The sequence below is a fragment of the Aquimarina acroporae genome, assembly GCF_023195925.1.
GTDB classification, from domain to species: Bacteria; Bacteroidota; Bacteroidia; order Flavobacteriales; family Flavobacteriaceae; genus Aquimarina; species Aquimarina acroporae.
In genome coordinates this window covers 461370-519040 of sequence record NZ_JALPRE010000007.1, presented here as the reverse complement: position 1 = coordinate 519040, position 57671 = coordinate 461370, and the positions used below count along the sequence as shown (strand labels likewise).

At 34.9% G+C, this 57671-nt stretch carries 50 protein-coding genes (2 of these 50 cut by a window edge); 30 read left to right on the top strand and 20 right to left on the bottom strand.

Annotation, left to right across the window (positions count from 1 at the left end):
• The 3 genes in view from M0D21_RS13485 to M0D21_RS13475 are tightly spaced (at most 6 nt apart) and all read right to left on the bottom strand, a layout consistent with a single transcriptional unit that may run on beyond the window.
• Nucleotides 1-1070, bottom strand: the 5' portion of a protein-coding gene (locus M0D21_RS13485) for an efflux RND transporter periplasmic adaptor subunit (protein ID WP_248330353.1). The gene continues 97 nt to the left of window position 1, outside the view; the window shows 1070 of its 1167 coding nt (coding positions 1-1070); its start codon is at nucleotides 1068-1070; the stop codon falls past the left edge of the window.
• A gap of 6 nt (nucleotides 1071-1076) precedes the next feature.
• Nucleotides 1077-2441 carry a TolC family protein gene (locus M0D21_RS13480; protein WP_248330351.1) on the bottom strand — a complete coding sequence of 455 codons (1365 nt, stop codon included), beginning with the start codon at nucleotides 2439-2441 and terminating at the stop codon, nucleotides 1077-1079.
• Complete coding sequence (locus M0D21_RS13475; RefSeq protein WP_248330349.1) at nucleotides 2438-3043, bottom strand: TetR/AcrR family transcriptional regulator; 606 nt, start codon at nucleotides 3041-3043, stop codon at nucleotides 2438-2440. Before M0D21_RS13475 ends, M0D21_RS13480 begins: the two co-directional genes overlap by 4 nt.
• A 367-nt stretch (nucleotides 3044-3410) precedes the next feature.
• Between M0D21_RS13475 and M0D21_RS13470 the strand changes: the two genes are divergently transcribed.
• The 3 genes from M0D21_RS13470 to M0D21_RS13460 are packed head-to-tail and all read left to right on the top strand — an operon-like array spanning nucleotide 3411 to nucleotide 5373.
• A complete protein-coding gene (locus M0D21_RS13470; protein WP_248330347.1) occupies nucleotides 3411-4385 on the top strand; it encodes a polyprenyl synthetase family protein in 975 nt (324 codons plus the stop codon).
• Nucleotides 4378-4734 (top strand): hypothetical protein, encoded by a 357-nt coding sequence (locus M0D21_RS13465; RefSeq protein ID WP_248330345.1) that lies wholly within the window; start codon nucleotides 4378-4380, stop codon nucleotides 4732-4734. Before M0D21_RS13470 ends, M0D21_RS13465 begins: the two co-directional genes overlap by 8 nt.
• A gap of 12 nt (nucleotides 4735-4746) precedes the next feature.
• On the top strand, nucleotides 4747-5373 hold the full coding sequence (locus tag M0D21_RS13460; RefSeq protein WP_248330343.1) for a hypothetical protein: 627 nt from the start codon (nucleotides 4747-4749) through the stop codon (nucleotides 5371-5373).
• Between the two features lie 13 nt (nucleotides 5374-5386).
• Here M0D21_RS13460 and M0D21_RS13455 read toward each other — a convergent pair whose 3' ends face one another.
• Nucleotides 5387-5926 (bottom strand): hypothetical protein, encoded by a 540-nt coding sequence (locus M0D21_RS13455; protein ID WP_248330341.1) that lies wholly within the window; start codon nucleotides 5924-5926, stop codon nucleotides 5387-5389.
• A 114-nt stretch (nucleotides 5927-6040) separates the two neighbouring features.
• Between M0D21_RS13455 and M0D21_RS13450 the strand changes: the two genes are divergently transcribed.
• Nucleotides 6041-8815 (top strand): 2-oxoglutarate dehydrogenase E1 component, encoded by a 2775-nt coding sequence (locus tag M0D21_RS13450; protein WP_248330339.1) that lies wholly within the window; start codon nucleotides 6041-6043, stop codon nucleotides 8813-8815.
• 67 nt (nucleotides 8816-8882) lie between these two features.
• Nucleotides 8883-10112, top strand: coding sequence for a 2-oxoglutarate dehydrogenase complex dihydrolipoyllysine-residue succinyltransferase (gene odhB, locus M0D21_RS13445; protein WP_248330337.1), 1230 nt, complete (start codon nucleotides 8883-8885; stop codon nucleotides 10110-10112).
• Between the two features lie 57 nt (nucleotides 10113-10169).
• On the opposite strand, the gene M0D21_RS13440 is transcribed toward odhB, so the two are convergent.
• Together M0D21_RS13440 and M0D21_RS13435 are read right to left on the bottom strand one after the other, a co-directional pair.
• Nucleotides 10170-11096: a GYDIA family GHMP kinase gene (locus M0D21_RS13440; protein WP_248330334.1), complete on the bottom strand. Its 927-nt coding sequence runs from the start codon at nucleotides 11094-11096 to the stop codon at nucleotides 10170-10172.
• A complete protein-coding gene (locus tag M0D21_RS13435) occupies nucleotides 11096-12412 on the bottom strand; it encodes a hydroxymethylglutaryl-CoA reductase, degradative (protein WP_248330459.1) in 1317 nt (438 codons plus the stop codon). Before M0D21_RS13435 ends, M0D21_RS13440 begins: the two co-directional genes overlap by 1 nt.
• Before the next feature lie 238 nt (nucleotides 12413-12650).
• Here M0D21_RS13435 and M0D21_RS13430 point away from each other — a divergent pair, with 238 nt between their 5' ends.
• From M0D21_RS13430 to M0D21_RS13405, 6 genes are all read left to right on the top strand, one after another.
• Complete coding sequence (locus M0D21_RS13430; protein WP_248330332.1) at nucleotides 12651-14822, top strand: S9 family peptidase; 2172 nt, start codon at nucleotides 12651-12653, stop codon at nucleotides 14820-14822.
• Between the two features lie 39 nt (nucleotides 14823-14861).
• On the top strand, nucleotides 14862-16256 hold the full coding sequence (locus M0D21_RS13425; protein WP_248330330.1) for a peptide MFS transporter: 1395 nt from the start codon (nucleotides 14862-14864) through the stop codon (nucleotides 16254-16256).
• 14 nt (nucleotides 16257-16270) lie between these two features.
• Nucleotides 16271-17827 carry a peptide MFS transporter gene (locus tag M0D21_RS13420; RefSeq protein WP_394802463.1) on the top strand — a complete coding sequence of 519 codons (1557 nt, stop codon included), beginning with the start codon at nucleotides 16271-16273 and terminating at the stop codon, nucleotides 17825-17827.
• 97 nt (nucleotides 17828-17924) lie between these two features.
• A complete protein-coding gene (locus M0D21_RS13415; protein ID WP_248330326.1) occupies nucleotides 17925-18464 on the top strand; it encodes a thioredoxin family protein in 540 nt (179 codons plus the stop codon).
• 87 nt (nucleotides 18465-18551) lie between these two features.
• Nucleotides 18552-19214: a hypothetical protein gene (locus tag M0D21_RS13410; protein ID WP_248330324.1), complete on the top strand. Its 663-nt coding sequence runs from the start codon at nucleotides 18552-18554 to the stop codon at nucleotides 19212-19214.
• A 252-nt stretch (nucleotides 19215-19466) separates the two neighbouring features.
• The gene (locus M0D21_RS13405; protein ID WP_248330322.1) at nucleotides 19467-20756 is read left to right on the top strand and encodes a serine hydrolase domain-containing protein; all 1290 of its coding nucleotides are present in this window, start codon (nucleotides 19467-19469) and stop codon (nucleotides 20754-20756) included.
• 6 nt (nucleotides 20757-20762) lie between these two features.
• Here M0D21_RS13405 and M0D21_RS13400 read toward each other — a convergent pair whose 3' ends face one another.
• The 5 genes from M0D21_RS13400 to surE all read right to left on the bottom strand — a co-directional run bounded on the left by M0D21_RS13400 (nucleotide 20763) and on the right by surE (nucleotide 25681).
• A complete protein-coding gene (locus tag M0D21_RS13400) occupies nucleotides 20763-22817 on the bottom strand; it encodes a ComEC/Rec2 family competence protein (RefSeq protein ID WP_248330320.1) in 2055 nt (684 codons plus the stop codon).
• Nucleotides 22818-22933: 116 nt separating this feature from the next.
• Nucleotides 22934-23449, bottom strand: a complete 516-nt coding sequence (locus M0D21_RS13395) for a C40 family peptidase (protein ID WP_248330318.1) — start codon at nucleotides 23447-23449, stop codon at nucleotides 22934-22936.
• Between the two features lie 7 nt (nucleotides 23450-23456).
• Nucleotides 23457-24569, bottom strand: a complete 1113-nt coding sequence (lpxB, locus tag M0D21_RS13390; protein ID WP_248330316.1) for a lipid-A-disaccharide synthase — start codon at nucleotides 24567-24569, stop codon at nucleotides 23457-23459.
• Nucleotides 24570-24609: 40 nt separating this feature from the next.
• Complete coding sequence (locus M0D21_RS13385) at nucleotides 24610-24906, bottom strand: hypothetical protein (RefSeq protein WP_248330314.1); 297 nt, start codon at nucleotides 24904-24906, stop codon at nucleotides 24610-24612.
• Nucleotides 24899-25681 (bottom strand): 5'/3'-nucleotidase SurE, encoded by a 783-nt coding sequence (gene surE / locus M0D21_RS13380; protein ID WP_248330311.1) that lies wholly within the window; start codon nucleotides 25679-25681, stop codon nucleotides 24899-24901. The genes M0D21_RS13385 and surE overlap by 8 nt, the downstream gene beginning before the upstream one ends.
• Before the next feature lie 173 nt (nucleotides 25682-25854).
• On the opposite strand from surE, the gene M0D21_RS13375 reads away from it, so the two are divergent.
• Nucleotides 25855-27990, top strand: a complete 2136-nt coding sequence (locus tag M0D21_RS13375) for a carboxy terminal-processing peptidase (protein ID WP_248330309.1) — start codon at nucleotides 25855-25857, stop codon at nucleotides 27988-27990.
• 6 nt (nucleotides 27991-27996) lie between these two features.
• Nucleotides 27997-29109: an ABC transporter permease gene (locus M0D21_RS13370; RefSeq protein ID WP_248330307.1), complete on the top strand. Its 1113-nt coding sequence runs from the start codon at nucleotides 27997-27999 to the stop codon at nucleotides 29107-29109.
• A 65-nt stretch (nucleotides 29110-29174) separates the two neighbouring features.
• On the opposite strand, the gene M0D21_RS13365 is transcribed toward M0D21_RS13370, so the two are convergent.
• Together M0D21_RS13365 and M0D21_RS13360 are read right to left on the bottom strand one after the other, a co-directional pair.
• The gene (locus tag M0D21_RS13365) at nucleotides 29175-29366 is read right to left on the bottom strand and encodes a hypothetical protein (RefSeq protein ID WP_248330305.1); all 192 of its coding nucleotides are present in this window, start codon (nucleotides 29364-29366) and stop codon (nucleotides 29175-29177) included.
• 35 nt (nucleotides 29367-29401) lie between these two features.
• Nucleotides 29402-30994: a vitamin K epoxide reductase family protein gene (locus M0D21_RS13360; RefSeq protein WP_248330303.1), complete on the bottom strand. Its 1593-nt coding sequence runs from the start codon at nucleotides 30992-30994 to the stop codon at nucleotides 29402-29404.
• A 189-nt stretch (nucleotides 30995-31183) separates the two neighbouring features.
• Between M0D21_RS13360 and M0D21_RS13355 the strand changes: the two genes are divergently transcribed.
• Nucleotides 31184-31984, top strand: a complete 801-nt coding sequence (locus M0D21_RS13355; protein WP_248330301.1) for a DNA/RNA non-specific endonuclease — start codon at nucleotides 31184-31186, stop codon at nucleotides 31982-31984.
• Between the two features lie 3 nt (nucleotides 31985-31987).
• Here M0D21_RS13355 and rodA read toward each other — a convergent pair whose 3' ends face one another.
• From rodA to purH, 6 genes are all read right to left on the bottom strand, one after another.
• Nucleotides 31988-33241, bottom strand: coding sequence for a rod shape-determining protein RodA (gene rodA / locus M0D21_RS13350; RefSeq protein ID WP_248330299.1), 1254 nt, complete (start codon nucleotides 33239-33241; stop codon nucleotides 31988-31990).
• Entirely contained in the window at nucleotides 33241-35112 is a 1872-nt protein-coding gene (gene mrdA / locus M0D21_RS13345) for a penicillin-binding protein 2 (RefSeq protein WP_248330297.1), read from the bottom strand. The genes rodA and mrdA overlap by 1 nt, the downstream gene beginning before the upstream one ends.
• Nucleotides 35109-35615, bottom strand: a complete 507-nt coding sequence (mreD, locus tag M0D21_RS13340) for a rod shape-determining protein MreD (RefSeq protein ID WP_248330295.1) — start codon at nucleotides 35613-35615, stop codon at nucleotides 35109-35111. The genes mrdA and mreD overlap by 4 nt, the downstream gene beginning before the upstream one ends.
• Nucleotides 35608-36432, bottom strand: a complete 825-nt coding sequence (gene mreC, locus M0D21_RS13335; RefSeq protein ID WP_248330293.1) for a rod shape-determining protein MreC — start codon at nucleotides 36430-36432, stop codon at nucleotides 35608-35610. Before mreC ends, mreD begins: the two co-directional genes overlap by 8 nt.
• Nucleotides 36433-36559: 127 nt before the next feature.
• Nucleotides 36560-37588, bottom strand: coding sequence for a rod shape-determining protein (locus M0D21_RS13330; RefSeq protein WP_248330291.1), 1029 nt, complete (start codon nucleotides 37586-37588; stop codon nucleotides 36560-36562).
• 43 nt (nucleotides 37589-37631) lie between these two features.
• Complete coding sequence (purH, locus tag M0D21_RS13325) at nucleotides 37632-39164, bottom strand: bifunctional phosphoribosylaminoimidazolecarboxamide formyltransferase/IMP cyclohydrolase (RefSeq protein WP_248330289.1); 1533 nt, start codon at nucleotides 39162-39164, stop codon at nucleotides 37632-37634.
• 151 nt (nucleotides 39165-39315) lie between these two features.
• Between purH and M0D21_RS13320 the strand changes: the two genes are divergently transcribed.
• Together M0D21_RS13320 and M0D21_RS13315 are read left to right on the top strand one after the other, a co-directional pair.
• Nucleotides 39316-40569, top strand: coding sequence for an ABC transporter permease (locus M0D21_RS13320; protein WP_248330287.1), 1254 nt, complete (start codon nucleotides 39316-39318; stop codon nucleotides 40567-40569).
• 236 nt (nucleotides 40570-40805) lie between these two features.
• Nucleotides 40806-41348 carry a DUF4287 domain-containing protein gene (locus M0D21_RS13315; protein WP_248330285.1) on the top strand — a complete coding sequence of 181 codons (543 nt, stop codon included), beginning with the start codon at nucleotides 40806-40808 and terminating at the stop codon, nucleotides 41346-41348.
• A gap of 256 nt (nucleotides 41349-41604) precedes the next feature.
• Here M0D21_RS13315 and M0D21_RS13310 read toward each other — a convergent pair whose 3' ends face one another.
• A complete protein-coding gene (locus tag M0D21_RS13310) occupies nucleotides 41605-41880 on the bottom strand; it encodes a hypothetical protein (RefSeq protein WP_248330283.1) in 276 nt (91 codons plus the stop codon).
• A gap of 636 nt (nucleotides 41881-42516) precedes the next feature.
• Here M0D21_RS13310 and M0D21_RS13305 point away from each other — a divergent pair.
• From M0D21_RS13305 to M0D21_RS13240, 14 genes are all read left to right on the top strand, one after another.
• Nucleotides 42517-42924: a prepilin-type N-terminal cleavage/methylation domain-containing protein gene (locus M0D21_RS13305; protein WP_248330281.1), complete on the top strand. Its 408-nt coding sequence runs from the start codon at nucleotides 42517-42519 to the stop codon at nucleotides 42922-42924.
• Entirely contained in the window at nucleotides 42884-43408 is a 525-nt protein-coding gene (locus M0D21_RS13300; protein ID WP_248330279.1) for a hypothetical protein, read from the top strand. The genes M0D21_RS13305 and M0D21_RS13300 overlap by 41 nt, the downstream gene beginning before the upstream one ends.
• A complete protein-coding gene (locus M0D21_RS13295; RefSeq protein WP_248330277.1) occupies nucleotides 43408-44820 on the top strand; it encodes a GspE/PulE family protein in 1413 nt (470 codons plus the stop codon). Before M0D21_RS13300 ends, M0D21_RS13295 begins: the two co-directional genes overlap by 1 nt.
• A 33-nt stretch (nucleotides 44821-44853) precedes the next feature.
• On the top strand, nucleotides 44854-47058 hold the full coding sequence (locus M0D21_RS13290) for a type II secretion system protein GspD (RefSeq protein ID WP_248330275.1): 2205 nt from the start codon (nucleotides 44854-44856) through the stop codon (nucleotides 47056-47058).
• The gene (locus M0D21_RS13285) at nucleotides 47058-48266 is read left to right on the top strand and encodes a hypothetical protein (protein WP_248330273.1); all 1209 of its coding nucleotides are present in this window, start codon (nucleotides 47058-47060) and stop codon (nucleotides 48264-48266) included. The genes M0D21_RS13290 and M0D21_RS13285 overlap by 1 nt, the downstream gene beginning before the upstream one ends.
• The gene (locus tag M0D21_RS13280; RefSeq protein ID WP_248330271.1) at nucleotides 48250-48768 is read left to right on the top strand and encodes a hypothetical protein; all 519 of its coding nucleotides are present in this window, start codon (nucleotides 48250-48252) and stop codon (nucleotides 48766-48768) included. Before M0D21_RS13285 ends, M0D21_RS13280 begins: the two co-directional genes overlap by 17 nt.
• Nucleotides 48769-48778: 10 nt before the next feature.
• The gene (locus tag M0D21_RS13275; protein ID WP_248330269.1) at nucleotides 48779-49525 is read left to right on the top strand and encodes a hypothetical protein; all 747 of its coding nucleotides are present in this window, start codon (nucleotides 48779-48781) and stop codon (nucleotides 49523-49525) included.
• Nucleotides 49526-49785: 260 nt separating this feature from the next.
• Nucleotides 49786-50715 carry a hypothetical protein gene (locus M0D21_RS13270; RefSeq protein WP_248330267.1) on the top strand — a complete coding sequence of 310 codons (930 nt, stop codon included), beginning with the start codon at nucleotides 49786-49788 and terminating at the stop codon, nucleotides 50713-50715.
• A gap of 6 nt (nucleotides 50716-50721) precedes the next feature.
• Nucleotides 50722-51192, top strand: coding sequence for a hypothetical protein (locus M0D21_RS13265; protein ID WP_248330265.1), 471 nt, complete (start codon nucleotides 50722-50724; stop codon nucleotides 51190-51192).
• A gap of 29 nt (nucleotides 51193-51221) precedes the next feature.
• Nucleotides 51222-52457 (top strand): hypothetical protein, encoded by a 1236-nt coding sequence (locus M0D21_RS13260; RefSeq protein ID WP_248330263.1) that lies wholly within the window; start codon nucleotides 51222-51224, stop codon nucleotides 52455-52457.
• Nucleotides 52445-52753, top strand: coding sequence for a hypothetical protein (locus M0D21_RS13255; protein WP_248330261.1), 309 nt, complete (start codon nucleotides 52445-52447; stop codon nucleotides 52751-52753). Before M0D21_RS13260 ends, M0D21_RS13255 begins: the two co-directional genes overlap by 13 nt.
• Nucleotides 52754-52756: 3 nt before the next feature.
• Nucleotides 52757-53218, top strand: a complete 462-nt coding sequence (locus M0D21_RS13250; protein ID WP_248330259.1) for a PulJ/GspJ family protein — start codon at nucleotides 52757-52759, stop codon at nucleotides 53216-53218.
• A 2-nt stretch (nucleotides 53219-53220) separates the two neighbouring features.
• Nucleotides 53221-54351, top strand: a complete 1131-nt coding sequence (locus M0D21_RS13245; RefSeq protein WP_248330257.1) for a type II secretion system F family protein — start codon at nucleotides 53221-53223, stop codon at nucleotides 54349-54351.
• 452 nt (nucleotides 54352-54803) lie between these two features.
• Nucleotides 54804-57671, top strand: partial view of a PKD domain-containing protein gene (locus M0D21_RS13240; protein WP_248330255.1) — the 5' portion only. The gene runs 1974 nt beyond the window's last position; the window shows 2868 of its 4842 coding nt (coding positions 1-2868); its start codon is at nucleotides 54804-54806; its stop codon lies off the right edge, out of view.

The window sequence follows — 57671 nt, the reverse complement described above, 5'->3', positions numbered from 1 at the left end:
TAGTCACCTTGAGTTTTTCCGGTTTTAACGATTACTCTTTTGGCTTCTGCTATATTTTGAGCATCTTTTGACGAAGTAACATAAGTGTATTGATCACCTTCGGCGTTTTCTGATAAAATACTTTGCGGAATTAGGATTGCTTTTTCATTTGTGTAATCGTTAATCTTTACTTTGGCAGTAAGGTTTGGTTTTACTGTTCCTCCGTTAGAAGGTACACCTACTTCTACCAAAAAAGATCTATTGTTAGGGTTGATGTAGTTACCTACCTGACGAATTTTGGTATTGATTGTTTTCCCTAAAACAGGGAAATATACTTCTACATCTTTACCTACAGTCACACTGGGAATATAACGCTCTGGCACTTCAGTTTCAATATACATATTGTTTAAGTTAACAATGCGTATTACAGCATTTAAGCCTGGAGATACTACACTACCTTGTTCTGTAATAACATCATCAATTACCCCGGAAAAAGGTGCATTAATTGTAGTTTTTGCCAACTGACGCTTAATTTGGTTCACCGCATTTTCTTGAGCTTCAAAATTTGTTTTAGCTTCTAAATATTGAATTTCTGAACCAATTTTCTGTTCCCACAGTCGTTTTTGACGATCAAAAGTTGTTTTAGCTAGTTGAGCTCTTACTTCTGCTTGAGATAATTGTTGACTTAGTCCTCCATCATCTATTCTGGCTAGTAATTGTCCTTTGCTAACTTTTTGTCCTTCTTTAACATAAATCTTAGTAAGAATTCCTCCCATTTCAGGATAAAGAATAATGTTTTGTTTGGTTTCTACATTACCTTGTAATTCTACGTAGTGATTAAACAAGGTGTCTTTTGCAATAAGTGTAGTAACCAAAGGAAGTTTTTTAACCGTGTCTAGAGAAGCAATAGCTTCATCAAGTTGCTTTAGTTTATCGGCTACGGTTTGCTGCTCTGCAACAACTTCTGTTCTTTTGGCACGTAAAGCCTTAAGGTCACCATCTTCTATAATCTTGTCAATAGACTTCGCGTCGTTTTGTCCACACGAAGCAAAAAGAATTGTTATACTTAATACGGTAAGAATCTTTTTCATAATTGGTTACTTATTATTTTGTGGTGTATTTAAAATCGTTTCTAATTCGGCCTTTTTATTGATAATATCCAGCATGGCCTGTAATACTTCTTGTTGTGAGCTGTATAATTGTATTTGAGCTTGTCGTAAATCGAAACTCGATGCTAAACCTTCAGAATATTTAATCTGATTTTTTTTCTCAATGCGTTCTGCCAAAGACAGATTTTGCTTTGAGGTGTCAAAATTTTCTATAGAAAGTTTGTAGTCACTGATTGCAGAATTGTATTGTAGCTGAATTTGTTGCTGCGCTTGAATAAACTCTGTATTCGACTGCTCAAAAGCAATTTTAGCCTGTTGTGTCCTAGCGCTGCGTCTTAATGAGCTAAAAATAGGAATGTTAAGGCTCGCACCCAGTACAGAAGATTGAAACCAAGGGGTTTCGCTATCAAGAAATACAAAATCGTTGTCAAACGCAGATGTTCCGTAATTAATAAATGCAGAAAGCCTAGGTAATGCTCTACTTTTTTCAAGCTTGAGCTCAAGTCTCCTTTGTTCGGTTAATAAATAGGCCAATCTATAATCTACATTATTTTCAAGAATGAATGGTGTGGCTGTAATCGATTCATCCATATTCTTCATGGTTAAGCTGTCTAAGTCATCAGCAAGCGTAGTATTCGAATCTACATCTACACCAATAGCAAGATTAAACATTTGAAGCGCAATTTTTTGTAAACGTTCTGCATTGCTCAATTGGTTTTTGATCTGTAACAATGTGATTTGAAGTTGCTCTGCATCTTCTTCTTCGGCTAAACCATTTTCAAAAATCTTTAAGGTTTCCTGATAGTTTTTCTCTAGAGTTTTTACATTGTTTTCGAGAATTTTTACACTTTCCTGTGCTACCAAAACACTTCCGTAAGCATTAATCACGCCTTTACGTACCTCTAGTTGTACTTTTTCTTCAGAATCATTGTTGAACTGCAGGAAACTCTTAGCGGCTTCAAGACCAACAAGGTAAGAACCGTCAAAAATAAGCTGATTCAAGGTGGCAGTAGCAGAAACTTGTTGTTTTACTCCAAAAACCACCGGAACGAAAGTTCCAGGTTCTCCACCAACAATTTCTCCGGGCAAAGGAGTAACAGGTTGTTTTAATTGGTTTTGATAGTCTATAACTCCGCTTATTTGAGGTAATCCATCTGCAGTGGTCTCCCATTTTCTTTTTAATGCCTTGGCAACATCTCTCCTGGCATTAATAGATTGGTAACTATTCTCCAAAGCAAACTCAATGGCCTCATCAAGTGTAAATGAGTAAATAGAATCGGTTGGCAATTGTTGAGCCTGTAATGAGGCTGTAAATAACCAACCCAGACAAAATAACCATAGGTTGTTTCTCATATTTGTTGTTCTTTTATTAGGTTGTTTAAAATTGTACGTCCTTTTTCTGTGGTGATACCTAAAATGTGATATTCTAAGTAGTCATCCATAAGTTTTGAAACCGGGAATCGATCATCGGGGAACATATTTTTGTCCTTTATTCCTGTGGTTCCAATAAAATAGATTCTCGATATAAATGCGATATCTATATTTTTCCTAAAAACCCCTTTTTCTATTCCTCTGGCCAAATTGTCTACCACACATTCTTGAAAAACTTCGAATTGCTTCTCCTTTAAACCCGAATGGATTTTTGGATAATACTTTTGCAGTTGGTGCAAGGGAGCAGTCTTCTCATTTTTCAAATGTTGCATTACAAATGCCTTGATGGTATACAGTTCTTCAATAGGGTCTAAATTTTCTTGTAGAATCGCATTAATACCATCACTAATTTTACAGAACAAGTGATGGGTAGTAGCTTCTACAAGTTTGGTTTTATTTTGAAAATAGGTGTAAATCGTTTTTTTCGACATTCCCATTTCAGATGCGAGATCATCCATAGTAACACTCTTGAACCCTAAGTTCAAAAACATATCATTGGCTTTCTCAACTATTTTCTTTTCCATTACTGAGTTTGCTGATTCGAAGGGCAAATGTAACCAAGGAAACTTTAAAAACAATTAAAGTTTCCTTGGTTTTACATTTATTTAACACATAAATAACTTGAACCAGCATTTTTTAAGGTTGAACCGTTGCATATGAGCAAGTTTTCATGTAAAACGAAAAAGGATAGATCGTTTTGGACATTTTTTTTAACTAATGTTTAAGTTTTTAGATTTCAGTAGATATGACTTCATGTTTCTTAATCCTAACGCTCTTTATGATATTTGTGAAATTTATTTTTGGTACCAAAGGATATAGTATTGAGTTAGGGAAAAGCTTCACTTTCATTTGTTTCTCAAATTTTGTTTTACCTTAGCGCAAAAAATAAAAGTGCACACAATTTCTGATTACCAAGGTTACTTCATTACTTATTTAAATCAAAAAAACATAACTAAAGAGCCTAAAAACTTGTATGAACCTATTTCTTACATTTTGGGTCTTGGTGGAAAACGTTTGCGTCCGACACTGGTGCTAATGGCTTCTGAAATTTTTGGAACATCCTACGATAAAGCTTTGGATGCTGCTTTGGCGGTTGAGGTGTTTCATAATTTTTCATTAATTCATGATGATATTATGGATGATGCTCCGCTGAGAAGAGGAAAAGAGACGGTTCACGAAAAATGGGATATAAACACAGGTATTCTTTCTGGAGATGCAATGCTCATTAATGCATATCAGTTATTCGAAAATTATAATGGAGAGACATTTAGAGAGCTTGCAATGCTTTTTACTCAAACTGCTATTGAGGTATGTGAAGGGCAGCAGTATGATATCGATTTTGAAACCAGGGATGATGTTACGATTCCTGAGTATATTAAGATGATAGAATATAAAACTGCGGTATTGGTTGGAGCCGCTCTTAAAATGGGAGCCATTGTAGCTGGTGCATCAGAGAGTTGTAAAACTTCGATTTATGATTTTGGTAGATTATTAGGGTTAGCTTTTCAATTACAAGATGATTATTTAGATGCTTTTGGAGACCCTGAGACCTTCGGAAAGCAAGTAGGAGGTGATATTATTGAAAATAAAAAGACTTTTTTATATCTAAAGGCTTTAGAACATGCTTCGGCAGATGAACAGAAACAATTAAGAGGTCTATTTTCCTTAAATCCTGATGACCCTTCCGAAAAGATAACTACGGTAAAGCATCTTTTTGAAACTACAGGAGCTCGAAATCTTATTCGGGAAGAAATAAAACTATATACGCAAAAAGCGTTTTTAGCCTTAGATGAGTTGTCGATTTCTGAAGATAAAAAGAAATTATTGCGATTGTTTGGAGAGAATTTAATGAATAGAAGTGTCTGATAAACCTCAAAGCTTACCTGTACAGCAGCTTTTACAAGAAATTACTACCGCTAATTTGTATTCAAAATTGGTCGCGCAACTGCAAAAAGATATGTTAAGAGCAGGGGTAGATCATATTTTGAAAGATAATATAACCCCAACCAATCTTGTAGCCGAGCTGCAGAATCTGATATTGGAGATGGTGCAGGGTGATTTTAATCAGTATCTTAATTTACTCTATATGGTTGATGTGTCAGAAACCGAAATGAAGAAGGAAGGAACCAAAGATATATATGAAATAGTTGAGCAGGCTACTTATCTTATTCTTAAAAGGGAATGGAAAAAGGTGTATTACAGAAATATGTTATAAAATTTTTAGGAAATGAGATTATGTAACTTTGTTTTGCTGGTATTTTTTGTGACTCTTTCTCAGGCTCAGGAAGGGTTTAAAGAAACAAATTTGTCTTTTAGGGCTTTTCAGGAGGCTATAGCAGAAAAGGATACTCTCATATCTCACATTTCTAAAAATTATAAATGTTCAGAAAATCTATCTGGAAGAATTGAGTTTTATCATAAAGGTGACAAATTGAAATTGATAAAACACACCTATCAACAAGGTTTTGCTAGAGACGTGTATTTGGAGTATTTTTTTATTGAAAATGATATGATAAGGTTAAAGACTTCGATTTCAGAAATTATTCGCATGAATACCCTTTATAAGAAAAGTTCTCAAGGGTCTTCTTCGTTGAGTGCAGAAAAAGTAGTTGAAGTTATCGAACATGCAATGTTTTTCAAAGAAAACGGGGAGAGCAGTTGCTACGAAAGAAGGCACGGAGAAATATTAAGTAAATGGGATGTAGATTATTTTGAAACTGTCCCTTTCGAAAAAAGCAATTGTCAAGAAGATATTGAAGATATTCGTTATAAGTATCGACTATTGAGAAAAGCTGAAAAAAAATTAGAAAGTTATTCAAATAGGAAGCCTAGTTGTATTTTTCATCTCTGGTAATTTTACTGATGTTTTAAAAGAATACTCTTACAAAAGGAGCATAGGCTGATCCGTAAATACTCTTATCCTCATCATATAAAAGATCATATCGCATACCAAAGCTTACAAATCCGGTTCTATATCCTGCTCCTACAAAAAGTGCAGGATACCAATAGTCGTCTTTAAATTCTTGATTGCCTACTTCTATTTTTTGACTCACTCCAGTTTGCTCAAATTCTGCTGATAGTTGCAGTTCAGGAATCGGATTAAATAATCCGATAATACTGGCTCCATAATTAACGCTGGTGATATCTTCGTTGAAGGCATCATTGTCAAATGTATTGTATCCAAAGTTAAGACCCAGACCTGCACTGAAGAAAGGGTTGAATTCGTAAATGGCTGCTGGAGCAACCACTACACTAAATCGGTCATTAGAAACTCCAACTCCTAGATTTCCTCCAAATCGTACATTGGACCAAAAGTTTTCATCTTGCGAATATGTATTTTGTAAGGAAAACAGAATAATGGAAACTAATGCAAAAACTTTAATTTTTTGAGAGGTATCTACTTTCATTGCTAAATTTCTAAAAAAATGTTATATAAATATAGATATTTCAATGGTCAATAAATTGTAATTGTTGTATTTTTGTAACGTTTTGTCGTAAAAAAGACAATTGAATGCTAACATATGGATAAATATTCATTTTTGAATGCGGCTCATACCGCATTTTTTGCAGATTTATATGACCAATATTTACAAAGCCCCGATAGCGTAGAGCCAAGTTGGAGGGCTTTTTTTCAAGGATTTGATTTTGGTTTAGAAAATGCTGATGGTTCAGGAGAAACCATTTACATCGAAAAAGAAACCGAAGGTACAGTAGCTGTTCCTGAAAGTGTTCAGAAAGAGTTTCAGGTAGTGCGGTTAATCGATGCCTACAGAACCAGAGGACACCTCTTTACAAAAACCAATCCGGTACGAGAAAGACGAAAGTATACGCCTACACTTGCTTTAGAAAATTTCGGGTTAAGTCAATCAGACCTTAACACTGTATTTAATGCTGGAGAAATTATTGGGATTGGTCCAAATACCTTAAGTAATATTGTAGTTCACCTAGAGAAAATTTATTGCGATGCTATTGGGATAGAGTATATGTATATACGAAATCCTGAAGAGCGCGAATGGATTCAGGCGCGAGTGAACTTTAACACCAATAGAACCAAATTTTCTGCAGATCAGAAAAAACACATTCTAAAAAAGTTAAATCAAGCCGTTTCGTTCGAAAACTTTTTACATACCAAATATGTAGGACAAAAGCGTTTCTCCTTAGAAGGAGGAGAGTCTTTGATCCCTGCTTTGGATGCATTGGTTGAAAAAGCAGCAGATTTTGGAGTAAAAGAATTCGTTATGGGAATGGCTCATAGAGGGCGTCTAAGTACCTTAACGAATATTTTTGGCAAAAGTCCGAGAGATATTTTTAGCGAGTTTGATGGAAAGGACTATGAAGAGGCTGTTTTCGATGGAGATGTAAAGTACCATTTAGGGTGGACCTCAAAAAGGAAAACCGACAATGGTAAAGATATTAATATGAATATTGCTCCCAACCCATCTCACTTAGAGACAGTAGGAGCGGTGGTAGAAGGTATTACCAGAGCAAAACAAGATAGACATTATCAAGAAAACACTTCAGCAGTACTGCCAATTGTAGTGCATGGTGATGCGGCTATTGCAGGACAAGGACTTGTGTATGAAATTGTTCAAATGGCAAAGCTCGATGGTTATAAAACTGGAGGAACTATACATATTGTTGTTAATAACCAGATTGGGTTTACCACCAATTATCTTGATGCAAGATCATCTACATATTGTACCGATGTTGGAAAGGTAACGCTTTCTCCGGTACTACATGTAAATTCTGATGATGCAGAAGCAGTAGTGCATGCAGCAAATTTTGCTTTAGATTTTAGAATGACGTTTAAACGCGATGTCTTTATTGATTTACTTGGATATCGTAAATATGGACATAACGAAGGTGATGAGCCTCGTTTTACGCAACCAAAATTATATAAAGCTATTGCAAAACATAAAAACCCAAGAGATATCTATGCTGAAAAACTAATTGCAGAAGGTATTATCGATAAGGATTATGTGACAAAGCTTGAAAAAGAATATAAAGCATCTCTTGAAGAAGAATTAGAGGATTCAAGAAAGCAAGAAAAAACAGTGATTACGCCATTTATGCAAGATGAATGGGCTGGTTTTGAACGTGTGCAAGAGGACGAAATGATGGATGTAGTTAAAACCGCATATCCTAAAACCAAGCTTACAGAAATTGCAGAGGTGATTACGAAACTTCCTTCAGATAAAAAGTTCTTACGTAAAATAGAGCGTTTAATTGAACAACGGCACAAGATGTTCTTCGAGACCAATCAATTAGATTGGGCAATGGGAGAATTGTTGGCTTATGGATCTTTACTTAAAGAAGGATATGACGTAAGAATGAGTGGGCAAGATGTAGAAAGAGGGACTTTTTCTCATAGACATGGAGTGATTAAAGTAGAAGATAGTGAAGAAGAGGTAACTCTTTTAAATACATTAAAAGGTGATCAGGGTGATTTCTACATTTACAACTCTTTGTTATCAGAATATGGGGTTTTAGGTTTCGATTACGGATATGCTATGGCAAGTCCAGATACACTTACTATTTGGGAAGCTCAATTTGGTGACTTCAGTAATGGAGCACAAATTATGATTGACCAATACATTTCCTCTGCAGAGGATAAATGGAAATTACAAAATGGTATAGTAATGCTATTACCTCATGGATATGAGGGTCAAGGAGCAGAACACTCCTCGGCAAGAATGGAAAGATATCTTCAGCTCTGTGCAAAAGATAATATGTTCATTGCCGATGTTACAACACCAGCTAATATGTTCCACTTGTTGCGTAGACAAATGAAGGCTAAGTATCGTAAACCGTTAGTGGTGTTTACTCCTAAAAGTTTATTGCGTCATCCAAAGGCTGTGTCTTCGGTAGAAGAGTTTACCAAAGGAAGCTTTCAAACTGTTATAGATGATCCAGATGCAACTGCAAAAGATGTAAAATCTTTAGTGTTCTGTACAGGTAAATTCTATTATGATCTACTAGATGAAAAAGAAAAGAATAACAGAAAAGATGTGGCTTTGGTAAGAATAGAACAACTATTCCCTTTACCTGCTGCTGAAATGGATAAGCTTATTAAGAAATATAAGGCCGATGAGGTAGTTTGGGCACAAGAAGAGCCAAGAAATATGGGTGCTCTTAGTCATATGTTGATGCACTATGATGCTGCAAAAAGCTTTAGATTTGCTAGTAGAAGACCATACGGTGCTCCTGCTGCAGGAAGTGCAACCCGTTCTAAACGTAGACATCAGCAGGTGATCGATTATGTTTTTGATAAAACCAAAGACAATCAAAAAAGATAAAATATAATTAAGTAACTATAGATTAAGAATTTCCGAAGGAAATTATACAAAGGATAAATTCAAAATTATGGCTTTAGAAATGAAAGTCCCATCACCGGGAGAATCTATTACAGAAGTAGAAATTGCTCAATGGCTTGTTGAGACTGGTGATTATGTTGAAAAAGATCAGGCAATTGCAGAAGTAGATAGTGATAAAGCAACCTTAGAATTGCCGGCAGAGGCAAGTGGTGTTATTACCCTTATGGCTGAAGAAGGAGATGCTGTAGCAGTAGGGCAAGTAGTATGTCTTATCGATACTGATGCTGCAAAACCAGAAGGCGGAGATGATGCAAAACCTGCTCCGGCGGCTGAAACTCCTAAGGTAGAAGAGAAAAAAGAAGAAGCTCCTGCCCCAGCTGCACCAGCAAAAACTGAAACATATGCTACAGGAACTGCATCTCCAGCGGCAAAGAAGGTTTTGGCCGAAAAAGGAATTGATGCTTCTCAGGTACAAGGTACGGGTAGAGATGGTCGTATTACTAAAGCAGATGCATTAGATGCTAAACCGTCTATGGGAACTCCTGGACCAGGAAGTAGAGGAGAAAGCCGCAAGAAATTATCGATGCTTCGTAGAAAAGTAGCAGAGCGTTTGGTTTCTGTAAAAAATGAAACAGCAATGCTTACTACTTTTAATGAGGTAGATATGCAACCAATTTTTGATTTGCGAAGTAAACACAAAGAAACTTTCAAAAGTAAACATGGGGTAAGTCTTGGATTTATGTCATTCTTTACTTTGGCTTGTGTACGTGCATTGAAAATGTTCCCCGCGGTAAATTCTATGATCGATGGTAAGGAAATGATTTCGTTCGATTTTCAGGATATCAGTATTGCAGTTTCTGGACCAAAAGGACTAATGGTTCCTGTAATCAGAAATGCAGAAAATTTGAGTTTCAGAGGAGTAGAGTCTGAGGTGAAACGTTTAGCAATAAGAGCAAGAGAAGGTCAGATTACTGTTGATGAGATGACTGGAGGTACATTTACCATTACCAATGGTGGGGTGTTTGGAAGTATGTTATCTACGCCAATTATTAATCCTCCTCAAAGTGCTATTTTAGGAATGCATAATATTGTTGAACGTCCAATAGTAAGAGATGGTCAAATTGTTATTGCTCCGGTAATGTATGTTGCTTTGTCGTATGATCACAGAATCATAGACGGGAAAGAATCTGTAGGGTTCTTAGTGGCAGTAAAAGAAGCTCTTGAAAATCCTGAAGAGTTATTGATGGATAATAACGTAATGAAAGCTTTAGAGCTATAAGTTGCTAGAAATATATGTAAAAATAAAACCTCAATTGTCTCAATTGAGGTTTTATTTTTATAATAACATTTCTGAATAAGGGATAATGGTAGTGTATCCTTTTTCTTTGAAATAATTCATGTCATTTTTATTCCCCGTTGCAAGAATAAAATCTCCACCCCAACCTCCTAGGCTTTTAATGCTTCTAGGGTAATCTGAAAATAATCGTGATTTTACAGTTTCAGTTTTAATTATAGCTGAGATGATTTCTTCGTGCTTGTCGATTAAAGCTTCGAAATCGGTTATGTTAGAGCAGTGAATTACATTCTCTGTAATTGTATTAATAACGGTTTCGGCTTTATCAAAATCTTTTAGAGGTAAAGACTGGTAATGCTTAATGGCTGCCTTACTGTCTTGCTTCTGGTTCAGGTAAATGAAGAATAATTCGTTTTGGAACGAAGGGTTGAACTGCACTTCTTCTACTTTAGGAGCATTTTCAATTCTTTTATATATAATGGGAGTGTCATGTTGAGCACAGGCAATGTCATACCCACTACCTCCAAAACTCCTTTGTAGTAGTTCAAAGGCATTTACTTTGGCCCATTGCGCGATATTATTGATAAGCGTAGAGGAGGAGCCAAGTCCCCAGTTTCTATGAAATTCTAAACGGCTTTCTGCTGTATACCCTTTTCCAGATGATAAAAAATTTGGGTTTAGTTCTTTGGCTGCATTGAGAATAGAAATCAAAGTATCAGTTATAGGGTTTTCTTCTGTTTCGTTTGTAGCGCTGGTGATTGTATTATTTTCAGCTTTCAAGTGGGTTTTGAACCAACAATTGCCGTCTTCATCGAAACTTTTCCATAGAATACTGGAATTTTCATTGTTTTCTTCTATAAACAGCCATTGTCCCTTTTTTGTGGGTATGGCTAGAGCCTCAGCACCATCGAGTACTAGGTATTCTCCTGTAATCAGTAACTTCCCGTGACTGTAGAAGGATTTTTTCATTATGCTCTTAACTTCTCTATTTGTGTTACTACTTCGCTATGAGTAACGGTATTTGTTTTAAAATATTCGATCAATTGTTCTTTTTCAGATGTTGTGGCTTCAAACTGATTGAGGATGTTCATCAAATGCATTTTCATGTGCCCTTGCTGTATTCCTGTTGTAATTAGAGAGTTAATGGCTGCAAAGTTTTGGGCTAAACCTGCTACAGCAGTAATCTCCATCAGTTTTTTTGCATTTGGTTTTTCCAGCAGTTGCAAGGCTAGTTTTACCAAGGGGTGAAGAGAAGTGAGTCCACCAACTGTTCCTAAAGCCAATGGTATTTCAATTGAAAATATAAACTGATCATCGCGAATTTCGGCATGAGTGAGACTTTTATATCGCCCATCTTTTGCCGCATATGCATGTGCTCCGGCTTCAATAGCTCTAAAATCATTTCCGGTAGCAAGAACAACAGCATCAATACCATTCATGATTCCTTTATTGTGGGTTACTGCACGGTAGGGTTCTATTTCAGCGATATGTACAGCTCTAACAAATTTTTGTGCATATTGTGTTGCAGACAAATCTTCGGTATTAGGCAAATCCTTAACCGAACAGGAAACAGAGGCTCTTACCAGGCATTCTGGTACATAATTAGAGAGTATGCTCATGATAATTTCAATACGAGATTCATCCGTAGAGAAATCTGCATAATCTTGAGCTTCAGATACCAAAGTTTTGGCGAACTGTTCCAAACAGGAGTTAATAAAGTTTGCTCCCATTGCATCTACTGTCTCAAAAGTGCAATGCAATTGGTAATAATTCTCGATTTCAGAGGTTTTGTCTATTAACTCAATATTTTTAATACCCCCACCACGTTTTTCCATGTTTTTGGTAATAGGAGAAACATTTTTGATCAAATTTGGTTTGATCTCTTCAAAAAAATGATGTAATTTTTTTAGATCTCCGGTATACGTAAAGTGCACTTGACCCACTTTAGTAGTAGATAAAACTTCGGCTTTGAACCCTCCTCGTGTTTGCCAAAATTTTGCGGCTTTACTGGCAGCAGCAACCACAGAACTTTCTTCAATAGTCATAGGTAACGTATACCTGTGATTGTTAATTAAGAAATTAGGAGCTACCGAAAAAGGTAAATAATAGTTGGAAATAGTATTTTCGGTAAACTCGTCATGAAGTTTTTGAAGTTTATCGTTAGAATTCCAATAGGTTATAAGTGTTTCGGTGGCTTTTTTATCATTATTAAAATGATGCTCTGCCAACCATTTGATTTTGTCTTCTTTAGAGAGTTTGGAAAACCCAGAAACTACCGGTGCCATTATATCTTTTAGTATTAGTGCCTTCAAAGATACTATTCTGTTTTATTATAAGCATCATTTGTAGTGCTTTGATAGGCGGTAAAAACCTGATGATCACTCATGTTTATCCCGTTTTATTTGTCGATATGCTAAAAAAAACCGCTTTAGCCCCAGTGATTTTATTGTATTTAGCATCAATTGTTGTATTTTTCACGGATTTTTTAGCATTCATGGCGTTAACAATTTATACATATATGATATGAAGTTTACAAGATTGTTCTTTGGAATTACCTTATTTGTGGGTGTAGTTACCTATGCTCAGGATAAAGCCTTTTCTCTTGAAGAAATATGGGGAGGTGCATTTAGAACACAAGGTTTTCAATCCTTACATTCTATGAAAAACGGAACCCAATATTCAGTTTTAGAAAGAGATCCGGCTTCTGGTGCAACCAATATTGAGATATATGATTATGCAACTGGGGAGAAGACAAAAACGCTAGTGACTTCTGCATCTATTGATGGGTTAAATTCTTTTCAGGGGTATACCTTTAGTAAAGATGAGAATAGAATTCTTTTGGCCAGTGAACAAGAACAAATTTACAGACGTTCGTCCAGAGGGATTTTCCATATTTTTGACGTTCCTTCCAACGGTGTTTTTAAGGTTAGTGATAAAAAGATACAATCTCCTATGCTATCACCAGATGGTAACAAAGTGGCATATGTGTTAGACAACAATATTTATGTGCTCAATTTTGCCACAGGGCAAGAAATTCAACTTACAGATGATGGCAAGAAAAATGAAATTATCAACGGGATTACCGATTGGGTGTATGAAGAAGAATTTTCTTTTGTAAGAGCTTTCGACTGGAGTGCAGATAGTAATAAGATCGCATTTTTGAGATTTGATGAAAGAGAAGTGCCTGAGTTCTCTATGGATGTATATAGAAAGACACTATATCCAAACCAAGATGTGTTCAAATATCCTAAGGCTGGTGAAAAGAACTCTGAAGTTTCTTTGTTTATTGCTGATATAAGTGCCATGGCTTCAGATCAAATTAAACTGGGAGAATATAAAGATTTTTATATCCCAAGAATAAAATGGACAAAAAATCCAGATATTTTGAGTGTACAAGTAATGAACAGACATCAAAACAATCTGGATTTAATTTTTGTAGACGCCAAGACGAAAACTCCAAAAGTGGTACTTAACGAAAAAGATGAGGCATATATTGACGTTACAGATAACCTTACTTTTTTAGAAGATAACAGTTTTATATGGACCAGTGAGAAAGATGGTTATAACCATATTTATCATTATTCGCAAGCTGGAGAATTAATCAATCAGGTAACTAAGGGGCCTTGGGAAATAACAGATTATTATGGGTACGATACAAAGAATAAAAAGATATTTTATCAGAGTGTAGAAAACGGAAATATCAATAGAGATATTTATTCGATTACACTAGATGGAAAAGACAAGAAGAGATTAAGTACCAAAGAGGGGACGAATGATGCTGAGTTTAGTGCAGATTTTAGTTTGTATATCAATTACTTCTCCAATGCTACTACCCCTTATGAATATACATTAAATGAGGGAGCGACAGGTAAAATGGTTAGGGAGCTCAAAAATAATAGTGCGCTACTCGAAAAACTTAAAAGATACGATGTTAGACCTAAAGAGTTTTCTACCATAGACATAAATGGAGAAACTTTAAATATGTGGATGATCAAGCCCAAGGACTTTGATCCTAAAAAGAAATATCCTTTGTTTATGTACCAATATTCTGGTCCGGGATCACAGTCGGTTAAAAATTCTTGGCATCGTGCCAATGATTACTGGTATATGATGTTAGCACAACAAGGGTACATTGTTGTTTGTGTAGATGGAAGAGGTACAGGTTTTAAGGGAGCCAAATTTAAGAAAGTAACCCAGAATGATTTAGGAAACCTTGAAGTTCAAGATCAGATCGCAGCCGCAAAACAACTAGGAGCATTAGAATATATTGATGCATCTAGAATAGGAATTTGGGGATGGAGCTATGGTGGATTTATGTCAAGTAATTGTTTGTTTAAGGCACCAGATACATTTAAAATGGCAATGGCCGTTGCTCCAGTGACAAGTTGGAGGTTCTATGATACTATATATACGGAACGATATTTGATGACACCTCAGGAAAATGCCAAAGGGTATGACGATAATTCACCCATTAATTTTGTAAATGGTTTAAAAGGTAAGTTCCTGCTTGTACACGGTAGTGCAGATGATAATGTACATGTGCAAAATACGATGCAGTTAATAGAAGCATTGGTACAAGCCAATAAAGATTTTGATTGGGCAATTTATCCTGATAAAAATCATGGTATCTATGGAGGAAACACAAGATTGCATCTATACAATAAGATGACAAACTTCGTAAAAAACAACTTATAAATCATTCAAACTAATAAACTAAAATTAAACTAACATATAATGGCAAATACAGTTAAAGCGGCTCATCAAAAAGAGCTTTTTGGACATCCGGTGGGGTTATACATATTATTTTTTACAGAAATGTGGGAGCGTTTCTCTTATTACGGAATGAGAGCTCTTTTTGTATTATATCTTACAACAAAAACTGTAGATGAGAATCCAGGGTTAGGTTGGTCATCGGGTGAGGCTTTAGCATTATATGGTTGGTATACCATGTTAGTGTATGTAGCATCTATTCCTGGTGGATGGATTGCAGATAAACTTCTGGGTCAAAAGAAATCTGTTCTTGTAGGAGGTCTTCTACTAGTTGCTGGGCACAGTATTTTGGCAGTTGAAGAAATGTGGGCCTGGTATTCTGGTCTTGGTCTAATCATTGCCGGAGTGGGTATGCTTAAACCTAATATCTCTACTATGGTAGGAGGGCTTTATAAGCAAGGTGATATACGAAGAGATAAAGGATTTACAATTTTTTATATTGGGATAAATTTAGGAGCATTCCTTTCAAGTTTAATAGTTGGTTATGTAGGAGAAGTTCACGGATGGCACTATGGATTCGGATTAGCAGGGATAGGAATGGCTTTAGGATTATTGCAATATCTTTTGGGACAGAAATACTTAAAAGAAGTAGGGAATTTCTTAGGTGCTTCAGAAAAGGAAGAAGATAAAGAAGCAATGAAAAAACCATTGACCAAAATTGAGAAAGATAGAATTATCGTTCTATTAATTTCGTTTTTATTAGTGATTGTTTTTTGGGGAGCTTTTGAACAAGCAGGAGGATTGATGAATATTTATGCAAAAGAAAAAACGAATAGAATGCTAATGGGATGGGAAGTTCCTGCCTCTTGGTTCCAGTCTCTAAATGCTATGTTTATAATCTTTTTAGGTACTTCTGTTGCTTTGTATTGGGCCAACAGAAAACTAAAAGGAAAAGTATCCAGTTCTTTATTTAAGATGATCATCGGATTAATAGTTATGGGTACCGGATTCTTTTTCATGACGGCTGCTTCAATGGAGTTTGAAGCCGAAGGATCGTCTGCAATGTACTGGTTAGTATTGGCATATTTATTTCATACTATCGGAGAACTTTGTATCTCTCCGGTTGCACTTTCATTTATTACAAAATTAGCTCCAGTTAAATACGCAGCATTGATGATGGGTGTATATTTTGCTATGACAGGATTTGGAAACAAATTGGCTGGATTACTAGGAGAGTGGGCTGAAAGTCAAGGAGAATTTAAAATTTTTACCGGTATAGCAGTGTTCTGTGTTGTGTTTGGTTTACTTGTAATGATTTTTAGAAAGAAATTAGAATTACTCACTCATGGAGTAGAAGATAAAGAAGGAACAATTCACGAAGAGGCAGAAGGTTTCGAATTGGCAGATACTGCAGAATAATCGGTAAATAGTTTATGAGCATGACAACATCCGAAACGAATTCATTCAGTCTTCTGGGGCATAAACCCGCACTGTTCGTGTTATTTTTTACAGAAATGTGGGAGCGCTTTTCGTACTACGGAATGCGTGCAATTTTTGTTTTGTTTCTAACTTCTTCATTTGCCGATGGAGGTTGGGAATGGTCTAATGAAAAAGCGTTGGGTCTTCTCGGGACCTATACCTCTTTGGTATATGTTACTCCTGTTATTGGTGGGTGGATCGCCGATAAGTTTATGGGGTATCAGAAAGCGATTGCTTTGGGAGCATTGGTTATGACATTGGGTCATGCCTCAATGGCTCTCGATACAGAAACAACACTTTATATAGGCGTAGGTCTTCTAATCATAGGAAATGGGTTGTTTAAACCTAATATTACTTCAATTATTAGTGGTCTTTATGATAAGTTTCCAGAACGAAAAGATGGTGCATTTACCATTTTCTATATGGGAGTGAATTCTGGTGGTTTTATTGGAGTATTACTTTGTGGTTTCCTTGGAGAGAATTTGAGTTGGGCCTGGGGATTTGGTCTGGCCGGTATTTTTATGATGTTGGGAATGTTACAGTTCTGGTTTGCCAGAAGTATTTTTGGGAAAATCGGACTGCAACCCTCTAAAAAAATAGATGTATCAGATGCTATAGTATCTACCGAAGAAGAACAGGAAGAAGAAAAAGTGCCTGCTCATGTACAAAGAGATCGATACATTGTAGTAGGAGTTTTAGCATTTTTTGTAGTTTTCTTTTGGGCAGCGTTCGAGCAAGCTAGTGGTTCGATGACCATTTTTGCAAATAAATTCACGCAACGAGTGCTTAGTGGGAACTCTGCATTCATTTTTAAAGTAGTAGATACTTTAATAACAGTCGTGCCTCTGGGTATTATTACCTGGGTACTATTTAAACTATTTCAGCAAACATTTAAAAAGATTTCAGTATCGAATATTGTACTAGGAATAAGCTTTTTGAGTATTTGGGGTATTGCTATATGGAAATTATACATTTATCTACCGCAAGACACGCCAGAAATACCAGCTTCTTGGTTTTTGATATTAAATTCTTTATTCATTATCACCCTGGCTCCGTTATTTTCTAAAATTTGGGAGAGTAAATACAATCCTTCTGCAACGGTTAAGTTCGGATTGGGGCTGATTTTGTTAGGTATTGGATTCGGAATGTTAGCATGGGGCTCGGCAACGATTCCTCAAGGTGCCAAAACAGCCTCAGTAAGTCTTATATGGTTAGTCGTAGCATATTTGTTACATACCATGGGAGAACTTTGTTTATCTCCAGTAGGATTGTCTTATGTTTCCAAATTGGTTCCAGCCAAAAAAATTGGTCTAATGTTTGGAGTATGGTATTTGGCTATTGCAATAGGAAATAAATTGGCAGGATTTGCCGGGAGTTATATCGACGTAATTGTAGAGAAGTACTCTATGTCGGTATTCTTTCTTATTTTTACGATAATTCCAGCTGCTGTGGGAGTAATTTTAATTTTACTTACTCCTAAGATGAAGAAAATGATGCATGGAGTGCATTAATTAAAATAATATATAACTTCTCGCGTTTCCCAAAGACGCGTGAAGTTTTTACATAAGGAACATTTTTTGTTTCCGACAAATTGAAAAAACGATAACAATGAAGAACCTGCTTTTAGTTTTTACTGTATTGCTATGCCTTACTACACAAGCGCAAGAGATCAATTGGATGTCTTTTAATGAAGCTTTAGAAGCGCAAAAAGAAGAACCCAAAAAAATATTTATGGATGTGTACACCGATTGGTGTGGGCCTTGTAAATTACTCGACAAAAGAACATTTCATAATAAAGATGTTGTAGAATATGTAAATAAAAACTTCTATGCTGTGAAATTCAATGCAGAAGGAACAGAAGAAGTGCGTTACAATAATTTTACCTATACCAACCCTAACCATAATCCTAGCCGTAAAGGGAGAAATAGTCAGCACTTCTTTGCAAATGCCCTAAAGATTTCTGGTTATCCCAGCATAGTGTTCTTTGATGAAAACGGAGGTCTTATTGCTCCGGTTATGGGATTTAAAACTCCGCAACAATTAGAAATATATCTAAAAATGATCCACCAAAACGATTATAAAAAGCTTACAAGTGCAGACGCTTGGAAAAAGTATGAAAAATCTTTTGTTGGAACTTTTACAAACTAGCAGGGCTTCTCGTATTCACACAAATTTGTTTAAGTTTATTAGAAATTTTATCTTTTAAGATAAAATTAGCAACCTAATTTTAGTGATATGAAGAAAATAATACCCTTGATTTTGGTAATAATTATACCTGTAATAGCTAATGGCCAAAAGGCTTGTTTGCCAACCAAAATAGAAAGTAAAAACTATACTTGTACTCTTGAATATAATACTTCAAACCAGCTGGTTAAGGTTAGTGATAACAATGATTATGTTGTAAAACTTGAGTATAACCAAAACGGGAAAGTAGCAAAGTATGAGGTTTATGATGCCGGAGAGCTTGAAGAATGGTATACCGTTAAGAAAGGGGTAATCGAAGAATATGATGAAGATGGTCTTTCGAGAACTTTTCGATATAAATACAATGAGCAAGGTAAACTTTCTGCAATAGTGATTAGAGATAAAGATGGAAATGAGTTAAACCGAAAGAGGTTTACCTGGCAAAAAGGGAATATTGTTGAAACAATATACAAAGGCAAGCGAGGTACTAAGAAAAGACAATATAAGTATGATAACAAACCTAATCCTCTAAGAGTTTTAAGACCCATCGCAAATTTTGTTAAGTTCAAACCCGCTGCTGTTTTCTCTAAAAACAATATCGTAGAGCGCACTCATACCAAATCTAAGTCCTTTTCGGGTTCATATTCTAAAACAAATTGCCCTTTGGTTTTTGCAAAGAATAACAATCAAAACTATTTAGAATTTACTTATTAGTTTTCGATTCATGTAGGTTAATAGTTTGCTGTCTGTTTTTGTATTGATTGTAATAAGTATGTAACAAGTTTTAATTTTGTAGGAATTTTCCATTTTCTTTCCTGAAATACAATTATTTAGTGATGTTTTCGTTACCCAATACGTGAACCTAAATACCTCGTAGTGCGAAAAAAAGTGTTAAAAAATGCATTTCAAAGGATTTTTTGTTACTTTTGTCGATATTTTTAAAACTTTACGAGCACAAACCTACTTATGAAAAAACTCATAGCAATTGCTACCCCCACTTTGCTTTTAGTTGTTTTGTTTCTGATTTGTATTTCAGCGAAACAACCAGAATTGCCCGAACAACCTCAAGCGGTTTTATTACCCCAGCCTTCACCTATAGAAGATTTCTATGTTCCAGATTCGTTTAAAGAACGTTTAATGGATTCTATTCAAGCGTATTTTAATAATGCTGTACGAAAGAATCAAATCGTAGGAGCTTCTGTAGCCATCGTAAAATGTGATTCTATTATTTATGCAGATGGTTTTGGAAGTAAAAATAGCAGACTTAAAAATAAGGTTGATAAAGAAACTGTATTTCGTATAGGTTCTGTATCCAAAGGATTTGCAGGTATATTAGCAGGAATCCATGTGCAGCAAGGACTGATTAGTTGGAAAGATAGAGTTATAGATCATATTCCAAATTTTAGACTTGCTAGTAAAAAACAAACAAACGAAGTAACGTTATCTCACATACTATCTCATACTTCAGGACTGCCATATCACAGTTTTACCAATTTGGTTGAAAGTGGTATGCCTCTTGAAACAATTGCAGGCCGTTTTAACCAAGTGCTACCTCTTCAAAAGCCTGGTAGTATTTACAATTACCAAAATGCCGTTTTTGCATTAAGTGGAGAAATTATGGAGCGTATTCATGGAAAACCGCTTAAAGACATAATTCAGGATAAAATCTTTGATCCGCTAAATATGGAAACTGCTTCTGCGAGTTATGAAGAGCTAGAAAAATCTGGTAATGTTGCTCAACCGCACCGTCCTATTCGAAGAGGTTGGAGACCGGTGAAATACAATAAAAAATATTATAGTGCTGTTGCAGCTGGAGGAATTAATGCTAGCGTGGTAGATATGGGTAAGTGGATGAAGTTTTTACTTGGGAATAACCCAGAAGTCTTAATGCCAAAGTTTATGCAGGAAGTATTTAGTCCTAAAATTCAAGTTGGTGGTAGAAGAAATTATTATCAGAGATGGAAGGGATATGAAAGTTCTCATTATGCTTTAGGATGGCGAGTGCATAATTTTGTAGATAATAAAACACAAGTGCCTTACAAAGTGATACATCACGGAGGTACAGTGAATAATTTCAGAAGTGAGATCGCTTTGTTTCCTCATGATGATCTCGGTATTTGTGTACTCTTTAATAGTCCAAATAAAATGGCTAGAAATTGTATTCCTGAGATTTATAAAATGATTCAGGATATCTTAGAAAATCCACTTCCAGAAAAGGAAAATTCCTTTATACAGGAATCTTTGGTGATGTTATAAAGATAATTATCTTAATATAAATGCTCCCTTTTTGTCTGTGCGATGAAAAGGGATTTTTTGTTTCTTACAACTTATTTCCCATCTATTTAAGAAAGTCTTGTAATTACTACCGTCAGCTATAATTTGATTTGGTTTTAAATCCTTAATGACTCTTTCCAAATGCACTTTAGGAGAGTTTGATAATAACAAGATGTCTACACCAGTTGAATCTACTTTATATGTAGTACTGTCTAAAATAAGTATTGTCTTTCCTTTATAGTTATAAATTGTGCCCAATCGCTCTATGCCAATTAACTTTGCATGATGTTGCATTTTATAATTACTAAATAGAAAAGATTGCGTTTTTTTAGCTAAATCGGTGGTGCTATACACTTTTAATTTTTGATGCTTCAGTATGCTTAAGGTCGTGTTTCTATGGTTGTGATAGATTACAAATTCTTCATTGTTATAAGTGCTTTGTTGTTCATATATCATGACACTTATAATAGTGATGATACTAGCGATTAAGGCGTAGAGTCTTTTTCGTGTGAACTTTTGAAATGTAATTACTAGTATAATAAGCAAAACGTAAGAGAGGATTAGCATATTCAAAGAAAATGGAATTTCGGTAATAAAAAATTTATCTTTTGCAGCTACCCAAGCCACCACAGTATTTATAAAGTCTATTGCATAGCCAAAAATAATCGCAATAAAACCTGGTAACATATCTATACCGACAAGGGTAATTACAAGTATTCCAAACCCTAATATTACTCCTAAAAAAGGAATGATGATAAGGTTAGAAATAAAAAAGAGTAAAGGAAATTGATGAAAATAAAACAAAGTAAGAGGTAGTAATCCCAGTTGAGCAGTTAAAGTCACAGTAAATGTTTCCCAAATTTTATGGGCTATATAATATTTGGGAGAATACATGGTAACTAGAATAGGTTGCATCCAAACAATAGCAAAAACAGCAAGGTAGCTAAGCTGAAATCCAACAGAAAAGACTAGTAAAGGTTGAAAGCAGAGCAAAATGAACATAGAAGTAAATAATGAGTTATAGATGCTACTTCGAGTTCCAATTTGTAAGCCTATGGCAAGAAAAGAAAACATAGTCACTGCTCTTAGAACCGATGGTGATAATCCCGCAACTATAGCGAACCCCCACAGTAGTGTAATAGATAGAGTCAACTTTATCGTTTTTCCTAATTTTCCAAGGTTTGTGAGTGGTTTTAGAATAAGATTGATGATGTGTAAGATAATACCCACATGTAACCCCGAAACTGCCAAAATGTGTATTGCTCCAGCATCTCTATATTGAGCAAAGGTATCTGAATCTATATCCTGTTTTTGACCCAGAAGCAATGCATTCATAACTGCAAGCTGTTTTTGAGTAAAAGTATATCGAGAGAGTTTTGAGTTTATTAGCTGCCTGAATTGATCGGAAATGCGATAGATAGATGGTATTGATTTCTGATAATGAATGAGTGTAGAGGCAGGAGTAGTAATTTTGTGATAGACATATTCCCGTTTTAGGTGGAGCGCATAATCAAATTGATCAAGGTTCATAGGTTTGGGAATTGGTTTTATCACTGCTTTGGAGGTGTATACATCACCTATGGTAAATATCTTTTGAACACTATCTTTTGGAATTTGTAGTAACAACTTTCCAAAAACACTATTTTCTTCAACATGATGTATTGAAACGATATATTTTTGATAGTATGATGTTGGTTTTAATCTTTTTTGAATACTAAAATGCAGGAGAACAGGTTTTTGATCTAGTTTTTCTATCGTGATGATATTCGAATAATGAGATGGTCTTAAGGTAGGATCATGTACCTTAGTAAGAGTAACTCCAAATAATAGGAATACTATAATCATACTTATCGTAAACCCAATGCTTTTATTAAATATTTGGTTTGCACGCCTTAGAAAAAAACCAAGAACACAAATTGAACACAGTAAACCTCCTAAAAGCGCATATCGATCTACCAGAAAATAGTCGCTAATGCAAATACCTATAACCGTGCAAAGGGTAATAATGATAAAAGGTACGTTGATAAACTTTGTTTGAGCCACTATTTAAGTTTTACATAGGTGAACTATGCAATTATAGTAGATCACAGTTTCATTTTTTAAAACTCAGTTTTTCGTAAAAGCTTGATGTAATAAATTGTGACGCTTAATGTGTGTTTTTAAAGAACCCTTCTTGCGCTAGTAAAGGCCTTGTTCCAGTAGGTTTCATTTAAACTCGATACAATTACTCCACGAGAAGTAGATGCATGAATAAATTTTATAGCTCCTTTTGTTTCAACGACTAGGCCTACATGAGAAATTACATTTTTTCGTTTATTGGTTTTAAAAAATAGTAAATCCCCAACAGCAACTTTTTTTAAAGAAACTGGTTTCCCTTGTGTTGCCATAGTTTTTGATGTACGAGGTAGAATCACATTTTCCCTTTTGAAAGAAGTATAAATAAGTCCAGAGCAATCCATCCCCTTTTTGGTGGTACCACCATATTTGTATTTTGTACCGCTAAAAGTTTTTGCGTGTGCAATAATGCTCTTAATCTTTTTATTAGTAGGGTTGCTATATGATTTAGTTTTTTTAGTAGGACTAGAAATTACAGCTCTTTTTTTTGAAGAACCTCCACAAGAAGTGATTAAAAAACTTAAAAGAATTGGTAGAATATAGGGAGTAATTTTTTTCATTTGGGGCTTAGGTTAACGATTCTACAATAAGTCGGGCTGCTTTTTGATTAGCTCCTTTTCCTCCCAATTCTTTTTCGAGATCATAATAATCAAGAAACATCACTGCCCTTTTATATTTATCGATAATTTGAGAGAGCTCTTCTTTTAATCTTTCGGTATTAAAATCTCCTTGAATTAACTCTGTAACAACGGGTTTATCCATTATGAGATTAACTAGAGAGATATACTCAAGATTAATAATTCTTTTGGCAATATGGTAAGAGATGGTACTTCCTTTATAACAAACCACTTGAGGCACTTTAAACAACGCGGTTTCAAGAGTTGCAGTTCCAGAGGTAACCAATGCAGCACTGCTTAAGCTTAACAAATCGTAGGTTTGATTCATTACTAAACGCACGCCTTCTTTTTTGATAAATGGGGTGTAAAAGGCGGCTTCTTGACTTGGAGCTCCTGCAATGATAAATTGATATTCTGGGAAATCATCTACCACGGTAAGCATTACCTCCAACATTTTTCGAATTTCTTGTTTTCTGCTGCCTGGTAGAATAGCAATTATAGGTCTGTCATCCAAGTTATGTTGTTTTTTAAATAGCTCAGGAGCAATTTGCTCGTGATCTGCTATGGCATCAATTAGAGGATGACCCACAAAATGAACAGGAAAATCATGTTTGTTTTCATAAAACTCTTTTACAAACGGAAGAACCACATACATATAATCAACATAAGCTTTAATGGTTTTGATTCGACCTTCACGAGATGCCCAAATTTGCGGACTTATGTAATAATGTGTGGTGTATCCATTAATTTTTGCCCATTTAGCTATTGGTAGATTAAATCCCGAATTATCGATTAGAATTACAAGGTCTGGATCAAATTTTTTTATATCCTTTTTACAGAATCTGATGAAACCAAGTATTTTGGGTAGATTTAAAAGAATTTCGATAAACCCCATAAAAGAACGTTCTTTGTAGTGCTTCACCAGTGTTCCACCAACGCTTTGCATAAGATCTCCTCCCCAAAATCTAAATTCGGCTTCGGGATCTTCAATTCGAATTGCTTTCATTAAGTTTGCACCATGTAAATCACCAGATGCCTCTCCTGCTATTAGATAATATTTCATCTGCTTATTTCGTCAAAGGGGTAAAGATTATAATCATAGGTTAACCAAATTTACTAATTGCTATACAAATTGCTGCAATAAGCGTTGCAAGAAGTACGCCACGAGCTTTATAAATGTTATTTTTCTTGATAAATGAAAAGAAAACAAACAAGTTCGGAATTGCTCCAAGAACAATGAGGCTTCCAAAAGAGTCGTTTTTTATAGAAGCTTCTATGGTTTCAGAAAAACTTAAATTCTGAGAAGCAATTGCAGAAAAAATAAAAACGCAAATTATGAATCCAATGCAATTTACTATAAGACCTATAAGTAGGCCTATGGCTATTTCTTTTTTAATCATGAAGAGACCAATTGTTTAATTCTTGTATATAGTGATGTGCGGTAAGATCAAACTGTGTGGGAACTACAGAAACATATCCGTTACGTAATGCCCATTCATCTGTATCCTCGCCCTTATCTTCGTTTATAAATTTTCCTGAGAGCCAGTAATATTGTCTTCCCATAGGGTTTGTTCTTTTGTCAAATTCTTCTACCCAATGAGCGTTAGCTTGACGACAAATTTTGATGCCTTTGATTTCATCTTCAGGCAATCTTGGAACGTTCACATTAAGCACAATTCCTTTTGGGAGTCCGTTTTTAAGTACATTTTTTACTATAGTTCTTACGTACTTTTTGGAAGGTTCAAAATTGGCATCCATTCCATAATCACATAATGAAAATCCAATGGCAGGAATACCTTCTATACCGGCCTCTACAGCAGCACTCATCGTACCAGAATAAATAACATTTATCGCAGAGTTTGATCCATGATTAATACCACTAACACATAGATCGGGCATTCTGTCAAGTATCTGGCGTGATGCCATTTTAACACAATCTGCAGGAGTTCCCGAGCAGCTATATTCTTTTTGCGGTGCGTTTTTGTCAACGACTATAGGGTCGCAATACAAAGTACTGTTAACTGTGATGGCATGACCCATTCCACTCTGTGGGCTGTCAGGGGCAACAACAAAAACATCTCCAATCTCATTCATCACACTTATCAAAGCGCGAATGCCAGGGGCCGTAATTCCGTCGTCATTGGTTACCAGAATAAGAGGTTTTTTTTGGGTCATAGTGCTGTATTTTTGTGATCGTAAAAATACACTTTTTTTGTACGAAAAATCAGATATGAAAAGAGTAACAGATAATATTAGTTCATTTAAGAAAAATTTAGTATTATTACCTGTTATTGGCACGATTTTTAATGTATTTTGCCTAGAAAACCCCTAAATTTTATTTTAAGCGTATGAAAAAGAGTTTTTTGATTTTGATGCTTACCGTGATCGTTTCTGCGGCTTCTTGCAGTTTTACTACCAAAGTTGAGAATGACCCCGATAAGGATAAGTTACTAATTGATTTAATTAGTTATGTGTTAGGAAAAGGGCATTATGATGCAAAAGATATCAATGATGATTTCTCCAGGGAGGTTTTTTCAGATTATGTAGATGCTTTAGATCCTTTGAAACGTTATTTCTACCAAAGTGATATCGAAGAGTTTAAAAAGTATGAAGAACTTATCGATGATGAAATTAGAAATAAGGAAATCACCTTTTTTAATTTAACTTATAGACGTTTGCAACAGAGAATGACTGAAGCTAGAACGCTATATCAGGATATTCTAAGTACACCTTTCAATTTTGATAAGGATGAAAAGATTAATACTGAATATGAAAAGCTACCTTATGCCAAGGATAAAAAAGAGATGAGAGATCGTTGGAGATTGCAGCTTAAATTTAATGCGCTTTCAAGTTATTACGATAAGGTAGAAGAACAAATAGACTCTTTAACAGAGAATAAAAGCTATGAGAGAAAAACTTCTATGGCTTTAGAAGAAGAAGCAAGAGATATTACAAAGTCATCTCTACAAGAATATTTTGAATTTGCAGATGATCTAGAGAGAAAAGATTGGTTTTCTATATATATCAATTCAATCGTTGAAGAATTTGATCCGCACACATATTACTTTGCACCTCAGGATAAGGATAGATTCGATATCGCGATGTCTGGTAAATTAGAAGGAATAGGAGCAAGACTTCAAAAGAAAAATGACAATGTAAAGATTATAGAAATTATTTCTGGTGGCCCAGCTTGGAGAGGTAATAAAGTCGAAGTTGGGGACTTTATCATGAAAGTGAAGCAGGAAGAAGAAGAGGAGCCTGTAAGCATTGTAGGAATGCGATTGGATGACGCGGTTGGCTTAATTAAAGGACCTAAAGGAACTAAGGTTATACTTACCGTTAAAAAGGTAGATGGAAGAACAGAGATCGTTGAAATTGTAAGAGATGTAGTTGAGCTAGAAGAAACCTATGCAAAATCTTCAGTAATTAAGAAGAATGACAAAACATTTGGAGTAATTAATCTTCCAAAATTTTATTTCAACATGCAGGATTACAATCAAAGAAATGCTGCAAAAGATGTGAAACAGGAAATCGTTCGTTTGAAAGAACAAGATATGGATGGTTTAGTTGTTGATCTTAGAGATAATGGAGGAGGATCATTACAAACTGTAGTTGATATTGCTGGATTGTTTATAGAAAAAGGACCTATCGTTCAAGTAAGAACGAAGGGAGAGACCCCAGAAGTACTTAGTGATAAGGATAGAAATATTTTATGGGATGGTCCTTTAGTAATATTGGTTAATGAATTATCTGCTTCGGCTTCTGAGATTTTGGCGGCTGCTATGCAAGACTATAAAAGAGCAATTATCATAGGAAGTAAACAGACCTATGGTAAAGGTACGGTGCAAAACGTAATGGATCTTAATCGCTGGATGAGAAGTAATGATTTTGGTGACCTAGGAGCTCTAAAACTTACAACGCAAAAGTTTTATAGAGTAAATGGAGGTTCTACTCAATTAGAAGGAGTAAAGAGTGATGTTGTCGTACCAGACCGTTATAGCTATATTGATATAGGAGAAAAAGATCAGGAAAATCCTCTTCCTTGGGATAAAATTGCAGCAGCAGATTACAAACTTTGGGATGGATATATAGATTTCGATCAAACCATTGCCAATAGTAAAGATAGAATGTCTAAAAACGATCAATTAAAATTAATTGATGAAAACGCAAAATGGGTAAGGCAAAAAAGAGATGTAAACGTGTATTCTCTTAAATACGATAAGTATAAAGCAAATATTGAGCAAAATGAGCAGCAAGCAAAACGTTTTGATGCTATAAATGATTATACTACGAATCTTACTTTTGAATCGCTTCCCTATGAGAAGGAATTAATTAAAAAGGATACAATTTTAGCTGAGAAAAGAAAAAGATGGCATCAAAGTCTTAGCAAAGATGTATATGTTGAAGAAGCGATTAGTGTGCTAGAGGATATGAAAATAAATAATATTAGAAGATCTAAAAATCCTCTCTCGCTGAAGAATTAAGCATTAATGCCAGATATAAAATCAAACTCTTTAAGTAAAATAGCGCTCCGAAAATTCAAGAAGAATTTTTGGGGCGTTTTGAGTTTTTATTTTATTGTTTTGTGTGCTTTTATAGCTGTTTTTGCATATTTACTAGCTCCAGATAACTCTCAAAATGCAAACCAGATGCATTTGTCTATTCACTCTAAACCTCCAGGGTTCAAGGTGAAAATGCTTATTATCCCTTCTCAGGATACTTCAGATCGATCTGGGTTGGCCAAGTTCTTTTTTGGAGTAAAAAACACCGATAGTGAAATTCCAATAGATAACTATGACCTAGTAGAAAATGGCGTAAAAATTTATCCATATAGTGAAGGAGAGGTTGTTGGTATTTCTAAACAAATATCTTTAGAGAATTTTCCCAAAGGTTTAAATATAAAACAAGTAGAAAAGGAATTTATACAGACCAAAACTTTCATTTTAGGAACCGATAAATATGGAAGAGATTTGTTAAGTAGAATGCTAGTTGGGATTCGAATTTCTTTTTCTATTGGGTTTGTGGCGGTATTAATTTCTTTGCTTTTGGGAATCACTTTGGGAGCTATTGCAGGTTATTTTGGAGGGAAGGTAGATGCGCTCATCATGTGGTTAATAAACGTTACTTGGTCCATTCCTACCTTGTTATTGGTGATAGCAATTACTTTGGCGCTAGGGAAAGGATTTTGGCAAGTGTTTATTGCAGTGGGACTAACGATGTGGGTAGAAGTAGCCAGAGTGGTTAGAGGGCAAGTTTTGAGTGTGAAACAAATGCAATATGTTACCGCGGCCAAAGCATTAGGATATACTCATTTTAGAATTATCACCAAGCATGTGTTGCCAAATAGTTTAGCGCCAGTTATTGTAATTGCAGCGGCAAATTTTGCATCCGCGATTTTGATAGAAAGTGGACTTAGTTTTTTAGGAATTGGAGCGCAACCACCCATACCCAGTTGGGGAGCAATGATTAAAGACCACTATTCTTATATTATACTTGGTAAGGCGTACCTGGCAATTATTCCTGGGCTTGGCATCATGAGTTTGGTAATGGCTTTTATGCTTATAGGGAATGCTTTGAGAGATGCATTGGATGTAAAAGGGTAGTTAGCTGTAAAAATCAAAAGCTCCTTTAAGTGATCACTTAAAGGAACTTTATGAGTTTTAATTTTTTAGCAAGAAACCGTACTACAGTTGTAGAACGGATCTCCGGCAATTTCAGGATATCGTTCAATCCACCAGCCTTGAGAGCGAGGTCCGCAACAAAACTCAAATACGGTAGGCATACGGCCTCCTGTGATAAAACGTTGTTGGTTCTTTTTGAGTTCTTGGGCGCCGTTTACATTTAGAATTTTTGTTAACATAATACTTATTTTTAGGTTAGAGTATACATTATTATCTATGGCATTGCGACGGCTTGTGTTTGCTCAGAAATTTCATCAGTATAATTTTCAAGTAAGATACTTATGAAATAGAAAAATTCATGATAACTATATTTTTTGGGGTATAAAGATTGATTAACTAGTGATGCGGGGGTATACATCAGATTATTGGTTTTTGCCCAACTAGATTGTTCGTTTAGTATTTGGATATATTTAGGATTAGTAGAAGATTGTCCGAATTTTTTTATCCAGTTGGTATAGGTTCTATCTTCAAACCAGGTGCTGTAGGCATTTATAAATTCTTCTTGTCCTTGATCATGATAAATCTCAAAAAGACGTAAGCCTATTTGGTTAACTTCGGTAGAAGGGTCTTCCAGATTAAGATTTAACCTAATTACAATTTGTAGATTGCTTCCCATTGCCTTTATGACTTTTGCATATGCATTAAAAGCATCCTTACAATATCCACACATAGGATTGGTAAGGCTTATAATTTTAAAGGTCGAATTGGGATTTCCTAATACAATTTCATTGTCAATGGTTCTATTATCTAGTATTTTTTCAGAAATACTTAATAAATAACTAAATATTTCACTGTCTCTTTTGAATTGATTCAATCTAAGATTCTCTGTTCTGTAGGTTTTATTTTCTTTTATTCTTTCTTTAATAAATAGATACGACAGAGCAAATACAGTGGTAATTAATAAAAAACCAGGAATCAGTGACGCCTCAAAAGTAAACGAAAAACTCCTTATTGCGATTATGGTGGTAGCAATTGATACCACACTAATGGCAAGGCAAATAGCGCACCACTTTTTAATAATAAAAGCCTGAGAGTATAATGAATAAATCACAAAAGGAACACCAATAAGAGACGGTATCAAAAGTACACTTTGAAACCCATAAAATATTTGATACAAGAGAAGAGATCCAAAAAATAAAACTCCTGCATCAGCTAGAGATAAGTTCTTAAATAGTTTACCACTTGCGTTGTTTATCACATCACCACAATTCGAATTTCCTACAGAAGTACAAAATTGATGGATGGCTTGCGATTGAAATCCTAAACTTTCTCGTAAAGCAAAAAAACTAAATATAGCACCAGCTAAAGAAGTTGTTAAAAATAAAACTTGAGCAACACTCCAAGATCTATCTATAAATATAAATACGAGGCTTATTCCTAAAGCAAATAGTAATAAGTTTTGAAGAAAAGATTGGTTTGAGGTTAGTTTTTGTGTCTCATTATATTCTACAGCAATTACTTTTGGTTCCCAAATAGTTTTAAATTCATCAAGGGTATATTTATGCTGTTTTAGACTAGACTGTTTAATACGTATAACATCATTCTTTTTCTTTACCGAGACGATCTCTTCACCTTTTTCAGTTTTTACTAATGATATGAAACTATTGGGGAGTTGGTCAAGTGCTTCCAGAGGGACTTCAACAGCAATATTATCTATGTCAAAATAATCTAGAGTATCTGTTATCGATTGAAAACTTGGGTAGTTTGGGTGTATCTGAAGCTGAAGTTCTAAATCCTTTTTATTATAGTCCCGTATTTTATTCTGGATTAAAACGTGCTCAACAATTTTTACGATTTTATGTTCCATTGGGTCTTAAGATGAATTGTGGTGAGTATTGAGTGTAAATAGTACATTAAAAATAGGAAAGTTTTTATGATTATTACAATTTTTACTGGGGTTCCTGTTATGAGTTAACATTATAATGTGTAGAAAATAAAGAATAGTTACCCATAATATTTCATTATTTTTGCGATTCATTTTACGAAACTTAGAATTTTGAATAGAAAATATATTTATCCGGCATTAATTATTCTAGTCACCATTGGCTTTTATTACTTCGAGGAAAATTTTGATGGAAGCAATACTACTTCTGAAGAAGTGCATGATGATACGAAGATGAACTTTTATTACTTGCCAACCTCCACAACGGGTTCAGTGATTACACATAATCACTATACTTTGTCTTATGCTGAAAAACATGAGCAGGCAGAATGGGTAGCTTATCATCTAAAAAGAGAACATTTATCCGATAATGAGTTTAAGCGTCCGTATTTTCAGAAAGATCGAAAAGTAGGATCAACATCTGCCGATTGGCGTAATTATAGAAAATCTGGTTATGATCGTGGTCACCTTTGCCCTGCAGGAGATCGCAGGTTTGATTACGACGCGTTTGAAGAAACATTTAAAACGTCTAATATAAGTCCGCAGAACCATAAGTTTAATAGTGGTATTTGGAATGAGCTTGAAAAAAAAGTAAGGTATTGGGCAAAAAAGTATAATGGTGTTTATGTAGTAACAGGAGGTGTATTATCTGATGATTTGAAATCTATTGGCTACGAAGCGGTTTCGGTTCCCAAGTACTTCTATAAAATAGTGTATGATCATTCTTCAGACGACCCAAAAATGATTGCTTTTCTAATGCCTCACGAGGATTCAGATAAATCTTTGAAAGAATTTGTCGTTTCGACTGATGAGATTGAAAAATTAACAGGGATTGATTTTTTTCCAAAATTAGACGACGCTATAGAAGATAGGTTAGAAGCATCTTCTAGTACAAGTGGTTGGAGATTTTGGTAAGAATTACCATTCATTCACTCGATTGGCATCAAGCTTTATAAAAATAAATAATAGAATAGTAAAGCCCCATAATCCTGAACCTCCATAACTAAAAAATGGAAGAGGGATACCAATGGTTGGTATTAATCCTGTTACCATTCCAATGTTGATAGCAAAATGAATAAAGAGAATACCCACAACGCTGTATCCATATACCCTGCTAAACTGGTTTTTTTGTCGCTCTGCTAGATGAATGAGTCGCAACAGGAGTAAAACAAAAAGAGTAATAATTAAAGCAGCTCCTAGAAATCCCCATTCTTCGCCAACTGTACTAAAAATATAATCTGTAGATTGCTCAGGAACAAACCCTCCTTTGGTTTGGGTTCCTTCTTTCCAGCCTTTCCCGGTCCAACTACCACTACCGATAGCTATTTGACTTTGATTCGTGTTATATCCAATTCCTTTAGAGTCGACTTCTTTTCCTAATACAATGTTGAACCTGTCTCTGTGACGTTGCTCAAAAACATTGTTAAAAATGTAATTTACCGAGAAGCAAAAGGCAGTTATTACCACGAGGGTAAGCAAATATCTGGAGTATTTGGGTTTTTGTTTCCTTTTGCGAATTAGAATAAATATCATAACTGTAGCAATTGCTAGTACCACCCATAAAGGATTAAAAAGCAACGTCAATACAAATAAAACTGCTGCAGAAACCCCAACTATTAAATAAATTGCAGCTAGCCCTTCTCTGTATAAAGGGAAAAAGAAAGCAGCATATACCAACGCACTACCTGGATCTGGTTGAGGGACTATTAGTAATGCAGGAATGGCAATAATTAAGAATGCTCTTACCTGGTACTTCAGATGCTTGATATTGGTCTGCATATCGCTCAAAAACTTAGCTAGTGCCAATGCAGTAGCAGCTTTGGCAAATTCTGATGGTTGTAATCCTACAGGCCCAAAAGCGTACCATGAGGTTGCTCCATTCACGTTTTTTCCTAAAACAAAAAGCCCTAAAAGCGATACAAGTGAGATTATGTAAATAAGGCCCGCAAACCGTTCATAAAATTTGGCTTCTATGGCTTGTATAATTATAATAATGACAATGCTGAAAAGAATCCAGTATCCTTGTTTTATGTATACTTGCGAGAAATCGGTAAGTGAAAAAGCTTCATTTTCATAAGATGCTGAGTAGATGTTACCCCATCCAAATCCGACGAGTAGAACAAATAATAAAACGGTGATCCAATCTATAGCAGCGACACTGGATTTTGCCATTATTGATTTATTTTAAAAGGTTCACCACTATAAGGTTTTGCATATTCTTCTTCAAGACTATGGGTTAGAATCCACTGTTCCAGATCCTTTCTAGAAATATCGTCTCTTAAGTGTTTTTCTATCATTAAAGATGCAATTCTTCCTGCGTATCTTGCTCCCCAATACCCATTTTCTACAAATACTGCCAGTACAATTTTAGGGTTTTCTTTTGGGGCAAAAGCTACAAAAACAGAGTGATCGGTAAGTTGGGTCTTTACACCATCAATTTTGGTATAGTTTTCTGCTGTTCCTGTTTTTCCACAAATATCAATACCTTCTACTTGCAAAAAATTAGCAGTTCCTTTGGTGTATACCTCATGCATTCCTTCAATTACGGGTTCAAAATGTTCTTTATCTATAGTAGTATATTTAGGCTTAGTATAGTTTTCGATTTCTATTGGTTGTCCATCTACAGCTTTGATAATATGTGGCGTAAAATAAAACCCTCTATTGGCAATAGCGGCAGTCATATTGGCTAACTGTATGGGGGTTGCCAATACTTCACCTTGTCCTATAGAATTTGAAATGGTTCCTGTGGCATACCATTTGTATTTCGGGTATTGGTAAACTTTGTTATAGTATTCAGAGTTCGGTACTTTTCCTGGTCTACCTGCAGATAAATCGTTACCCAGATAGTTCCCCAACCCAAAACTTTGAACATGCTTTCTCCATTTGTCTATTCCTTCTTGTGGAGAATCATATTTTTCAATAATTCTTTTGTATACCGTAGCGAAGTATGCATTACAAGAGTTGGCAATACCAGGGATCATACTCAGTGGACTTCGATGATAATGACAACCTAATTTTTGTCCTCTTCTTCCGTAGTAATATCCCATTCTACAAGGTACTGTTTCTTTGGTGTCGATCACATTTTCTTGTAAACCTATAAGGGCATTGATAGTTTTAAAGGGAGATCCAGGAGGGTACTCTCCTTGTAAACCTCTATCGAATAAAGGTTTTGCAATGGTATCATAATATAGCTTTGTAAAATTAGGAGATCTTTTTCTGCCTACTAATAATTCTGGTTTGTAACTCGGTGCAGTAATGAGTGCCAGTATTTCTCCTGTCGATGGTTCTAGAGCAACGATACCGCCGCGTTTATTTTCCATTAGTTTTTGACCATAAGCCTGAAGCTTAGCGTCAAGAGTTATAGTAAGATCTTTCCCGTTAACAGGTAAGGTGTCGAATTTACCATTTTTATACGGACCGATATCTCTGTTAAATCGATCTTTTTGTATTCTCTTTACCCCTTTTATGCCTCGTAACTCTTTTTCATATTGTTTTTCGACACCATCAATACCAATAAGGTCTCCAGAAAGATAGTAGGGGTCTTTTTTTATTAAGGCCTCGTTTACCTCTCCAATATATCCTAAAACATTAGCAGCGTGAATAGTTTGGTAATCTCTAAGAGAACGTTTTTGAATATAAAATCCTTCAAACTTTCTCATTTTTTCCTGAAGATAGGCATATTCGTCTTTGGTGAGCTGTGGGATCACAATCGATGGTACTCTTGGAGAGTATATTCTTGCTCTATCTAATCGTTTAACGAGTTTGTCTTTGGTTATATTAAGTATTGAGCAAAACTCTAAAGTGTCAAATGGTTTTAGTTCCCGAGGAATTACCATAACATCATATGATGGTTGGTTGGTGACTAGCAATCTCCCATTTCGATCATAAATGGCTCCTCTTTGTGGATAATCATAAATTACCTTGATCGCATTGTCTTCAGAAAGTGAAGCAAAAGAGGTGTTGTAAATTTGCAAGTAAAAAAGCCTAGCAATAAAAACAAAACCAGTTGTTACAATGATTAAATATAGGAGTAATTTTCTCATGAATCGTTTCTTCTAAACAATACCAAAACTAGCATAGTGATCACTATAGTGAACAAACTAGAAAATAACGTTTTTTTTGCTATTAATAGTATGTGTGAGAAGTTAAAAATTTCTAGGGAAAAAAGCACAATATGATGCGTTAAAACCATAAGAATTACATATCCTAATTTTTCTCCAAAACTGATGTTGCTCAATTTTACTGTTTGAAACTCATAACTTAATCCAAATACCGATCGTAGTGCTATCGGTCTGAAAAAAGCAATTACCAAACTTGCTGCCGCATGTACTCCTCCGGAGTCTCCAAACATGTCTATGGTGAGTCCTAAAATAAAACTGATAAGAAGAAACAAACTCTTATTAATGTTTATTGGAGCAAGCAGAATAAAAATAATATAGATATAAGGATTAAGATACCCCATAAAATTCACATGATTTAGTACTAAAACCTGCACCAAAATGAGAATAACAAACCGTCCGATATTTGCAACTACTTCTTTATTCATTAGTTGGGGCTTCTATACTTTTAATCTCTTCGAGATCTCTGTTTTTTATGGTATATACGAATCCAATATTGGTCATATCATTAAATAGTTTCACGTCAATTTCGTAGTAGCTTTTGCTTTCATCAAGATTGTAGTTAAGAATAGTGCCTATACCTATACCTCTGGGGAAAATTGTTGATCTACCATGGGTGATAATGGTATCTCCTTCTGTTAATTCGGCTTGTCGAGGTACAGTTTCAAGCTGCACAATATTGGGATCTTTTCCGTTCCAGACTAATGATCCGTATTGATTTGACTTTTTAAGCCCAGCATTAATTCGGGAATTGCTATTTAATATCGAAATCACTCTGCTGTAATTTTTAGATGTGTTTTCTATGATACCTACGATACCTTTGTCTGTAATAACTCCCATGTCAGGTTGTATACTATCGTTCTCTCCTTTATTGATAAGAATATAATTGTCAATCTTACTGTAATCATTTTTGATTACTCTGGCTTTAGTAAAGGTATATGGAGCATTAAAAGATGAGGTATCTATTTTTTGAACAGTTACCGAATCGACTCCCAAAGCGCTAAGTTGATTATACAGTCTTTCGTTTTCTTCTAAAAGTCTTTTGTTTTCAGATTTCAGATTAAAATAGTCACTTATGGAGTTTTGCCAGGTATACATCCCACCGCTAAGAAAGTTAGTAGAACTCACAAACTTGCTTTTGTGATACGAATGTGATTGTATCGTAAAAACAAATGATAATAAAAGCAACAGAAGGAAAAGCAGCGAATGCTTATTTCGTATTAAAAAATTAATAATCTGCTGCATGCTTAGGTGTCGTTATTTGTTTTGTTCAACGTTTATTATGTACCTTAATGAATACTCATAATAAGGTGCCAAAGCAGGATAACGTAAAATCGAAAATTTAGGTATACTAGGAATATGTTTTTTTACACTATTTTATCAATACGCTTTTGTATCTATTCAGATTTTTTAGTGTAATTCCTGTACCTCGTACCACAGCTCTCAAAGGGTCTTCTGCAATATATACTGGTAGATCTGTTTTTTGAGATAATCTTTTGTCTAATCCTCTAAGCATCGATCCTCCTCCAGCAAGATATATACCCGTATTATAAATATCTGCAGCGAGTTCTGGAGGTGTTTGCGATAGTGTTTCCATTACGGCATCTTCAATTCGTAAAATAGATTTATCCAGTGCTTTCGCCATTTCCCTAAAAGAAATCTGTACTTGTTTTGGTTTTCCTGTTAATAAATCCCGTCCTTGTACATTCATTTCTTCTGGTGGAAGTTCAAGGTCTTCGGTAGCAGCACCAATCTGAATTTTTATTTTTTCTGCAGTACGCTCTCCAACATAAAGATTGTGTTGGGTTCGCATATAATAGATGATATCGTTGGTAAATACATCACCTGCAATTTTTACAGATTTGTCGCATACAATACCACCCAAAGCAATTACTGCAATTTCGGTAGTACCTCCACCTATATCTACGATCATGTTTCCTTTGGGCTGCATGATATCTACACCAATACCAATTGCTGCAGCCATTGGTTCATGAATAAGGTATACCTCTTTTCCATTTACACGCTCAGCACTTTCTTTTACCGCGCGCATCTCTACTTCGGTAATTCCAGATGGAATACAGATCACCATACGTAAAGCGGGAGCAAATAGCTTTTTCTTTAATGCAGGGATATCTTTGATAAACATGCTTATCATTTTTTCACTAGCATCAAAATCTGCAATTACTCCATCCTTAAGAGGTCTGATGGTCTTGATGTTTTCGTGGGTTTTTCCTTGCATCATGGCAGCTTCTTTTCCCGCTGCGATAATTTTACCAGACATAATATCTCTAGCTACAATAGATGGGCTATCTACCACTACTTTGTCATTGTGAATTACTAAGGTATTAGCGGTACCTAAGTCTATTGCGATCTCTTCGGTAAAGAAGTCAAAAAATCCCATAAAAATTCGAAAAAGGGGTTAAAATTTCGTAAATGTAATAAAATTAATGTTTAAAATGGCGAGTTCCGGTCATAACCATTGCAATTCCATTTTCGTCACAGTAATCTATACTTAATTGATCTTTGATTGAACCACCAGGTTGAATCACTGCTTTTATTCCTACTTTATCTGCCAATTCTACACAGTCTGGAAACGGGAAAAAAGCATCACTTGCCATTACCGCTCCATTCAAATCAAAGTTAAATGATTTTGCTTTTTCTACAGATTGTTTCAACGCATCTACTCTAGAGGTTTGTCCTGTTCCGCTAGCGAATAATTGTTTATCTTTTGCAAATACTATGGTATTTGATTTGGTATGCTTACAGATTTTCGACGCAAATAAAAGGTCTTCAATTTGTGCAGTTGTTGGTGCTGCCTTGGTTACAGTTGTTAAATCTTCAGTTGCATCAGTCTTTAAATCTTTATCTTGTACCAAAGCACCATTTAAGCATGTACGCACTTGGGTTTGCGGTAGTTCAATGTCTTTCTGTATGAGTAGAATTCTATTTTTCTTTCCTTTCAGGATCTCTAGTGCATCCTCGGTAAAAGAAGGTGCAATTACTACTTCACAAAATAATTTATGTATTTCTTCTGCCGTCGCTTTATCAATTTCAGAGTTACTAATTAAAATGCCTCCAAAAGCAGAAATTGGATCTCCAGCCAATGCGTCTACATATGATTGTAAAACGGTATCTCGTTGAGCAAGACCACAAGCGTTATTGTGTTTTAAAATAGCAAAGGTTGGCGCTTCTCCTTTAAATTCACTCATTAAGTTTACAGCAGCATCTACATCGAGTAGGTTATTATAAGAAAGCTCTTTACCATGTAGTTTGTCAAACATAGCATCAAAATCACCAAAAAAGAATCCTTTTTGATGAGGGTTCTCGCCATAACGTAACGTTTTTCCTTTTGTTTCGCTCACCTTAAGTGCTGCAATTTCCTGATCTCCATTAAAGTAGTTGAAAATAGCTGTGTCATAGTGAGAAGATACATTAAAAGCTTTAGCGGCAAAACGTTTACGATCTGCAAGTGAAATACTTCCGTTTCCTTCAGAAATGATATCCAAAAACTCAGCATAATCATCTACAGAGGCTACACAAGTAACATCGGCAAAGTTTTTGGCAGCTGCTCTAATGAGAGAAATACCGCCAATATCGATTTTTTCAATAATATCTTGTTCTGAAGCTCCCGAAGCTACAGTTTTTTCGAATGGATATAAATCTACGATTACAATATCGATCTGCGGGATTTCATACTGCTCTAATTCGGCAACATCGCTATCATTGTTTTGACGATTTAGAATTCCACCAAATACTTTAGGGTGTAATGTTTTTACACGACCACCCAAAATAGAAGGGTAAGAGGTAATATCTTCTACAGGAACTACATCGATTCCTAAATCTCTTATAAATTTTTCGGTCCCTCCGGTTGAATAAATTGTTACGTTAAGTTCGTCTAATTTTTTTACGATAGGTGCTAATCCGTCTTTACTAAATACAGAAATTAATGCAGATTTCGCCGTTTTTGTGTTGCTCATGGGTAATTTTAGTTAGTAAAACGCAAAAGTAGCAATTTACTTACCAATTAGACAATCAATTATGTATAATTGTTTGCAAGAATTTGTAACAAAATTCTAAGGAAAACGTCCTATCTTTAGATGATTCAAAATTTGACGCAATACATCGCATATGCTAATCTATCTTCGAGTACTTAAAGAGAGTTTTTACTTTGCTGTAAATGCCTTGATCAATAATAAACTTAGAACCTTCTTGTCGTTACTTGGGGTAACAATAGGGATCTTTTCTATTATAGGTGTTTTGGCTGCTGTCGATTCATTAAAACAGGAAATAAAAGGAAGTATAAGTTCACTAGATAATAGTACTATATATTTAATGCGTTTTTCGTTTGGCCCTACCGATGTACCACAATGGAAGAGGGAACAGTTTCCTGATGTAACTTTTGAAGAGTATCAATATATTAAGCGTACGTTGCCCGATGTAAAAGCGGCGGCATTTGCATTAAACGTAGGGCCTGAAACCATAAAATATCAAGACGAAACTGTGAGTAACGTGCAAGTGGCTCCTGTGACCAATGATTATTATGATATTGAAGAATTACAAGTGGTTAATGGTAGGTTTTATAATGAGCAAGAATCACTCTCTGGAGCTCCAGTAATTGTAATGGGTGATGAAATTGCCAATAGTTTATTTGGTAGTGCAGATCCTATAGGTAAAAGAGTACGATTGTATGGGAGAAAATTTACTGTAATTGGGGTGCTGAAAAAGGAAGGTTCTGGATTGTTTGGTGGGTCTAAAGACACTATGGTAATGGTACCTGCAAATTTGGTGCGCCGTATTTATGGGAATAATAACAAAGCTTCTTTCCCAGGTATCGTAATAAAACCAGAATCAGGTATCGATGTACCCGAATTTGTAGCTGCTCTCAAACAAAAACTAAGAGCTTATCGAGGTTTAAAACCAGATGAGATCGATAACTTTTTTATCAATCAATTGCAGGGATTTACAGATTTTATTGATAACATCACCGGGCAAATGAGCGTTATTGGTCTTATTATAAGCGGTTTTTCACTATTAGTTGGGGGATTTGGTATAGCCAATATTATGTTTGTAAGTGTAAAAGAACGAACAAACTTGATAGGAATACAAAAGTCTTTGGGGGCTAAAAACAAATTTATCTTATTTCAATTTCTGTTTGAAGCCGTGATCTTGTCTTTAATAGGAGGGCTTATTGGTCTTATTCTTGTATGGTTGGTCTCGCTATTGGCTTCGCAATTTACCGGTGATTTTGAGTTTATACTCTCACCAATAAATATTTTATTAGGAACTATAGTTTCGTCATTTATAGGTTTGATCTCGGGAATTCTGCCGGCAATTTCAGCTTCTAAACTTGATCCGGTAGAAGCTATCAGAACAGGGATGTAAAACTTGTTTTAGTAACTTACCAAGATTTATAAGCGACTACAAAACCAAGAATGAAGCAACATTTTGTTTTATTGAGACATTAATTATTAAACATTGCAATAATTATGGCAAATGGAATCATTTTTCATAATAAGGAGTTTGTTACAATTTTGTTACATTAGTAGTCAAGGGATATTAATATGATATATTCTTTATCTTCTATCAAAAGTTGTAGTTAATTAAATAATTCATTAGACATGGACAAGGCTTTGCAAACGATGATTGCCAATATGCCCGAAAAAACTGGTAAATCACTAGATGAATGGAAATCTATTCTTAAAGACAAAGCTTTTGCTAAACATTCTGAAGGTGTTAAATACTTGAAGACTGAATTTAATGTATCTCACGGGTTTGCCAATACTATTGTCACGTTGTCTAAAGAGGAAAGTCATGCCCCAGATGATTTAGTAACATTGCAGTATAAGGGCAAAGAAAACTTAATTCCTATCTATAAAGAACTAATTGATTATGTATCGTCTTTGGGTCAGGATGTAACCATTACCCCCAAAAAGGGAAGTGTGAGTGTTATTCGGAAAAGGCAATTTGTTTTAATTAAACCAGCAACCAAAACAAGAATTGATTTAGGATTTAAACTAAAAGATAAACCCACCACAGATAGACTTGAAAATTCGGGGCCATTTGGAACTATGTGTACTCATAGAGTTCGAATTTCTGCAATAGATGAAGTAGACGAAGAATTGAAACGTTGGATTTTTGAAGCTTACCAAAAATCAGTTTAAAAGAGATTTATATAATGTTCATAAAAAACCTCTTCATTATGAAGAGGTTTTTTTTAAGTGTTTTAAATTCAGGGTAATTCTAGGGCTAATTAAATTTTGACAGACTATTTGATTAAAAATAGACGTTGTTTTTTACTCACAATTCAAATATACATTCAAACAGAGTTTTTATTAACTTTAGTACTTTGATTCATTATAAAAACACGATAAAACACGTTTTTTATCGATTAAGTGTAAAAATAAAGAATTTTTGCCATTAATTTAGAAGTTCTTCTTCCTCGTAATTAACCGACTTCTTTAAATCTTGAATGAATATGTATCGGTATGAGTTGTCGTAGGAGATAAAATACTCAATGTTATAAATAGGTTCGTTTTTTGAATTAAGAAACTCATCATGAATGAGGGTGCCGTATTTACTTCTACCACGAACTCGATACGTTTTCTTGGAGTTGTTTAATAAATTATTCTTTTTTAAGATTCCCATGTCTCCTTTAAAGAGAATTTCTTTGTACTTGATGAATAAGTTTTCCATAACATAAAATTTTTTCCTTAGTTGAATTTCTGAAACTTTTTTTAAGCAATGTTATGGGAATCCGTAGGATTTGTAACTTCTATAAAATAAATTAAAATTTACTAGTATTTATCTTTTTAAAAGATGCTATAAACAACAAAAGCTATATTGGGGTGATATAGCTTTTTGTTTATGACGATATGCAAGTTTTGGGGTACTTTATTTTTTTAACGATGTTCTTTTATGTTTCTTTTTAGAGGCAGCCTTTGCTACTTACTTTATGTTTCATAAAATCGATTACTTTATTAACAACTACAGTGTAAAAGTAGCATGCAGAAAATAGAATAAGGGAGTACTGCTGTCGAGACACCATTCGTCTACGACCAAACCTATGTTTTCTTTCGGTGAATGGGAATAGTTACTGATAGTAGAACAATTTGAATTATGATATTTGTTACTTATTAGTTCGATGCTTTAAAAAATAAGTAAGGAAAATATAGATTTCTGTATGCGAAAAGAATTATCACATTATAGTTTTGTTCCGGATTTCGACCAAGTTTAAAATCTATAAAATTTAACAATTATTGATGTTTCAGTTTCAAAAAATGAAACTGGTATTAATTAGTATTGCACGGTCTTTCATAAACAAAACTATTTATGCGTTTGAAAATATATAAGCTCAAAGCTTTTAATCTTCAGGAAATGCTATTGGTACTGGCTATCATAGGGATTTTACTGTTAATTGCATTGCCTAATTTCTTACCTCTTATTGCTCAAACAAAGGCGCAAGAGGCAAAAATACAGTTGAAGACTATAAGCAATATGCAAACACAGTATAGATTTTTAAATTCTAAATATTCTTTAGACTTTACCGAAATTAATTATGAGGCACCGGTTACAGTAAAAGGTGGTGGTGTTGCAAACTACAGCTATGAAATTATAGAAGCTTCTATCTCTAATTTTAAGGCGAGAGCTACTGCAGTTGTCGATTTTGATGGTGACGGGGTATTTAATGTTTGGGAAATTGACGAAAAAGGAAGCCCAAAACAGATCGTACAAGATTAATATGCTTTTGGTAAAAGGACTTATAGTTTTGAATTTGGGATATATAACATATCAAGACCTTAGAAGCAGAGAAGTGTATTGGTTTTTGCTGCCTGCACTTATCTTTCTATTAGGGTATTTGCATTTTACCAATGTATTAAGACTTCATTTTTTTAATGCAATAGCAATAAATGTAAGTTTAGTAGGGTTGATCCTCGGGATATTATACCTATATGCTTGGCTCATTATTAAGAGGCCGTTTTTTAAAGAAGTATTTGGATTTGCTGATGGTCTGTATTTTTTGGCATTAGCTGTAGCTTTCCCATCGGTAACTTTTGTGATCATCTTTGTGTTTTCTTTGATCTTTTCATTATTGGTTTGGTTACTGATGAAACATAAAAGTCATCATGAGGGTACACCTTTGGCAGGGTATATGGCCGCTTTTTTACTTCTGATATTTATTGCAAACTGGATGTCGAATACAATAAACTTATATCTAATATAATGAGTGCAGATACTTTTGAAATACCAGTTCAGTTAAAACAGTTAATTACCTCTAACCAGGCATTTCATTATAGAATTATACCGGTTGAAAAAGAAGATAATACTGTTCATTTTAAAACGGATACTCTTGATCAGGAAAGTTTGCAAAAAGAACTTTCTATTATATTAAACCAAGATATCGTATTGGTTTCTGAGACATCAGACAATATACAATCTTATCTTACTCTCAATTATCGAAAATCAAGTACTTCTAATGAAAAACTTCATTACGAAGACAATTTTTTGCAAAAACTCATTACTACAGCAAAAGATTTTGGTAGTAGTGATATTCATATGGAGTCTTATGAGAAGTTTTGCAGGGTACGTTTTAGGTTAGATGGAAAGCTAAAGGAGATGTATACGATTACCAAGAAAGAATTCCCCCAGTTGGTAAATCAAATCAAAATTCAATCAGGCTTAGATATTTCTCAAAAACGTTTGGCTCAGGATGGTCGAATTACATTTAAAAGTGGAGGAGAAGAATTTGATATTCGTGTATCTACAATGCCAACACTGTATGGTGAAAAAATTGTATTGAGACTTTTAAATCGGGATACACAACAGGTGCAGCTTGATGATCTGGGGTTTACAGAACAGGAACTAGAATTATATCGTGAAGCCATTAAAAAGCCACAAGGTATTATTTTGATTTCTGGTCCTACGGGTTCGGGAAAAACCACCACCTTATATGCAACACTAAAAGAGCTAAATAAAGAGGTTTCTAATATTTTAACCATAGAAGATCCTATAGAATATACCCTAGAAGGAGTAAATCAAGTGCAGTTGCGAGAAGATATCGAGTTCGATTTTCCTGCAGCGTTAAGAGCTTTTTTGCGACAGGACCCAGATGTAATCATGGTTGGTGAGATACGAGATGACAAAACTGCGAATATGGCAATTAAAGCGGCGCTAACAGGCCACTTGGTATTATCTACAATACATACTAATTCTGCCTGGGCAACCATATCAAGACTTATTGATATGAAAGTGCCTTCATTTTTGTTGGCTAGTACATTAACCATGAGTATCGCTCAACGATTGGTGCGTAAACTTTGTCATCATTGTAAAAAGGAAAAAAAATCGGAAATCAAAGACTTTCCTTTAGGTTTTGAGATTCCTGAAGAATTAAACAAGCACTATGTAGCAAAAGGATGCAATCACTGCTATCAAACTGGATATTTAGGACGAAAAGCAATCTATGAAATATTACCGATCACGAAAGAATTAGAAACAACTATACGGCATAATGAATTGCAAATAGATGACTATATCACCCAAAATAATATTAAAACATTAAAAACAAACGCAATACGACTGGTCGTTGAGGGGCTTACTTCGGTAGAAGAAGTCTATGCACTTTTGGCTACCCATTAAGGTCTGGGGCCTGTAAAATAATATAATAATTAGATGAAAAAATATATAATAATACTTGGTTTCTTTTTTGGTTTTGCATGGGTATCCCTCGCCCAGGGTTCCTTGCAAGACATGGCCAATGAAAAAAACAGGATTGCTACAATCGAAAATAAGCTGCAGTTGTTAAGTGTAGATGTTCCTGCATTAACTCAAAAGGTAAATATCAACCTATCCAATACTAGTTTACTTAATTTTTTGAGAGCGGTAGCCCAAGTTCACAAAATTAATATTAATGTTTCCGAAGAGTTGAATAGTATTACAATTATAAATGGATTTAACAATGTTAGTGTTCAGGAATTATTACTTTTTTTAACGAAGGAATATAAATTAGATATCGATTTTATTGGAAATATTTTATCAATACGAAAATATGTTCCTCCAGTTCAGACCCCGGTTGAAAAAGAAATGATAGCATCTTACGATGTGAGCAGGGAGACGTTATCTACAGATTTTAGCAATGATCCGTTGCCAAAAGTATTTAGAAAAATTACCGAGATCTCGGGAAAGAACTTATTGTTTTCTCCAAGTTTGAATAACAAAATGGTTACTCTTTTTATTAGCGATGTTCCTGTTGATATCGCTTTAAGAAAATTGGCAGAAGCGAATAATCTCGATTTTAATAAAACGAGAGATGGGTTTTATGAGTTCGATAGTTTAGAAGGGGGTGATACTTCAGGTGGCACCGGGAGGCCATTTAGAAACCGCAGAAACTTTTACTACAAAGTAGTAGATTCTATCAATAAAGTAATTTCAGTAGATCTCAAAAATACACCTATTTCAGATGTGGTATATAATATTACCGAGGATTTGGATCTAGATGTCTTTACAGCTTCTCCTTTAGAAAATGCTGGTTCTGTTACTGTAAAGGCAGAAGCTATAAGTTTCGACGATTTATTAATTAAGATTTTTGAGAGTAAAAGTTCTTCGACTGCTTCCAATAATAGTTCAAATTTGAGTACGCCCAATAATACTACTTCTCAAAATTTTCAAACTGGCACTTCAAATAATTCTGGAAATTTCACCTTTAAAAAAGAAGGAAATATCTATTATTTTGGAACGGAAGATCAGCTTTCTATTAAAAAAATTGAATTGGTGCAGATGATGCATAGATCTATAGCTATGTTAGGAGATGCCAATCCATCTACTTCTTACGGAAATAGCTTCAATAATAACAATTTTGTTACAGGAGGAACTAGTTATTTTGGTAGTAACCAAAATAACGGTTTAAACCAAGGAGGGCTCAATTCAAGAAATCGAATTAATTCAGGAAATAATTTCTCAAGAACAGGTTCCTCACAAAGTAATGAAGCAGGATCTATTTCAGATATATTTCCACTTAGTGTTACTCAGGGTTTAGATATTAAGATAGATACAGAACTTAATAGTTTTGTTGTTAGTGGTTCGGGGGCAAAGGTCGAAAAATTCAAAAACTTCGTAAAATATGTGGATAAGCCAGTTCCTCTTATTCTTATCGAAGTTATGATTTTGGAAGTCAATCGATCTGCTACCGTAGAAACAGGAGTAGAGTTTGGGTTAGGTAAAGAACCTGTAAACGATGAAGGAGTAGCTTTTCCAAATGCCAATATAACCCTAGGTGCACAAACCATTAATCGAATTATTGGTGGTTTTGATGGTTTTGGATCTTTAAACCTTGGGAATGTGGTTCCTAACTTTTACATGGATATCAAGGCAATGGAGACCAACGGTAATGTAAAGATTCTTTCTACACCTAAGTTAAGTACATTAAATGGCCATAAAGCCTATTTGTCTAGTGGACAAACTACCTATTATGCAGTTACTAGTCAGAATATTTTCGGGTCTCAGAATCCACAAACCTCTGAGATCGTAAATTATCAGCCTATAGATGCTGAACTAGCATTAGAGTTTAAGCCTTTTGTTTCTGGAGATGGGCAAATAACACTCGATATCCAGGTAATTCAATCTAATTTTAGTGGCGAACGTATTGCTGAAAATGCACCACCAGATATCAATAGTAGAAGGTTTTCGTCTATCATGCGCATGCAGGCGAATGATGTAGCAATATTAGGAGGCATTGAACAAAAAGTGAAAAACGATTCTGGTTCGGGAGTGCCTTTACTATCTCGTATTCCGATCATAAAATGGTTGTTCAGTAAAAGAGTAAGAGAAGATTCAAAACGAAGACTTAATGTAATTATAAAACCTACTGTATTTTATTAATGGGTACAAAGTTCTCTTCATATAACCCTATGGGTAAAACCTATGTCACACTCGAACATTCTGGGAATGATAACGAGCAGATCATCTTAGGCCTTCAAATCCAGTTGAAAAAAGAAGAACTCGATATCTCTCATACTTTTACGGTGCATCAAATTCAGGATGTGGCAGATGAAGTGAAAACTATTCCAAGAGTTGGTATTGCTATTACTAATGGTAGTTTACTTACCAAAGAAGTAGATACAATTGGTGCAGATCATGAGGTTTTATCAAAAGCGTATCCAAATTTAAATCTCGATGATTTTTACTATGAGATTCTCAAAACAGATGCTAAATCCTTTATAGCTATTTGCCGAAAGTCTAAGGTAGATGAAATCATAAATGCATATAGAAAGGAAAAAATTATAATTACCGAAGTGGCTTTAGGGAATCTTAAAGCAGCTAGCTTAACCTCTTTTATTGATACTGATGAATTGTTAACGCATACTTCGAGTATTACATTGCACAATACTCAAGTGACTGCAATTAATCGGAGCACCGAATTATCTAAGCATTATGAAATACAAGGTTTAGGTGTAGGGAGTTCGCATGTACTTCCATTAGCAATGACATTAGATTCTTTTTCTCACCAAGCTAAAATTAGTGGAAATGTAGCAGATCTCAATCAGCATCTACGGGAGCAATACAAAGAGGTTACTTTTTTTAAAAAAGCATTGCAATATGGTGTCGGGTTTTTATTGATTACACTTCTTATTAATTTCTTTGTGTTTAATTCGAAGTATAAGAAGTGGCAAGGGTTACAAGAAGAGATTCAAGTATACACCAGTCAAAATGAAAGTATCAAAAGACAACAAACCATTGTTGCGGGTAAAGAAGCTATCGTCAATAGTATTTTAACTACTGGGTTTTCTAAAAGCTCCTTATATGCAGATAGAATTATTGCCTTGCAGCCAACCACAATATTGCTTTCTTCTTTTGTATATCAGCCTTTGGCAAAAACTATTCGCAATGATAAACCCATTCAAATTAAAAACCATGTGATATCTGTTACGGGAAATTCTATCGATAAAAAAGATTTTACTTCGTGGTTAAATGCTATCGAAAATTTAGATTTTGTAACCAGAGTTACCATTGCTAGTTATGGCGTAGATAAAAAAAATACGTCAAGTTTTGAACTTATAATACAATTAGCCCATGACACAAAGAAATAAAAATATTATTCTGATCATAGGGTTGTTATTGGTGTTCCTTTTCGCCTATCGTTTTGGATTTGCCAAAACTTTTGCGGTGAGCAATGAAGTTACCAAACTTGAGCAACAGAAGGAGGCGTATCAATCTGCTCCGGTACAGTTAGCTGCTTTGGCAAATAAAGAAAAACAACTAAACGAAATTCTCCAGAAAAACAATGTTGAAGGGAGTTCTTTGCAGAACAATATTTTAAGAACCCTGAATACATTGTCTAGCGATTCTGGGTTTACTTTGGTAGGCTTTGAAGAACCACATGTTTTTACCGATGAAGGAAGTGAAAAAACTACAACAACCTATAATTTTACAATACAAGGTGACTACCAATCACTAATTAATGTGGTGTATGCACTTGAACAAAAATATAGTTTTGGGAATGTCATACAAATGAGTTTTGAAAAGAAAAAAAACTTTAGAACTAGGAAAACGTATTTACAGTGTAACATTTTGTTGCAACGTTTGAATTAAAAAAACAACTATGAAAAACATGTATATATATAGAAAACATTTTATGTTGATATTCATCAGCTTTACATTGGTATGCTGTAAGAGTATTAATGTAAAGAATTCTAAAATGCAAACGGCAGTTACTCCTCCCATTGCATTAGGGGTAATAGGTGTTCAAAATACTGATATTCTTTCATCCGATTTTAAGGAAACTGCATTGCCAACCTATAATAATGCTATTCGCGTAGGAGTCACTTCAACCGATTTTAATGAAAGTACCTATAAAGCCTATCTAAAAGTATCTCAAAATAATAAGCAGCATGTAAAATATGTCGATTCAGTGAAAGCAAAACCAGGCTTTTTAAAATTAGAAATCCTTGACCAAATCACGTTGCTTTCTGAAATGAAAAATGAAGAAAATGATCATGTCATACAATATCTCAAAAACCAAAAAAATGCTGGTGTAGTAACAGCGGTTTCGCTGGCATTACCACAACAAATAATACGGGAAATTCTAATAGCTGAAGCTGTTTTTTTAGAAAATCAAAAATATAAACAGTATCAAATTGCTTTGGTGAGAGGTGGTAAAACCTATAAAACAATCGATTTTGCTGCTACCTCCATTTTTGGGTATCAACAATCTTATTTTTGCTGGAAAATAAATGGGAAAAGAAAAGTAGTGCTATCAGGTATTGTAGACAAAACAGGAACTTGTGGGAATGATGCTTATCGAGACGCCAGTAAGGCTCAGGAAAAAATGGATTATTTTAAGTTGTAATAAAAAGAAAACCAAAAAAATAGTGTAAGGAATTGAACAAAGAGCTCAATGAAGAGAAGAAATAAAGATCACTGAGTGTTGCGTAATTCTAGCTTACAATTAAAAAATAATAGTATCGATATATGAATCGAACATCAAGAAATTTAAAAATTATTTCACCAACGAGAATGTTTTAAAATTCTTAATAGGAGAACGAAGTGGTAACATACGTTCTCAATTTTATCATTAATTTATTTAGACAATTACTAAAATTTAAACGTGTGAAAAAATATATGTTATATTGTCTTTCTTTAACTCTGGTTTTTATAGGGTGTGAGGAAGCGTTCATAGAAGAAGATTTAACCGAGGCAGTTATCTCTATTATTGCACCTCTTGATGGGAGTCAGATCGATGAAACTTCGATAAATTTTAGTTGGGAAGGTGTGGATCAGGCTACTTCATATCGTTTACAAATTGCTAGACCCGACTTTGAAAATGCGGCCCAGATTGTAGAGGATACCACAGTATCATCAACAAGTTTTAGAACCACCTTAACTAAGAATTCTTATGAATGGAGGGTTAGAGCACAGAACTCGGGATCTTCTACGGCTTATGCTTCAGCCAAGTTATCGGTAATAGAACCGGTTGATTTTGCTTCCAGAGAGGTATTGTTAACGTCGCCTGCAAATGATTTGATTACTAGTGAACCTACTGTGACTTTAGAATGGCAAGTGGTTCCCAATGCAAATACCTATAGATTACAAATTTTAAATAGTAGTGATGAGGTAGTACAGGAAGAAACAACAAATACAACCACTTTTGAAATTACTTTTCCCGAAGGAGGTAGTAAATGGCAGGTACGGGCAGAAAATGCAACTCAAAACACCTTATATACTATGAGGACACTCACTGTGGATACTATGAAACCGAATACGCCTTCGGCAGTTACACCTGCAAATGAAGCTACTTTAACCGATACGACTGTTTCTTTTAGTTGGACCCGGGAAGCAATAGAAGGTACTGCAGAGTTTGATAGTGTTTATGTCTATGAAGACGAGGTACTTACCCGGCTGGTAACCAAAGATAGAGTTACTTCGCCTTCAGAAATTACTTTAGAAGCCAGTAAAACATATTATTGGTTTTTAAAAGCATTTGATGCCGCAAATAATGAAAGTGATGCAAGTACCACGCAAAGTTTTGACATAAATTAAACATCGATGTTAAAAGGTAAAAAAGCATTATATGTATTGTTACCACTTGTATTAGGTATATGGGGGGCGATTATCTATCAGGTAACCGACGCCTTTTCTGATGATGATCCTGTACTTGTGAATACCTCTGCGGTCACATTTTCTAAAATAGAAGGAAAAGAAAGAGAGGTGTTTACCATTTCTGCTGCAGAAAGAGATCCTTTTTTAGGTACGATGTATATCCCTAAAAAAGAACTGGTACAACCAAAAGTTACTAGACCAAAACCACCAGAAATAAATTGGCCAACTATTCGATATAAAGGTTTGGTGACAGGTGGACAAGGAGCTACGGCTATTTATTTGATCGAGATTAATGGTGTCGACCAGTTAATGAAGAGAAATGATGAAGTTTCAGAAGTAAGATTGACCAAAGGAACCAATTCATGGGTGCAACTAAGATATAAAGGAAAAACGAAGCGATTTGATATTTTGAATTGAAACCTTTTACCAAAATAAAAGCACAGGCTATGCAATTTGCATTGCTAATTTCGGTAATTGTTGCCTTAATTTTGAGCGCATTTTTGTTACTCACACATGTACAGTCTTTTTTCAATATAAAATCTAATGAATTACTGGAGGCAAGTACTTTGTCTAATCAGCAAATTCTTGAACCGTTTCAAAAGATTGTAGTCACAAAAGATACGGTGCGGCAAGAAAAAGAAGGAAGAATAAAGAAGTTGCATGCTACCTTTCATGGAGCCTGGATGAAAGTGTTTTCTGAAATCACTATTCATAACAGAGCAATTTCAAAAACGGCTTTGGTGGGATCATTAGGAGATAATGTCTCACCGAATCTATATCTGGTAGACACAAATTCTCCTTTAGTGGTGGTTGGTAACACACGAATAGAAGGAAATAGTTATGTGCCAAAACAAGGAATGAAAGCAGGAAATATTTCTGGGAATTATTATCAAGGATCCAGTTTGTATTATGGTAGGGTGTTGGAAAGTAAGAAAACACTCCCGCCTCTGTCTCCAGATTGGATATCGTACCTTGAATCTCTAGGAAGAGGGATATTGGTTGATGAGTCTAATAGTATTGTTGCATCAAAGGATATTAAAAATAGCTTTTATGATCACTATCAGATCATTTACGATCCTGCCACGATCATTTTGGGTGATGAAAAAATAGCGGGAAATGTAATAGTGCAATCAGGTTCCAGAATTATTGTCGAAAATGCTTCTCAATTGCAAAATGTAATGCTCGTTGCTCCAGAGGTGACAATAAAAGACAATGTAAAAGGTAGTATGCAAATCGTTGCCAGTAAAAAAATAAGTATTGGAAAAAACTGCTATCTGTCATATCCATCATCTATAGTGTTATATGATCAAACAAAACCAGCTAATGCTGCAGCAGGGAATCTCCAGAATAATGTTGTTGATTTTGTAATCGGTAACAATACCAAGATAGAGGGGGGAGTTGTGTTTTTAGAAAAATATCCTGAACAGCAAAACCGAATACAAACACACCTTAAAATGGCATCGGGATCAGAAGTGATTGGCGAGGTATATTGCCAAGGGAATATGGACTTTCAGGGAATAATACGAGGTTCTGTATATGCAAAACGTTTTGTTGCCAATCAATCTGGCTCTATATATCTTAACCATATTTATAATGGTAAAGTGTTAACGAATCCCATACCTAATTATGCAGGTTTGCTTTTTCAGGATTCAGAAAATACAGTGGCACAATGGTTATATTAAAAAAAATAAAAGGAGCCACACTTATCGAAACGCTAACAGCGTCGGTATTGATTATTATTGTATTTATGATCGCTAGTTTGAGTTTCAACAATATTTTTAATACCCATGTAAAACGAGATCAGAAAGCGATTGAAAATCGTGTCAAAGAGCTAGAATACAGGGTTATTCACCAAAAGATAGTGTTGCCCTATAGTGAAGATTTTGCAGGATGGGATGTTTTTATAACTGCACAGAAAGAAGGGGCACGCATAACGTATAGTAAAGACGAAAAAGAACACCAAAAAATAGTATACTAGCACATGAGATTAAATACAAAAATAAAAGCATTTACACTTACCGAAGTTATGGTGGTTATTGTTCTTTCGGCAATAGTCGCGGGCCTTGCATTTTCTATTTTGGGAATAGTACAAAAAAATATGCAAGGCATAGCGGGTAATTACGAATACAGATCACAATTGCAATCTCTTGAAGTGGCACTTACTATAGATATCAATAAACACACAACGGCGCAATGGAGCGAAGTAGACAACCAGCTTATTTTGTCATCGCCTATAGCAGAAAAAAAGTATACGTTTTCTACAGATAGTATATTTTCTGGAGATGATAAGTTTTTAGTCACTACAAAAACAAAGGCCTTTTATTTTGAAGGTAATGAGGTGCAAACAGGGCAAATTGATGCCGTAAAATTAACCTTCGATAAAACAACAGAATTACATCGCATTTTTGTGTTTAAGCACAACGATCCTACGATACATTTTTAAGTATGGGTATTAAAATTGCAAATACAAACAAGCCAAAGAAGAAAAATAATTCTTTTGATGTTTCTGAAATTCTAACTCGGGAAATATCCTTGTTTGGATACGCATTTAGCGCAAAGAAAAAAGAACAATGGTATGCAGAGCTTAGTGTATTACTGAAATCGGGGATCGATCTTAAAAACGGATTAGAACTATTAGCAGAAACTCAGAAAAAGGAAAAAGATCAAAAATTGATGAATTTCATGGTAGATGATCTGGTAGATGGAAGTTCGTTTTCAGAAATAATACACCACAACAATAATTTTAGTGATTATGAATATTATGCCATTAAAATTGGAGAACAAACAGGGCAACTTCCACAAATCACCTTAGAGTTGAGTGAATTTTATAAAAGGAAAAATGACCTTAAACGTGAAATTATTTCGGCGCTTACCTATCCTATCATTGTATTATGTACCGCTTTAATCGTGATTTTCTTCATGTTGAGGTATGTGGTGCCTATGTTTGTAGATATTTTTAAACAAAACAAAGTTGATCTCCCAGATATTACAGAGGCGATCATTAACTTCTCGAATTTTGTAAGTGATCATGGACTTTTCATCCTTTTGGGGATTGGTTTGGGAATAACAACATTGGTATTCGTTTCCAAAAAATTATGGTATCGAAAAATTTGGGGTAAAATTCAGTTGCGATTACCCATTTTAGGAAATTATTTCCGAAGAATCTACATGGCCCAGTTTACGCAGGCACTTTCACTCTTAACTTCTGCCAAAATACCCATGGTAGACAGTATCGACCTGGTAAAGAATATGATTAATTTTTATCCTTTGCAAGAAGGATTGCATAAAACAAATGAGGCAGTAATTGCAGGAGATAAATTGAGTACTTCGTTTGCTAGAAGTAAGATTTTTGATAAAAAAATGATTGCTATGATTCGTGTTGCCGAAGAAACCAACCAAACCGAATTTATTTTTCAAAAACTGAACGAGCAATATAACCAACAAGTAAAATACCAGTCGCAACTTATTTCAAATGTCCTTAACCCGGCACTTACCATTTTTGTAGGCCTTATCGTGGGCGTTATCCTTATCGCGATGTATCTACCAATGTTTAGATTGAGCAGTGTTATTGGGTGATTTTATAGATGTTTTTAGTGTTGTTTGATCATTTCTTAGGTGCAATTATGCGTGCTCTCGGATAGACTTCTAATGTGAAATCAAGATTTTCCAAAACCATTTAAAAATAGTGTTTGTAAGTACAGATTTCTGTATGCATAACACCTTTTCAACCTATAGTTTTGCTTCGATTTTTTTTGGCATCACACAGCAACAAAATTTTAACATTTGGGAATGTTTGAGTTTCATTTTTTGAAACTGGCATACCTTAATATTGCATCGAGTTAGTCAAGCTCGTTTTTATAAAATAGTTGTGTTTAGGTTGTGAATCGAAGGGGTTAAGTTTTTATAGGAGTAGGCACAAAAAGAGAAGAATTCTCTTCTTACCCCTTAAGATTCACAAGCACAAATGCCAAATGAGGTTGGATTACAAAAAAAGGAAAAATCACAAATAATCAATTAAAGACAGTTTTATGAGAAAACAATTGTTTTTTGTTTTGGTATGTTTAGTTGGCTATGGGTATAGCCAGGAGGTACCAGATTTGGCACCACCCACACCAGAGGTGGCAGCCATGGGAAAATATTTAGATGTACCTATGAGTTTAAACACGGGTACCCCAAACATTTCTGTTCCACTTACCAGTATTTCTGAAGGAGGGTTAAACGCCTCGGTAAGTTTGAGCTACCATGCTTCAGGAATACGAGTAAGCGAAATGGCTTCGCGAGTGGGCCTGGGTTGGGCCTTAAATGCAGGAGGGATGATCTCCCGACAGGTACGAGGTATTGCCGATGATCATCAAGAAGGATTCATCAATACTAGTAATACTATCGATCACTATTTTGCTCAAAATGCTAATAATAGAAGTACTCTTTTTGATTTAGCAATGCAACGACAGCAAGACTATGAATCCGATATGTATCATATTAATGTAGCAGGTCTGGCTGGTAAGTTCTTTTTTAATCAGGATGGCACCATTGTGGTGCACCAAAAAAGTGATTTAAAAATTGTTGCCCTTCGTGATGGGATTACCATTTCAGGGTGGCAGGTCACCACCCCGATGGGTATACAATATATTTTTGGAGTAGTACCAGGTACCAATCAAAAGGTACATGAAATTAAAGAAACCCGGTTTCATACATCTACTACGAATCTGCCAGATGGATATATAAATACTACAGGCTGGTATTTGACACAAATTTCAGATTATAATGGCAATCATATCAATTTCAACTATTCTCAAGGTGCAACCGCAGTTAATTATTGGAACATTACCGGGCAGAGTAAAAATTTGTTGGGCAATGGTTCTGGTTGTAGTTTAAATAATGTTGAGCCTATTTCCATGAGTGAAGATATTTACAAGCCTATTTATTTAAACTCAATTACCACTACTGGGGGGAGTATTGTATTAGAATACAACCATAACCGAACCGATCTTCAGCATGATAAGGCACTTACCGCTGTAAAGTTGTTAGATTATAACAATGCCCTTATTGATCGTTATGAGTTGGATCATGGTTATTTTGTAGCTCCTAATGGCTTAGAGCGATTGCTAGAAGATGGTACAGCCAATCAACGTACACATAGACTATATCTAAAAAGTGTGACACAGCAAAAAGGGAGTAAATCTAACAAAGTACATCGTTTTACCTATAACCAAACACATCAATTACCAGAACGTTTTTCGTTTTCACAAGATTTTTGGGGGTATTATAATGGTGCTAATAATTCTAAGTTATATCCCAAGATCGTATATGTACCATATACAACTCCTATACAAGTAAATGGAGCCAATAGAACTGTTAGTGAAGCGCATACCAAAGCATTATTGTTAGAGGAGATCACCTACCCTACAGGAGGTAAAACCAAATTTATATTTGAATCGAATACCTTATCGGGAAATCAAGACTTTTTTGTTGGAACCAAGATGAAGGATGAGTTAATTCCTGGAGGGCAACTACAAAATGAACCAGAGGCTCCGGGTACAACTTTTGAGACAACTTTTACACTTAATGAACTGACAGATGTTTATTATAAGGTTGATGTAGAAGTTTCTTGTACAGGTACGGATCTTGACTGTCCTAAAATAGAGTTGTATAAAGGAAGTACTTTGGTTACTCCATGGGAAACTAAGGATTATTCAGGCATTCAACGTTTAAGTGCTGGTACCTATACCATCAAAATAGAAAATGGTCCTTTTCAAGGAAGGAATTACGTTGATATTATGACCACCAGAAAAGTAGCTTTTAATACAAATACTGCCAATGAAGCCATTGTTGGAGGATTGCGAGTAAAAGAAATCCAGTACTTGGATCAAGATAATTCTATGATTAATAGCAAAAAATATGATTATCAGCAATTTGATAATGCGTTGGTATCTAGTGGAAGAGCATTAAATCCACCTATTTTTATCTCTAAAAAAATCCCTTTTACCAATTGCAGTCAGGATGTTTTACGATCAAATGCAATCTTTCCATTAAATGGACAAGGAGGCTCACATGTAAATTACCTTAATGTTACCGAATATAATATAGGAGAAGAAAACGGAAAGACAGAATATACGTATAGCTATGCCTCTGATGGAGCGATTAGCGCATCCAATGAGTTTGATGGTATCGGTCAATTGATGATTCCTGCAACCGATTATTCCCATCGTAGAGGCCAATTGGTAGAACAAAAGCATTATGCCTATGAAACATCATCAGGTAGTTTCACCCTAATTGAAAAAACCAAGAATAATTTTATACCAGCCAATGACCTTAGAACCGAAAGCTTAATGATGGGTAAGGTTGGAGATTTGAATGAAGCCCAGCGTTATGACAATATAAGTGAACGCTACTTACCATCAAGTACCGAAAAAACCACATATTATCCATCGGGGAATGTAAAAACAACTAGTCAATATACCTATGATACAGGATATAATGGTAGAACCATGCCTACCCAAACTACAACAACCAATAGTTTGGGAGAGACGGTGATTACCAAAACATTTTATCCTGGAGATATTACCTCTACAACTTCTTTAGGGAAAGCGCTTTCTACAGAAGCTTATACTGCTATTGGGAATCTAAAAACCGCCCATCGTATTGGAGAAGTAATCGAACAGGAGAGCTGGGTTGATGGCCAGCAAATGAACACCCAACGTACCAATTATAAAATTTGGAATGGTGTGGCGCTACCTGGCGATATACAAACTGCAAAAGCCGGAGCCAATCTCGATAATCGAGTAGAGTATCTAGCCTACGACAGTAAAGGAAACCCACTAGAAGTAAAACAGGCAAAAGGCACATCAATAATTTATATCTGGGGGTATAATAACAATTACCCAATTGCCAAAATT

Coding starts and splice junctions, on each gene's coding strand:
- surE (WP_248330311.1), bottom strand. CDS start 25,681: ATGACCCAAAAAAAACCTCTTATTCTGGTAACCAATGACGACGGAATT.
- M0D21_RS13475 (WP_248330349.1), bottom strand. CDS start 3,043: ATGGAAAAGAAAATAGTTGAGAAAGCCAATGATATGTTTTTGAACTTA.
- M0D21_RS13375 (WP_248330309.1), top strand. CDS start 25,855: ATGAAAAAGAGTTTTTTGATTTTGATGCTTACCGTGATCGTTTCTGCG.
- M0D21_RS13420 (WP_394802463.1), top strand. CDS start 16,271: ATGAGCATGACAACATCCGAAACGAATTCATTCAGTCTTCTGGGGCAT.
- M0D21_RS13275 (WP_248330269.1), top strand. CDS start 48,779: ATGAAAAACATGTATATATATAGAAAACATTTTATGTTGATATTCATC.
- mreC (WP_248330293.1), bottom strand. CDS start 36,432: ATGCAGCAGATTATTAATTTTTTAATACGAAATAAGCATTCGCTGCTT.
- M0D21_RS13450 (WP_248330339.1), top strand. CDS start 6,041: ATGGATAAATATTCATTTTTGAATGCGGCTCATACCGCATTTTTTGCA.
- M0D21_RS13440 (WP_248330334.1), bottom strand. CDS start 11,096: ATGAAAAAATCCTTCTACAGTCACGGGAAGTTACTGATTACAGGAGAA.
- mreD (WP_248330295.1), bottom strand. CDS start 35,615: ATGAATAAAGAAGTAGTTGCAAATATCGGACGGTTTGTTATTCTCATT.
- lpxB (WP_248330316.1), bottom strand. CDS start 24,569: ATGAAATATTATCTAATAGCAGGAGAGGCATCTGGTGATTTACATGGT.
- M0D21_RS13280 (WP_248330271.1), top strand. CDS start 48,250: ATGACACAAAGAAATAAAAATATTATTCTGATCATAGGGTTGTTATTG.
- M0D21_RS13250 (WP_248330259.1), top strand. CDS start 52,757: ATGAGATTAAATACAAAAATAAAAGCATTTACACTTACCGAAGTTATG.
- M0D21_RS13405 (WP_248330322.1), top strand. CDS start 19,467: ATGAAAAAACTCATAGCAATTGCTACCCCCACTTTGCTTTTAGTTGTT.
- M0D21_RS13245 (WP_248330257.1), top strand. CDS start 53,221: ATGGGTATTAAAATTGCAAATACAAACAAGCCAAAGAAGAAAAATAAT.
- M0D21_RS13395 (WP_248330318.1), bottom strand. CDS start 23,449: ATGAAAAAAATTACTCCCTATATTCTACCAATTCTTTTAAGTTTTTTA.
- M0D21_RS13285 (WP_248330273.1), top strand. CDS start 47,058: ATGGGTACAAAGTTCTCTTCATATAACCCTATGGGTAAAACCTATGTC.
- M0D21_RS13260 (WP_248330263.1), top strand. CDS start 51,222: ATGCAATTTGCATTGCTAATTTCGGTAATTGTTGCCTTAATTTTGAGC.
- M0D21_RS13255 (WP_248330261.1), top strand. CDS start 52,445: ATGGTTATATTAAAAAAAATAAAAGGAGCCACACTTATCGAAACGCTA.
- M0D21_RS13365 (WP_248330305.1), bottom strand. CDS start 29,366: ATGTTAACAAAAATTCTAAATGTAAACGGCGCCCAAGAACTCAAAAAG.
- rodA (WP_248330299.1), bottom strand. CDS start 33,241: ATGGCAAAATCCAGTGTCGCTGCTATAGATTGGATCACCGTTTTATTA.
- M0D21_RS13435 (WP_248330459.1), bottom strand. CDS start 12,412: ATGGCACCGGTAGTTTCTGGGTTTTCCAAACTCTCTAAAGAAGACAAA.
- M0D21_RS13305 (WP_248330281.1), top strand. CDS start 42,517: ATGCGTTTGAAAATATATAAGCTCAAAGCTTTTAATCTTCAGGAAATG.
- M0D21_RS13295 (WP_248330277.1), top strand. CDS start 43,408: ATGAGTGCAGATACTTTTGAAATACCAGTTCAGTTAAAACAGTTAATT.
- M0D21_RS13480 (WP_248330351.1), bottom strand. CDS start 2,441: ATGAGAAACAACCTATGGTTATTTTGTCTGGGTTGGTTATTTACAGCC.
- odhB (WP_248330337.1), top strand. CDS start 8,883: ATGGCTTTAGAAATGAAAGTCCCATCACCGGGAGAATCTATTACAGAA.
- M0D21_RS13315 (WP_248330285.1), top strand. CDS start 40,806: ATGGACAAGGCTTTGCAAACGATGATTGCCAATATGCCCGAAAAAACT.
- M0D21_RS13330 (WP_248330291.1), bottom strand. CDS start 37,588: ATGGGATTTTTTGACTTCTTTACCGAAGAGATCGCAATAGACTTAGGT.
- M0D21_RS13455 (WP_248330341.1), bottom strand. CDS start 5,926: ATGAAAGTAGATACCTCTCAAAAAATTAAAGTTTTTGCATTAGTTTCC.
- mrdA (WP_248330297.1), bottom strand. CDS start 35,112: ATGAGAAAATTACTCCTATATTTAATCATTGTAACAACTGGTTTTGTT.
- M0D21_RS13415 (WP_248330326.1), top strand. CDS start 17,925: ATGAAGAACCTGCTTTTAGTTTTTACTGTATTGCTATGCCTTACTACA.
- M0D21_RS13290 (WP_248330275.1), top strand. CDS start 44,854: ATGAAAAAATATATAATAATACTTGGTTTCTTTTTTGGTTTTGCATGG.
- M0D21_RS13385 (WP_248330314.1), bottom strand. CDS start 24,906: ATGATTAAAAAAGAAATAGCCATAGGCCTACTTATAGGTCTTATAGTA.
- M0D21_RS13320 (WP_248330287.1), top strand. CDS start 39,316: ATGCTAATCTATCTTCGAGTACTTAAAGAGAGTTTTTACTTTGCTGTA.
- M0D21_RS13370 (WP_248330307.1), top strand. CDS start 27,997: ATGCCAGATATAAAATCAAACTCTTTAAGTAAAATAGCGCTCCGAAAA.
- M0D21_RS13460 (WP_248330343.1), top strand. CDS start 4,747: ATGAGATTATGTAACTTTGTTTTGCTGGTATTTTTTGTGACTCTTTCT.
- M0D21_RS13265 (WP_248330265.1), top strand. CDS start 50,722: ATGTTAAAAGGTAAAAAAGCATTATATGTATTGTTACCACTTGTATTA.
- M0D21_RS13310 (WP_248330283.1), bottom strand. CDS start 41,880: ATGGAAAACTTATTCATCAAGTACAAAGAAATTCTCTTTAAAGGAGAC.
- M0D21_RS13410 (WP_248330324.1), top strand. CDS start 18,552: ATGAAGAAAATAATACCCTTGATTTTGGTAATAATTATACCTGTAATA.
- M0D21_RS13425 (WP_248330330.1), top strand. CDS start 14,862: ATGGCAAATACAGTTAAAGCGGCTCATCAAAAAGAGCTTTTTGGACAT.
- M0D21_RS13430 (WP_248330332.1), top strand. CDS start 12,651: ATGAAGTTTACAAGATTGTTCTTTGGAATTACCTTATTTGTGGGTGTA.
- purH (WP_248330289.1), bottom strand. CDS start 39,164: ATGAGCAACACAAAAACGGCGAAATCTGCATTAATTTCTGTATTTAGT.
- M0D21_RS13360 (WP_248330303.1), bottom strand. CDS start 30,994: ATGGAACATAAAATCGTAAAAATTGTTGAGCACGTTTTAATCCAGAAT.